The organism is Ruegeria atlantica, assembly GCF_013033965.1.
Taxonomy (GTDB): Bacteria; Pseudomonadota; Alphaproteobacteria; order Rhodobacterales; family Rhodobacteraceae; genus Ruegeria; species Ruegeria atlantica_D.
Genome location: NZ_WQFE01000004.1, coordinates 394067 through 450856, shown reverse-complemented (window position 1 = coordinate 450856; position 56790 = coordinate 394067). Strand labels below are relative to the sequence as shown.

The 56790-nt window shown below is 57.8% G+C and carries 55 protein-coding genes (2 of these 55 only partly in view); 36 read left to right on the top strand and 19 right to left on the bottom strand.

From position 1 onward, the window contains the following. Both phaR and GOW16_RS11035 read left to right on the top strand, forming a co-directional pair. A protein-coding gene (gene phaR, locus GOW16_RS11040; protein ID WP_170414626.1) for a polyhydroxyalkanoate synthesis repressor PhaR crosses the window boundary here: on the top strand, nt 1–140 show its final stretch. It extends 415 nt beyond the left edge of the window; 140 of the gene's 555 nt are visible here — the last part of the coding sequence; its start codon lies beyond the left edge, outside the window; the stop codon is at nt 138–140. 11 nt (nt 141–151) lie between these two features. Further along, nucleotides 152–910 (top strand): trypsin-like serine peptidase, encoded by a 759-nt coding sequence (locus GOW16_RS11035; RefSeq protein ID WP_170414623.1) that lies wholly within the window; start codon nt 152–154, stop codon nt 908–910. A 3-nt stretch (nt 911–913) separates the two neighbouring features. Here the strand turns inward: GOW16_RS11035 and GOW16_RS11030 are convergent, their stop codons facing one another. Continuing rightward, a complete protein-coding gene (locus tag GOW16_RS11030; protein WP_170414621.1) occupies nt 914–2128 on the bottom strand; it encodes a DegT/DnrJ/EryC1/StrS family aminotransferase in 1215 nt (404 codons plus the stop codon). 212 nt (nt 2129–2340) lie between these two features. Here GOW16_RS11030 and GOW16_RS11025 point away from each other — a divergent pair, with 212 nt between their 5' ends. Continuing rightward, nucleotides 2341–3312 (top strand): formylglycine-generating enzyme family protein, encoded by a 972-nt coding sequence (locus GOW16_RS11025; protein ID WP_170414619.1) that lies wholly within the window; start codon nt 2341–2343, stop codon nt 3310–3312. Nucleotides 3313–3314: 2 nt separating this feature from the next. Here the strand turns inward: GOW16_RS11025 and GOW16_RS11020 are convergent, their stop codons facing one another. The 6 genes from GOW16_RS11020 to GOW16_RS10995 all read right to left on the bottom strand — a co-directional run bounded on the left by GOW16_RS11020 (nt 3315) and on the right by GOW16_RS10995 (nt 10830). Beyond that, nucleotides 3315–4619, bottom strand: coding sequence for an NAD(P)/FAD-dependent oxidoreductase (locus GOW16_RS11020; RefSeq protein WP_170414617.1), 1305 nt, complete (start codon nt 4617–4619; stop codon nt 3315–3317). An 8-nt stretch (nt 4620–4627) separates the two neighbouring features. Next, nucleotides 4628–5986, bottom strand: coding sequence for a glutamine synthetase family protein (locus GOW16_RS11015; RefSeq protein ID WP_170414615.1), 1359 nt, complete (start codon nt 5984–5986; stop codon nt 4628–4630). Next, entirely contained in the window at nt 5986–6666 is a 681-nt protein-coding gene (locus tag GOW16_RS11010; protein ID WP_170414613.1) for a type 1 glutamine amidotransferase, read from the bottom strand. Before GOW16_RS11010 ends, GOW16_RS11015 begins: the two co-directional genes overlap by 1 nt. Nucleotides 6667–6725: 59 nt before the next feature. Next, entirely contained in the window at nt 6726–8045 is a 1320-nt protein-coding gene (locus tag GOW16_RS11005) for a glutamine synthetase family protein (protein WP_170414611.1), read from the bottom strand. A 130-nt stretch (nt 8046–8175) separates the two neighbouring features. After that, on the bottom strand, nt 8176–10362 hold the full coding sequence (locus GOW16_RS11000; protein ID WP_170414608.1) for a xanthine dehydrogenase family protein molybdopterin-binding subunit: 2187 nt from the start codon (nt 10360–10362) through the stop codon (nt 8176–8178). A 3-nt stretch (nt 10363–10365) separates the two neighbouring features. Next, nucleotides 10366–10830, bottom strand: a complete 465-nt coding sequence (locus GOW16_RS10995) for a (2Fe-2S)-binding protein (protein WP_170414607.1) — start codon at nt 10828–10830, stop codon at nt 10366–10368. 139 nt (nt 10831–10969) lie between these two features. On the opposite strand from GOW16_RS10995, the gene GOW16_RS10990 reads away from it, so the two are divergent. Continuing rightward, nucleotides 10970–11572, top strand: coding sequence for a TetR/AcrR family transcriptional regulator (locus tag GOW16_RS10990; protein ID WP_170414605.1), 603 nt, complete (start codon nt 10970–10972; stop codon nt 11570–11572). A 64-nt stretch (nt 11573–11636) separates the two neighbouring features. Here GOW16_RS10990 and GOW16_RS10985 read toward each other — a convergent pair whose 3' ends face one another. Genes GOW16_RS10985 through GOW16_RS10970 form a run of 4 tightly spaced genes read right to left on the bottom strand, consistent with a single transcriptional unit; the run spans nt 11637 to nt 15420 of the window. Then, nucleotides 11637–12413 carry a heme ABC transporter ATP-binding protein gene (locus GOW16_RS10985; RefSeq protein ID WP_170414602.1) on the bottom strand — a complete coding sequence of 259 codons (777 nt, stop codon included), beginning with the start codon at nt 12411–12413 and terminating at the stop codon, nt 11637–11639. A gap of 3 nt (nt 12414–12416) precedes the next feature. Continuing rightward, nucleotides 12417–13493, bottom strand: coding sequence for a FecCD family ABC transporter permease (locus tag GOW16_RS10980; RefSeq protein ID WP_254429735.1), 1077 nt, complete (start codon nt 13491–13493; stop codon nt 12417–12419). After that, nucleotides 13490–14365 carry a heme/hemin ABC transporter substrate-binding protein gene (locus GOW16_RS10975; RefSeq protein WP_170414599.1) on the bottom strand — a complete coding sequence of 292 codons (876 nt, stop codon included), beginning with the start codon at nt 14363–14365 and terminating at the stop codon, nt 13490–13492. The genes GOW16_RS10980 and GOW16_RS10975 overlap by 4 nt, the downstream gene beginning before the upstream one ends. Beyond that, complete coding sequence (locus GOW16_RS10970) at nt 14365–15420, bottom strand: hemin-degrading factor (protein WP_170414597.1); 1056 nt, start codon at nt 15418–15420, stop codon at nt 14365–14367. Before GOW16_RS10970 ends, GOW16_RS10975 begins: the two co-directional genes overlap by 1 nt. A 233-nt stretch (nt 15421–15653) precedes the next feature. Here GOW16_RS10970 and GOW16_RS10965 point away from each other — a divergent pair, with 233 nt between their 5' ends. The 6 genes from GOW16_RS10965 to GOW16_RS10940 are packed head-to-tail and all read left to right on the top strand — an operon-like array spanning nt 15654 to nt 20395. Next, nucleotides 15654–17684 (top strand): TonB-dependent receptor domain-containing protein, encoded by a 2031-nt coding sequence (locus tag GOW16_RS10965; RefSeq protein WP_254429734.1) that lies wholly within the window; start codon nt 15654–15656, stop codon nt 17682–17684. A 20-nt stretch (nt 17685–17704) separates the two neighbouring features. Continuing rightward, a complete protein-coding gene (locus GOW16_RS10960; protein ID WP_170414594.1) occupies nt 17705–18151 on the top strand; it encodes a hypothetical protein in 447 nt (148 codons plus the stop codon). Between the two features lie 4 nt (nt 18152–18155). After that, complete coding sequence (locus GOW16_RS10955) at nt 18156–18824, top strand: MotA/TolQ/ExbB proton channel family protein (protein ID WP_170414590.1); 669 nt, start codon at nt 18156–18158, stop codon at nt 18822–18824. Then, nucleotides 18763–19185, top strand: a complete 423-nt coding sequence (locus GOW16_RS10950) for a biopolymer transporter ExbD (protein WP_368039886.1) — start codon at nt 18763–18765, stop codon at nt 19183–19185. The genes GOW16_RS10955 and GOW16_RS10950 overlap by 62 nt, the downstream gene beginning before the upstream one ends. Further along, nucleotides 19182–19577 (top strand): ExbD/TolR family protein, encoded by a 396-nt coding sequence (locus GOW16_RS10945; protein ID WP_170414586.1) that lies wholly within the window; start codon nt 19182–19184, stop codon nt 19575–19577. Before GOW16_RS10950 ends, GOW16_RS10945 begins: the two co-directional genes overlap by 4 nt. Beyond that, the gene (locus tag GOW16_RS10940; protein WP_170414584.1) at nt 19574–20395 is read left to right on the top strand and encodes a TonB family protein; all 822 of its coding nucleotides are present in this window, start codon (nt 19574–19576) and stop codon (nt 20393–20395) included. Before GOW16_RS10945 ends, GOW16_RS10940 begins: the two co-directional genes overlap by 4 nt. 47 nt (nt 20396–20442) lie before the next feature. Here GOW16_RS10940 and GOW16_RS10935 read toward each other — a convergent pair whose 3' ends face one another. Further along, on the bottom strand, nt 20443–21168 hold the full coding sequence (locus tag GOW16_RS10935) for a FadR/GntR family transcriptional regulator (protein WP_368039885.1): 726 nt from the start codon (nt 21166–21168) through the stop codon (nt 20443–20445). Nucleotides 21169–21574: 406 nt separating this feature from the next. Here GOW16_RS10935 and GOW16_RS10930 point away from each other — a divergent pair, with 406 nt between their 5' ends. The 14 genes from GOW16_RS10930 (at nt 21575) to GOW16_RS10865 (ending at nt 38859) form a co-directional block, all read left to right on the top strand. Continuing rightward, the gene (locus GOW16_RS10930) at nt 21575–22624 is read left to right on the top strand and encodes a TRAP transporter substrate-binding protein (RefSeq protein ID WP_170414580.1); all 1050 of its coding nucleotides are present in this window, start codon (nt 21575–21577) and stop codon (nt 22622–22624) included. A 114-nt stretch (nt 22625–22738) separates the two neighbouring features. Next, nucleotides 22739–24802, top strand: a complete 2064-nt coding sequence (locus tag GOW16_RS10925) for a TRAP transporter large permease subunit (RefSeq protein ID WP_170414578.1) — start codon at nt 22739–22741, stop codon at nt 24800–24802. Between the two features lie 12 nt (nt 24803–24814). Then, nucleotides 24815–26002: an alpha-hydroxy acid oxidase gene (locus tag GOW16_RS10920; RefSeq protein ID WP_170414576.1), complete on the top strand. Its 1188-nt coding sequence runs from the start codon at nt 24815–24817 to the stop codon at nt 26000–26002. Next, nucleotides 25999–27687 carry a D-lactate dehydrogenase gene (dld, locus tag GOW16_RS10915; protein ID WP_170414574.1) on the top strand — a complete coding sequence of 563 codons (1689 nt, stop codon included), beginning with the start codon at nt 25999–26001 and terminating at the stop codon, nt 27685–27687. The genes GOW16_RS10920 and dld overlap by 4 nt, the downstream gene beginning before the upstream one ends. Nucleotides 27688–27929: 242 nt before the next feature. Next, nucleotides 27930–28652 (top strand): acetoacetyl-CoA reductase, encoded by a 723-nt coding sequence (gene phbB, locus GOW16_RS10910; RefSeq protein WP_170414572.1) that lies wholly within the window; start codon nt 27930–27932, stop codon nt 28650–28652. A gap of 38 nt (nt 28653–28690) precedes the next feature. After that, nucleotides 28691–31345 carry a pyruvate dehydrogenase (acetyl-transferring), homodimeric type gene (aceE, locus tag GOW16_RS10905; protein WP_170414570.1) on the top strand — a complete coding sequence of 885 codons (2655 nt, stop codon included), beginning with the start codon at nt 28691–28693 and terminating at the stop codon, nt 31343–31345. 26 nt (nt 31346–31371) lie between these two features. Next, entirely contained in the window at nt 31372–32619 is a 1248-nt protein-coding gene (gene aceF / locus GOW16_RS10900; RefSeq protein WP_170414568.1) for a dihydrolipoyllysine-residue acetyltransferase, read from the top strand. Between the two features lie 11 nt (nt 32620–32630). Further along, the gene (lpdA, locus tag GOW16_RS10895; protein WP_170414566.1) at nt 32631–34361 is read left to right on the top strand and encodes a dihydrolipoyl dehydrogenase; all 1731 of its coding nucleotides are present in this window, start codon (nt 32631–32633) and stop codon (nt 34359–34361) included. Between the two features lie 4 nt (nt 34362–34365). After that, the gene (locus tag GOW16_RS10890; RefSeq protein ID WP_170413400.1) at nt 34366–34515 is read left to right on the top strand and encodes a hypothetical protein; all 150 of its coding nucleotides are present in this window, start codon (nt 34366–34368) and stop codon (nt 34513–34515) included. A gap of 241 nt (nt 34516–34756) precedes the next feature. Further along, a complete protein-coding gene (locus tag GOW16_RS10885) occupies nt 34757–35200 on the top strand; it encodes a phasin family protein (protein WP_170414564.1) in 444 nt (147 codons plus the stop codon). Nucleotides 35201–35415: 215 nt separating this feature from the next. Further along, nucleotides 35416–36453 (top strand): tRNA dihydrouridine(20/20a) synthase DusA, encoded by a 1038-nt coding sequence (gene dusA / locus GOW16_RS10880; RefSeq protein WP_170414551.1) that lies wholly within the window; start codon nt 35416–35418, stop codon nt 36451–36453. 40 nt (nt 36454–36493) lie between these two features. Then, complete coding sequence (locus GOW16_RS10875; RefSeq protein WP_170414549.1) at nt 36494–37318, top strand: sulfite exporter TauE/SafE family protein; 825 nt, start codon at nt 36494–36496, stop codon at nt 37316–37318. Next, nucleotides 37315–38097 carry a hypothetical protein gene (locus tag GOW16_RS10870; protein WP_170414546.1) on the top strand — a complete coding sequence of 261 codons (783 nt, stop codon included), beginning with the start codon at nt 37315–37317 and terminating at the stop codon, nt 38095–38097. Before GOW16_RS10875 ends, GOW16_RS10870 begins: the two co-directional genes overlap by 4 nt. Nucleotides 38098–38130: 33 nt before the next feature. Beyond that, nucleotides 38131–38859, top strand: a complete 729-nt coding sequence (locus GOW16_RS10865; RefSeq protein WP_170414543.1) for an STAS/SEC14 domain-containing protein — start codon at nt 38131–38133, stop codon at nt 38857–38859. Between the two features lie 267 nt (nt 38860–39126). Here GOW16_RS10865 and GOW16_RS10860 read toward each other — a convergent pair whose 3' ends face one another. From GOW16_RS10860 to ccmI, 3 genes are read right to left on the bottom strand one after another with little or no spacing between them, the layout of a single operon-like run. Next, a complete protein-coding gene (locus GOW16_RS10860; RefSeq protein WP_170414540.1) occupies nt 39127–39360 on the bottom strand; it encodes a DUF1289 domain-containing protein in 234 nt (77 codons plus the stop codon). 18 nt (nt 39361–39378) lie between these two features. Continuing rightward, complete coding sequence (gene ruvX, locus GOW16_RS10855) at nt 39379–39843, bottom strand: Holliday junction resolvase RuvX (RefSeq protein ID WP_170414538.1); 465 nt, start codon at nt 39841–39843, stop codon at nt 39379–39381. Next, nucleotides 39840–41066, bottom strand: a complete 1227-nt coding sequence (gene ccmI / locus GOW16_RS10850) for a c-type cytochrome biogenesis protein CcmI (protein WP_170414535.1) — start codon at nt 41064–41066, stop codon at nt 39840–39842. Before ccmI ends, ruvX begins: the two co-directional genes overlap by 4 nt. 196 nt (nt 41067–41262) lie before the next feature. Between ccmI and GOW16_RS10845 the strand changes: the two genes are divergently transcribed. From GOW16_RS10845 to GOW16_RS10815, 7 genes are all read left to right on the top strand, one after another. Further along, entirely contained in the window at nt 41263–42507 is a 1245-nt protein-coding gene (locus tag GOW16_RS10845) for a sarcosine oxidase subunit beta family protein (protein WP_170414532.1), read from the top strand. 76 nt (nt 42508–42583) lie between these two features. Further along, nucleotides 42584–42913, top strand: a complete 330-nt coding sequence (locus GOW16_RS10840; RefSeq protein WP_170414529.1) for a sarcosine oxidase subunit delta — start codon at nt 42584–42586, stop codon at nt 42911–42913. 43 nt (nt 42914–42956) lie between these two features. Beyond that, on the top strand, nt 42957–45971 hold the full coding sequence (locus GOW16_RS10835; protein WP_170414526.1) for a sarcosine oxidase subunit alpha family protein: 3015 nt from the start codon (nt 42957–42959) through the stop codon (nt 45969–45971). Next, on the top strand, nt 45964–46530 hold the full coding sequence (locus GOW16_RS10830) for a sarcosine oxidase subunit gamma (protein WP_170414523.1): 567 nt from the start codon (nt 45964–45966) through the stop codon (nt 46528–46530). Before GOW16_RS10835 ends, GOW16_RS10830 begins: the two co-directional genes overlap by 8 nt. A gap of 198 nt (nt 46531–46728) precedes the next feature. Next, nucleotides 46729–47202, top strand: a complete 474-nt coding sequence (locus tag GOW16_RS10825) for a hypothetical protein (RefSeq protein ID WP_170414520.1) — start codon at nt 46729–46731, stop codon at nt 47200–47202. 28 nt (nt 47203–47230) lie between these two features. Continuing rightward, nucleotides 47231–47707 (top strand): hypothetical protein, encoded by a 477-nt coding sequence (locus GOW16_RS10820; protein ID WP_170414517.1) that lies wholly within the window; start codon nt 47231–47233, stop codon nt 47705–47707. Nucleotides 47708–47724: 17 nt separating this feature from the next. Then, nucleotides 47725–48168, top strand: a complete 444-nt coding sequence (locus GOW16_RS10815; protein WP_170414514.1) for a hypothetical protein — start codon at nt 47725–47727, stop codon at nt 48166–48168. 55 nt (nt 48169–48223) lie between these two features. On the opposite strand, the gene GOW16_RS10810 is transcribed toward GOW16_RS10815, so the two are convergent. Then, nucleotides 48224–48985, bottom strand: coding sequence for an FkbM family methyltransferase (locus GOW16_RS10810; RefSeq protein ID WP_170414511.1), 762 nt, complete (start codon nt 48983–48985; stop codon nt 48224–48226). Nucleotides 48986–49086: 101 nt separating this feature from the next. Here GOW16_RS10810 and GOW16_RS10805 point away from each other — a divergent pair, with 101 nt between their 5' ends. Beyond that, nucleotides 49087–49686, top strand: coding sequence for a superoxide dismutase (locus tag GOW16_RS10805; protein ID WP_170414508.1), 600 nt, complete (start codon nt 49087–49089; stop codon nt 49684–49686). A gap of 219 nt (nt 49687–49905) precedes the next feature. On the opposite strand, the gene GOW16_RS10800 is transcribed toward GOW16_RS10805, so the two are convergent. Further along, nucleotides 49906–50454 (bottom strand): isochorismatase family protein, encoded by a 549-nt coding sequence (locus GOW16_RS10800; protein WP_170414505.1) that lies wholly within the window; start codon nt 50452–50454, stop codon nt 49906–49908. A 12-nt stretch (nt 50455–50466) separates the two neighbouring features. Beyond that, nucleotides 50467–51330: a HalD/BesD family halogenase gene (locus GOW16_RS10795; RefSeq protein WP_170414502.1), complete on the bottom strand. Its 864-nt coding sequence runs from the start codon at nt 51328–51330 to the stop codon at nt 50467–50469. A 128-nt stretch (nt 51331–51458) separates the two neighbouring features. On the opposite strand from GOW16_RS10795, the gene GOW16_RS10790 reads away from it, so the two are divergent. Together GOW16_RS10790 and GOW16_RS10785 are read left to right on the top strand one after the other, a co-directional pair. Further along, on the top strand, nt 51459–52328 hold the full coding sequence (locus GOW16_RS10790; RefSeq protein ID WP_170414499.1) for a LysR family transcriptional regulator: 870 nt from the start codon (nt 51459–51461) through the stop codon (nt 52326–52328). A 346-nt stretch (nt 52329–52674) separates the two neighbouring features. Next, on the top strand, nt 52675–53127 hold the full coding sequence (locus GOW16_RS10785; protein ID WP_170414496.1) for a baeRF12 domain-containing protein: 453 nt from the start codon (nt 52675–52677) through the stop codon (nt 53125–53127). Between the two features lie 48 nt (nt 53128–53175). On the opposite strand, the gene GOW16_RS10780 is transcribed toward GOW16_RS10785, so the two are convergent. Further along, the gene (locus GOW16_RS10780; protein WP_170414493.1) at nt 53176–53727 is read right to left on the bottom strand and encodes a TIGR00730 family Rossman fold protein; all 552 of its coding nucleotides are present in this window, start codon (nt 53725–53727) and stop codon (nt 53176–53178) included. Between the two features lie 126 nt (nt 53728–53853). Here GOW16_RS10780 and GOW16_RS10775 point away from each other — a divergent pair, with 126 nt between their 5' ends. Beyond that, nucleotides 53854–55179, top strand: coding sequence for a LysM peptidoglycan-binding domain-containing protein (locus GOW16_RS10775; protein ID WP_170414490.1), 1326 nt, complete (start codon nt 53854–53856; stop codon nt 55177–55179). Nucleotides 55180–55258: 79 nt separating this feature from the next. Then, nucleotides 55259–56790, top strand: partial view of an ABCB family ABC transporter ATP-binding protein/permease gene (locus tag GOW16_RS10770; protein ID WP_170414486.1) — the 5' portion only. Its footprint extends 268 nt past the window's final position; only the first 1532 of its 1800 coding nucleotides appear in the window; it begins with the start codon at nt 55259–55261; its stop codon lies beyond the right edge, outside the window.

The window sequence follows — 56790 nt, the reverse complement described above, 5'->3', positions numbered from 1 at the left end:
AGGCAATGACAGGCGGGCTGTCCGGTGGTTGGTCCGGCCCGGACAAGGACGATGAAGCCAAGTCTGAGCCCAAGGAAGATCTGGACGACATCAAAAAACAACTGGCGGATTTGCAGCAAAAGCTGTCAAAACTGAACTGACGCGACCAAAGATGCGGTGGTTGATCCTGAGTATGGCGCTACTTTGGATGCAACCCGCGTTGGCGCAGGGCGTCTTCTCGGATCAGTGGTCCCGGATTTGCACGCTGGGGACTCGGACCCAAGTCGGCTGTGATTCAATTCGCGCGCGAGAGGTTCTTGCAGCTGATCAGCCGCCATGGCGTGCGATAGGGCGTGTCAATTTCGCCAGTCGGGATCAGCGGTCACACTGCACCGGAGTTCTGGTTTCGGACGATCTTGTCCTGACTGCAGCCCATTGCCTGTACAATTCTGCGCGACAACGATGGATTCCCCCATCAAGCATCCGCTTTGCTGCCGGTTACCAGCGCGGAGAGGCTGCAGCGGTTTCGGACGTGAAAGCATATCGGCTCCATCCTAAACAAGGCATTGAAGGCCGGTTTGATGACACGGCCGACTTGGATTGGGCCGTTCTGGAACTCAACACGCCGATTGGCGAACAGGTCGGCATTCTGCCACTGGCGAAAGTGGGCGCAGCAGATACATTTGTTGCGGGGTATCCGGGTATCCGGCCCCATGTGCTGAGCAGAACAATGGTTTGCCAGCCGCGCCGCCATTCGAGTGGGGTCCTGTTGGCGGCGTGCCCTGTCATGATGGGGGATTCTGGTGCGCCTCTCTTGGCTGAGACGGAAACTGGCTTGCAGGTTGTCGGAGCATTGTCCCGCGTGGCTGCAACCCCCGAGGGGATAACAGCGCTTTTCTTGCCGGTCGATTTGTTTGACCTTGGGCCTTAGTCGTCAGGTTCCATAGACTGGAACCGGGCCAGTAACTTCACCCACAGAGGCCAGCAGGATATCTGAAATCACATCCAGCTCTTCGCGGGTCAGGCGGACTGGCAGCCGGACGTCGCAGGCCTTCATAAGCATGGCGCGGGTTTGTGGCAGCTCGAATTTCTCCGGCAGGAATTGCCAGTTCCAGAACGCGCGGGCGTTGTCCTGGCTCAAACCAAAGACCTGTACTTTGACGCCCCGCGCCTCGGCTGCCGTGGCAAAGGCGCGGATATCGTCGTCGCCCATGCCCACAAGGTTGAACTGAATGGAATCCGGTGCCCGGCGTTCGGGCGCAAGCGGGGCGGGCACATCGATAAGGGGCGATGTATTCAACCGGTCGGCGACATAGTCGTGGTTGGACAGGCCATCACGCACACGACGCGCAAGTTCCGGGATTTGTGGCCGGATCACTGCAGCGCTGAGGTTGCTCATCCGCAAGTTATACAGCGGCAATTGGTTCTGCCAGCGGGCAAAGGCCTGCTCCAACTCGGGCGAGTTGTCGCCTTGCGGTCCTTTGTGCTTCTTCCAGTTATGTTCGTATGCGCCCGACATGATCACGGCCTGCGCCACCAGATCGGCGTCGTCGGTAATCAGAATGCCGCCTTCGCCGGCGTTGATCATCTTGTAGGACTGGAACGAGAAACAGCCGATCTTTCCGATGGTCCCGATGTTGCGCCCGTGCCAGGTTGTACCCAGAGAGTGCGCAGCGTCCTCGATCACAGGGATATCGCGGGCGTCACACAGCGCCATGATGGCGTCCATATCCGAAGTGTGGCCGCGCATATGGCTGATGATCACGGCCTGAACACCGTCCAGTTTGGCCTCGAAATCGGCCATGTCGATGCGATAGTTCTCACCCACTTCGCACAGGACCGGAATGCAGTCTGCGTGCACGACCGAAGACGGAACGGCGGCGAAGGTGAAGCCGGGGATCAATACCCGCGCGTCCCGCGGCAGACCAAGTGCCTTGAGCGACAGGAACAGGGCAGCCGAGCAAGAGGATACTGCCAGCGCGTATTTACTGCCCAGCAGCTTGGCAAATTCGGCCTCAAGCAATGCAACAGGCGCGTCCTGCGGCGCGGTATAGCGAAACAGGTCTCCCGACTGCATCAAGGCGTCGATGGCTTCTCGGGCTGCTGGGGGGATGGGTTCGGCGGCATGAACGTTTGGTGGAAGCGTCATATTTGATTTTCCCAAATTCTATCTTTGGGAAAGTTAAAGCTAAAGCGATGGCGAGAAAACCCCCCAATTGCGGGCTGGGCAAAATTTCACCAAACTGTCGCACTCCTCAGAACGCCGGCCACAGGAAAGTCCGGATTTTGCCCTTGCAGCTTTGAGGAAAGTGCGGTGCCAATGGCCCAACTCTTGAGTTGTAATAAAGGTGGATCGACGCTTTGCTTATCTTTCGCGCCGCATGCGCATTTGCGCTGTCCTCATTCGCGCCTGCCGCTCAGGCTGATCACACTTTGTCTGACGGCACCGAAGTCGCCCCGCTTGAGATGTTTCAGGAGTGCGACGTCTGCCCGGAAATGATCGTCCTGCCATTGGGGGAGTTCATGATGGGTGGCCCTCCCGGCGAATCCAAACAGAACGTCAAGTTCGACGAGGCGGGCAACTGGATACCCGTCACGCCCGACAACCCTTATATCGCCTTTCATGAGGCGCCGGTGCACAAGGTTACGGTTGATCTGCCTGTTGCCATGGGCCGCAATGAGATAACCCATGACCAGTGGATGGCCTGTGTGCAAGATGGCGGCTGCGGCGGGTACGAGCCGCAGGACTTTATTCGGCTTCCTAAGTCGAAGCGCGCAAAGGTCAGAGGCAACCACCCTGTCATCACGGTCTCTTATCTGGATGCGGTTGCTTATACCAATTGGCTGAACAGCAAGGTCGGGATGGATGTCTACCGCCTGCCGACCGAGGCAGAGTGGGAATACGCCGCCCGCGCCGGAACGCAGACACCCTTTGCGCAGGGCGAAGAAGTCACCACGGATCAGGTGAACTTTCTGGGTAGCGCGACCGAGATCATGCTGGGCGAAGAGCGGCCTGATCTTGTTTCGCGTGGCACACCTGTGCCTGTAGATCAATTGGATGCCGCAAATGCTTGGGGGCTGCGCCACATGTCAGGCAATGTGGTGGAGCTCACGATGTCCTGCTGGACCGACACGTATGCGGGGTGGGAAACATCCAGCCGCTATCTGGAAATGGCCGTCACAACGCCATGCGAAAAAATAATGAGCAGAGGTGGAGCGTATCCCTTTGCAATGGACGCTTCTCGTCTTGCCAATCGCGGCCGCGGTTTTCGAGATACCCGGTCAACTGTGGCGGGATTCCGTGTTTTGAGAGAGCTCAAGCAAGCGCCTTAGCTTCACACTCCCAACCTATCCCGCAGCGCGAACCATGTCATCGCCAGCACCAGCAGCGGGCTGCGCAGGGCAGGGCCTCCGGGAAATGGAAGGGCAGGAACGCGGGCCATGGTGTCGAACCCTTCGGCCTGTCCCTGAATGGCCGATGCCATCAGTTGACCCGCATGCGTGGCCGTGCCGACCCCATGCCCGGAATAACCAGAGGCGGACAGGATATTGGGCGCGATCCGTGCCAGATACGGCATCCGGCGCATCGTGATCGCAAGTGTTCCGCCCCAGGCATAGTCGATCTTAACATCGCGCAAATGCGGGAAAATCTCGGTCATTGGCTTGCGTACTTTGGCTGCAATGTCGCCAGGGAAGCGGTAGCCGTAGCTTTCGCCACCGCCAAACAGCAACCGCCCATCGGCGCTGAGGCGGAAATAGTTCACGACGAATTTTGTGTCGGCCACGGCGACGTCGCGTGTCAGAACACGGGCGGTATCCGCCCCCAACGGTTCGGTCGCTGCGATGAAATTGTTGATTGGCATGACCTTGGTCGCGACCTTGCGGTTCAGATTACCAAGATAACCATTGCAAGCCAGGATGACATGGTCGGCCGTTACCGCGCCCTGCGCGGTCTGCACCACTGCCGGGACGGTTTCTTCGATACGCTCAACCTCGGTGCCTTCAAAGATACGGACGCCGGCTTTTGCTGCAGCCTGGGCCAGACCCAATGCAAAATTCAATGGGTGCAAATGCGCCGCGCCCATATCAAGATATCCGCCGCGATAGGCAGGTGAGGGGCACAGCGCATGACCTCCGCCCTCGTCCAGAAGCTCTATTTGGTCATAGCCATAGCGATCCGACAGATGCGCCGCGTGATCATGAAGCTCTTGCTGCTCACCTTGGGTGAGGCCCAGAACGGCCACGCCGGGTTTCAGGTCGCAGTCGATCTGGTGTTTCGCGATCAAAGACTTGACCAGCTCCTTGGCGTTTTCGGCCAGATCCCACAGTTTGGCGGCATCGTTATCTCCGACCAGACGCTCAAGGTCTTCCTGATCCATCCGCTGCGCACTGCCCAATTGCCCGCCATTGCGGCCGGATGCTCCAAAGCCCATGCGATGTGCTTCGAGCAGGACGACGTCGAACCCGGCCTCGGCCAGATGCATTGCGGCGGACAGGCCGGTATAGCCGCCTCCTACAACGCAAACATCAGCCTTCACATCGCCGGCCAGCGCCGGGGACCGGTCCGCCGGATTAGCCGTCGCAGCGTACCAGCTGGCCGGATACTCGGCTTTGCGGTCATTGGAATAAAGCAGATTCATCGCGTGCCTCAGACATTCATCAGCAGATGCTCGCGCTCCCATGGAGAGATGACCTGCAGGAATTCTTCGTACTCGGCGCGCTTGACGATGCCATAGACGCGGGCAAAGTCAGGGCCCAGAACCTCGTGCAGGGCGGTGGCCTCATCAAACAAGTCCAGCGCGTTGCCCATAACTTGGGGGATGTCACCTTCGCCTTCATAAGCATCGCCGTAGAACTGGCGACGAGGGCGTTCTTGCCGGGTCAGGCCCAAATAGCCACAAGCCAGGGACAGCGCGATGCCCAGATACGGGTTGCAATCCATCCCGGCAATCCGGTTTTCCACGCGGCGCGCCTCGGGGCCGGACAGAGGTACGCGAATGCCGGTGGTGCGATTGTCCCGCGCCCATTCCAAATTGATCGGCGCAGCGTGGTCTTTTACGTAGCGCCGGTAGGAATTCACGTAAGGTGCCATCACGGCCAGACCAGCGGGCAAGTGGTTCTGCAACCCGGCAATGAAGTTATAGAACGCGTCCGTTTCACCGCCCTGTGGCCCCGAGAAGATGTTCTGACCTGTTTCCATGTCGATGATCGAGTGGTGGATGTGCATGGCCGAGCCCGGCTCATCCTCGATCGGTTTTGCCATGAAGGTAGCAAAGCAGTTGTGGCGCAGCGCGGCCTCGCGGATCAGGCGTTTGAAGTAGAACACTTCGTCAGCCAGCTTGACCGGGTCGCCGTGGCGCAGATTGATCTCTAACTGACCCGCGCCGCCTTCTTGTGTGATGCCGTCGATTTCGAACCCCTGATGTTCGGCGAAATCATAGATGTCGTCGATCACCGGCCCGAACTCGTCCACCGCCGTCATCGAATAGGCCTGCCGCGCGGCCGCGGGGCGGCCCGAGCGACCCATCATCGGCTTGATCCCATGCGCCGGGTCGACATTGGGGGCGACCAGAAAGAACTCCATCTCTGGCGCGACGATCGGATCCCAGCCTTTGTCGTGATACAACTGCACCACGCGTTTCAACACGTTGCGCGGGCTGAAGGGGATCGGCTCACCATCCCGGTCATAGGCGTCGTGAATGACTTGCAGCGTCCAGTCGCCAGTCCATGGTGCGGCGGAGGCGGTCGAAAAATCAGGCTTCAGGATCATGTCCCGCTCGATGAACCCGTCTTCGCCCGCAGCTTCACCCCAATCGCCAGTGATGGTTTGATAGAAGATACTATCGGGTAGGTGGAAGTAAGATTGCCGCGCGAATTTGCTGGCAGGCACGGCCTTGCCGCGCGCAATGCCGGGCAGGTCCGAGATGATACATTCGACCTCATCCAGCCGATGGCCGGTGATGTAGGTTCTTGCTGCCTCTGGCAGCTGGTCTGTCCAGTCGGCCATCAGGCCCTCTCTTTCTTCAGAAATTCTGCCATGTGCCGTCCGATAGTTGGGTTGTCGTCGGGGCCGGGCAGGCGGTTTGCGGCCGCTTCCATCAGCGTGTCGGGAACCAAGCCCTTGCCACGCGTTTCCATCAGACCCTGAATGAAAGCATCGCCGTATTCCGGGTGCGCCTGCACGGTCCAGATATTGTCGCCATAGCTTATCATCGCGTTGCGGCAAAAATCGTTGGTGCCGGTCACACGCGCGCCTTCGGGCAATTCAACCACCTGATCCTGGTGCCAGGCATTCAGGGTGACGTTTTGACCTTCAAAGTCGTAATCGGTGCGCCCGACGGACCAACCGCCGTTGAACTTTTCGACTTTACCGCCGAGCGCCTGGGCAATGATCTGGTGGCCAAAGCAGACGCCGATCAAGGGACGACCGGATCGCTGAATGGCGCGGATCAGGCTTTCAAGCGGCGGTATCCACGGATGATCTTCGTAGGCACCATGGCGCGAGCCGGTGATGATCCAGCCATCCGCCTGAAGCTCGTCCTGGGGGAATTGGCCGTCCACAACGGCGAAGGTCTCAAAGGTAAAACCGTTGCCGTCCAGGAGCGCGGCGAACATTGCGTCATATTCGCTGAATTCGTCCTGCAGTTCGTCAGGTGGATGGCCGGTCAGTAGGATGCCGATTTTCATGGGTCACCAAATTTGATCAAATTTATTCTAGCCCAGCGGATGCGGGCGGGCAAGGGGGCTCATACGGCTTCGACATAACTCAGCCAGTGGTTTTCGGATGGCCGCTCGGCGAACCGCCTGATTTCCTGTCGCTTGGTCATGGCGAAATAGCGGATCAGGTCGGCGGGAAAGATGCGCGCCACGCTGGGGTCTGTTTCAAATGCCGTGATGGCCTGGGGCCAATCGGCAGCCAATTGCGGTAGTCCGTCAATCTCGTAGGCGTTTCCGGATATTGGAGCGGGCGGTTCCGACTGATCTTCGATGCCGTTCATAGCCGCCCCCAGAACGGCGGCCAGCATCAGATAGGGGTTGATGTCGCCACCGGCGACGCGGTGTTCGATCCGCCGTGCGGCCGGAGCGCCACCGGGAATACGCAGAGCAGCGGTGCGGTTTTCATACGCCCAGCTTGCGCCGGTCGGGGCGTGCGCGCCGGGAACCAGGCGGGTGTAAGAGTTCCCGTGCGGCGCAAAGACAAGCGTGCAACCGGGCATCGCGGTCAGGCATCCTGCCACGGCCCAGCGCAGCAGGTCGGTGCCTTCGGGGCCGCCATTATCGAAAACGTTGCGGCCATGTTGATCCACGACCGAGAAATGGACATGCATCCCGTTGCCAGCATCATCCGCATAGGGTTTGGCCATAAAGGTCGCCGTGAACCCATGCTTGCGGGCAAGGCCGCGGGTCAAGGTCTTGAAAAGCCACGTATCGTCCGCGCATCGCATCGCATCTTGGTGGTTCAGGTTTATTTCGAACTGACCAATGCCACTTTCCGAGATGGCGGTTTGCGCGGGAATTCCCATCGCCGCGCACCCATCATAAAGATCTGTAAAGAACGCATCGAAGGCATCCATTTCCGCCATCGAAAGGACTGCCTCATCCTCCGACCGGCGCTGGGTCAAAGGGTTGATCGGTGGCTGCGGATGCGCACCCGAGGCGTCGAGCAAGGTGAACTCCAGCTCTGTCGCCGCAATGACCGACCAGCCGCGCTGAACATAACGATCAAGGACTGCCGCCAGTGCGTGCCGCGGGTCGCCAGCAAAAGGGACCCCTTCGTCGTCATACAGGCACATGGGGACAAGGGCGGTTTCCGTGGCCAGCCAGGGCACCGGCACCGGGCCGCGTTGGGTTGGAAGCAAAACGCCATCTGCGTCACCGGATTCGAACACCAGCGGGCTGCCGTCGATATCTGCGCCCCACAGGTCGACATTCAGCGCTGAAAACGGCATGCGCAGAGTGCCTTTGTCCATTTTGTCGGCATAGGCGGGCGGCACACGCTTGCCGCGCATCTGACCATTCAGGTCACATGCAGCAACGCGAAAACTGTGCAGGGCGCTCAGGTCCATCGGCGACTCCATTACTCTGGCTACCCGAGGTGTAATAGAGGCGCGACCCGTTGTCACGAAATTTGATCAAATTCTCTTCGGCTAAGAAAAACCCCGCGCGCGTCCAATGGGACAGGCGCGGGATTGGCAGTCAAATAAAGCTGACGCCGTTTTCCGACATCGGCAGAGAGGTGACTTTCACGCCGGATAGCACGCGGATCGCATTGGCAAGCGCCGGGGCCGAGGGCGGTGTGCCGGGCTCTCCAACGCCGGTGGGGGCTTCTGCGGAAGGCACGATATGAACGTCAATATCAGCGATATCTCCGATGCGCAGCGGTTCATAATCTGGAAAATTGTACTGATCCACTGCACCTTGGGTCAGCGTGATCTGATCGCGCATAACGTGGCCGATGCCATATCCGATACCGCCCTCCATCTGCGCGCGCACCACATCGGGGTTCACGGCAATCCCGCAATCCACGGCGCATGTGACCTTCTCGATTTTGATGCCGTTTTCCGGATCCCCGGACACCTCAACTACCTGTGCCGCATAAGACCCAAAGGACTTGTGCACCGCGATACCTTGTGCGCGGCCAGCAGGAACATTACCCCAACCGGCTTTTTCAACAGCCAGCTTCAGAACCTCTGCCTTGCGTTGCTGATCCGCATTGCTGGTGTTTGCCAGATGGGACAGACGGAACTCTACCGGGTCACGACCTGCGGCCTCGGCAACGGTATCCATCATCGTCTCCATAACATACCCGGTGTGCGTGTGCCCCACCGAGCGCCACCATAGAACCGTTGTTGCCTTGGGGGTGTCGGTCAGGCCCAAAGCCATTCCGGGAATATCGTAAGGGCTGTCGGCAATGCCCTCGACTGAGCTATGGTCGACACCGTCATGTACCGCAACAGCCTCGAACGGTGTGCCCTTGATCACCGACTGCCCGGCGACCTGATGCTGCCAGCCGACGATTTTGCCATCGGCGTCCAGACCAACGCGCACCTTGTGGCCAAAGGCGGGGCGGTAGTAGCCGCTGCGGATATCATCCTCTCGCGTCCACACCAGCTTGACTGGGCGCGAGCGGTCGGTGACCACAAATGCCAGCGCAGCCTCAACCTGATAATCCGCATCTGGTGTCGCCCGTCGTCCAAAGGATCCACCGGCCAGCATTGTCTTGATGTGAATCTTTTCGGGCGGCAGTTGGAAGATCTGCTGGTAGGCCATGTGCGGGCCGGTTGGCGCTTGCGCACCATCGTGCAGGACAATGTCGCCCTCGGCGGTTTGTTCGATGGTGCAGTTCAATGGCTCCATCGGCGCATGTGCCAGCAGAGGAAAGTAGAAAGTCTTTTCAATGACCTTGTCTGCGCCATCGATGGCCGCCGATACTGCCGCGACATCCGCTTTGTTCACGTTGTACTCCGGCTCGGCGTCTAACGCGGCCATGATTTCAGCCTTAATCTGGTCCGAGTCGCGGGTTTCGGCCCCGGACATGTCCCATTCGACCTCAAGCGCGTCGCGTGCCTGAATGGCGGCCCAGGTGTTTTCGGCATAAACCGCGACCCCTGCCTGATTGGGAAGAACAGCAGCACTGATGTATCCTTTGACCTCTTTCGACGCGCTGTCGTCAAAGCCGTTGGCTACACCGCCCTTTGATTCAGGCCGCTTGATCATGGCGACCATCTGGTTCGGTAGATGGACGTCCATCGCGTACATTGCTTGACCATTGCCTTTGATGGCCGAGTCCTTGCGGCGCACCGTTTCATTACCGATCAGACGGAACTCTGACGGGTCTTTCAGACGTGGCTCGGCCGGGGCTTCCAGCTGAGACGCAGCGGCCACGAATTCGGCAATCGGGGCAGACTTATCGCCCGCTTTGACGATACCTTCCTCTATCGTGACGCCCGCTGCGTCGACACCCCAACTTTGCGCCGCGGCATTGATCAGCATTTCGCGCGCGGCAGCACCTGCCTGACGGTATTGCAGCCACGAATTCGCCATTGCGGTCGACCCGCCGGTGCCCTGGAACGGGCCGAACAACAGGTTGTTATAGACCTGCGGGTTGGACGGGGCGAATTCGTATTCGATCTGGTCCATGGTCAGGCCGATTTCCTCTGCGATCAGCGTCGGCAGGCCGGTAGCTGGACCTTGGCCCTTTTCAAAGTGTTTTACGATGGCTGTTACAGTGCCATCTGCATCGATCTTCACGAACGGGTTGAATTGGGCGGTCTCTGACGAAGCAGCCGCCAGCGCCCCATCAGGGCGTGCGCCAACCAGCAGAACGGCACCTGAAGCAGCGGCACCTTTCAGAAATCCACGGCGGGAGGTGTTGATGGTCATGGATCAGGCCTCCAAAATTTCAGATGCGCGTTGAATTCCAGCGCGGATACGTTGATAGGTCGCGCAACGGCAGGCGTTGCCGTGCATGTACTCATCAATCTCTTCGACGCTGGGTTTGGGGTTTTCGGACAGCAATCCAACCGCCGACATCACTTGGCCCGACTGGCAGTATCCGCACTGGACCACATCCAGCTCCACCCAGGCCTGCTGTACGGCAGCCCCGATCTTGTCATCTCCGACGGCCTCGATTGTGGTGATCTCGGCGTCTTCGACATCTTCGATATATGTCTGGCACGAGCGCACGGGCTCGCCGTTCAAGTGCACGGTGCACGCACCACAGGATGCGACGCCGCAGCCGAATTTAGTTCCAGTCAGCTTAAGCTCATCCCGGATCACCCACAGCAGGGGCGTGCCGGGTTCGGCGTCGACCGTGTGGGTTTCGCCGTTCAGTTTCAAAGTCAATGCCATGAGGGGACTCTCCGTGTTGGGCTGGTTACCTGAGTCGGTAAACTGGCGGGTTTACACTAGGCGAGAAAATTGCCCGTGTAAACTGGTGAGTTTACGTAGTGTTTGACCTCAATCTGTCAATGGGTCTATAGCTTTGGATATGAACGAATGCACAACACCGAATGCGTCCAAGCGAGCCCAGATCATTGAGGCGGCCGTGGCTGAATTCCAGGAAAAGGGGTTCGCCGACGCAAGCATGGATCGTATCTCGGCACAGGCGGAGGTGTCCAAGCGCACGCTGTACAAGTACTTCGAAAGTAAGGAAAACCTGTTTCGCTCCATCGTGTTGGAGCTGTCCAACCGGTTCGCAGCCGTTCGGGATATTCGCTATGAAAAAGGGCGCGACATTCGTGCGCAGCTAACTGATCTGGCCTGGGCCGAGGGGCGCATTTTGATGTTGCCCGAGGTGATGGCGATGGCGCGGATGGTGATCAGCGAAACCTTGCGCAACCCTGATCTGGCTGCCGCTGCTCAAGGAAAACTCGACAAGACTGCGATCTTTATCGAAATGCTGAAAGACGCCGCCGACGACGGGCAGCTAAAGATCGAAAACCCCGAACAGGCCGGGCAGGAATTTATCGGCCTGATCAAGTCCAGAGCGTTCTGGCCGATGGTTTTCACTGGCAACGTTCTGAACGAAGCCGAGATGACGGAGACCATAGAAAGCAGCGTCGACATGATCCTCAGTCGCTATGGCGCATAGTATCAGTGCAATACGAAGGCGGGCACTGAAGTGCGCGGAAATTCTGCCCGCCCTACTATAGCGGTTACGGCCTCATGGCCTGTGGTAGAATGAACGGAACCTGATCGCTTGGCAGGGTGCTGATTGGCAGGTCGATGCCATAAACCTGCTGCATGGTCTGGTCGTTCAGAATGGCGGTTGGCGTGCCCGATCCCCAGACGGATCCCTCTGACATGACGTACACATAATCAGCAAACAGGGCCGTCAGGTTCAGGTCATGCATGACAACAACAACGCCGCCGCATTGCGTCGCAAAGCTACGCGCTACGCCCAGAACTGTGAACTGATGCGCAATGTCGAGGCTGGCAACAGGTTCGTCCAACAACAGCCATCTGGATTGATCGTGATAGGTTGCGTCCCAGACCTGTGTCAGGACGCGGGCAAGCTGAACCCGTTGCTGTTCGCCACCCGAGAGGTTCTGATAGGATCGGTCGTCGAACCCGGCAAGGTCGACATGGGCCAGTGCCTTTGATGGCAGGCTGTCATCCCCCGCCGCCAACCCGTTCGCCAGACCCAGCCTGACAATCTCCATCACGGTAAATGGGAAGGCCACGGTCGACGCTTGCGGCAGCACGCCGCGCATTGCGGCCAGTTGCCAAGGCTTCAGTTCAGAAATGTCGCGCCCGTTCAGGGAAACCTTGCCTGAAGATTGAATTTCACCGGATAAGGCTTTGAGTAAAGTTGATTTTCCCGAACCGTTCGGGCCGATAATCGCCGTGACCTTTCCGGGTTCCGCATCAAAGTCCACGCCGTGCAGGATCTCTTTTCGGCCAAGTTTGACACGTATGTTTTCGCCCTTCATCCCTTACATTCCCATTGTTCCGTGACGCCGCAGCAGGATCCACAGGAAGACCGGCGCGCCTAAGATTGCGGTTACGATGCCAATCGGCAGTTCGGCCGGTGCTACGATCATGCGGCTGATCATGTCGGCACACAACAGCAAGCTGGCCCCCAGCAGGGCTGAGTTTATCAGCAGGCGGTGGTGATCTGGTCCGGTTGCCAACCGCAGCAGATGCGGCACGACGATGCCAATAAAGCCAATGCCGCCGGACACCGCAACTGCCGCGCCGGTGGCACCGGCCACCGCCAGAATGGCGATGTTCTTGCTGCGCTGAACCGGGATTCCCATGTGATGCGCAACGGCTTCACCCATCGCCATGCCGTTTAGCGCACGAGCAAGGAACTGCGCAACAAATACCGAAATCAAGATGATCGGAGCGGCCGTTGCCGCTTTGGTCCATGTCGCGCCAGCCAGCGAGCCCATGCCCCAGAATGTCAGGTCGCGCAGCTGTTGGTCATCGGCCATATAGACCAGAACGCCGGACACAGCGCCTGACAATGCTCCCAACGCGATCCCGGCCAACAGCATGGTTGCAACTGACGTCTGCCCACCGCGGGTTGAAACGCGATAGAGCAGCAAGACGGATATCCATCCGCCCAGAAATGCCGCAACAGCGACCAGGCTGTTGCCGACCCAAGCCAGAATAGAGACGGGCAGGTAACCACCCAGAATGATCGCGGAAATCGCTCCAAGACCGGCACCTGCACTGACACCCACAATTCCGGGGTCAGCCAGGGGGTTGCGGAACAAGCCCTGCATGACGACGCCGGAAACGGCCAATGCAGCGCCGACCAGGACCCCCATCGCCAATCGGGGCAGGCGGATATCCCACAGGACGATCCTGTCTAGGTCCGACATTTCGCGCCCGGCAATCAGGTCTGCGAATGCGGCGCGGACAGAGGCGTCGGACGCACCGACCGAGATGCTGCAGATGCTGGTGAAGACCAACAGCGCCAAAAGGGCCAGAGTGACCCGGCGCGCCGTCACCCGACGGTCGCGCGCGGCCACGTTCAGGCCATTGTGATCCATTGCAAGGGTCATAAGCCGTTTATTCTCTGCAACTCTGCCGACAGATCAGCAATCGCCTCGGCTGTTCGGGGGCCAAACCCCAGCAGATAAGCCCCTTGCATGCGGATCAGACGTTTGTTCTGACCTGCGGGCGTCAGTTTGATGGCGGGCATGGCGAACAGGTCTTCATTAGCGGTGATGTGATTGCCTTGCCGATCCATCATCAGGATCACGTCCGGCGCGGTTGTCGCAATCGCCTCGGGTGTCATGGGTTTGAAACCCGATACGGTCCCGGCTGCGTTCACGCCGCCAGCGAGGCGGATGATGCTGTCGGCTTGCGTGTCCGCGCCGCCGACCATGATGCGATTATCCTGTGCTGACAGCACAAACAGGACCCTGGCCGCGCCATCCACTGATGCATCCAGTGCGCTCGAATGTGCACCATCAATCTTGGCTCCGGTCTGAACGGCAAGTTTTTCGGCGGTATCCTCGACGCCCAGTGCAGCACCAACAGCCCGGATCTTTTCCACTACACCATCACGCGAATAGTCTTCGGCGATCGAAACGAAGGGCACACCGGCCTCTCTGAGAACCTCGACAGCCTCTGGTGGGCCGGACCCTTCCAGAGCCACGATCAGGTCGGGTTTGACCGACAAGACCCCTTCGGGGGACAGGGCACGTATGTAACCGACATCGGGCAAGTCCAGCACATCGGCCGGATAGGTCGACGTCCGGTCGCGTCCAACAAGCCGGTCCTGCTGACCCAAGGCATAGACGATCTCGGTCACGGAACTGCCGATGGCGATGATGCGGTTGGGTTCGGCCTCATCCGCCGCGACGGACGGTGATCCGAGCGTCGTCCCAAGCAGCGCGACAACCGGTAAGAGGCTGCGAATTGATCTCATCACGCCACCTCAGCTTCTTTTTTGGACTGCAGGCCTGCCACCAGTTGATCCCAGGCCGGGCGGTGATCTGTCTCGCCGGAACGGCGACCGAATATCTGCAGGATAAGAGCGCCGTCGGCATCGAACGCCTCGACCGAAACAGCGGGACCGCGTTGGGTGGGCTTGGTCACCGCCCAAACCTCGGCGATATGATCCGAACGCAGGTGCAGATTGAAACGCGGATCAAGCACGTTGAACCATGGTCCGATCTGCTTGAGCGTTTCAACCGATCCGCCATGAATTTCGATGCACCCGCGATTTCCGACAAAGACCATGACCTCAAGCCCTTGATCGCGGACCCGTTCGAACATCTGGGAAACTGTCGTTGATTCAAGCGCCCGGACCAGCGGTTCACCGGCGACGCGGTAGGCACCCAATCGGTTCATCTTCAGCTTTGAGGTCAGGCGCAGGAACTGGTGTGTATCCGTCATTTTGGCCCATTCGGATCGCAGAAGCTCAACCTTGTCCGCGTTCACTTTGGCGGCCTGCGTTGGCTTTCGCGGCTCGACACGCAGAATTTGTGACTGGTCATCAGTCTTTAACGTGCTGACAAGTTCACTCCAGTGGTTCAGGTCAGAGCCTTCACGCAGAAAGATTTTGTGCACCGCATCCCCGGCGGCATCGAAAATCTGAATGGATCGCTTTGTCCCTTTGTCCGTGTCACGCTCGATGGCAAAGGCGTGGACCCAATGGCTGGGGAACATGCGCAGGTCGATCTCTTCGGTCAGAACCATCGAAGCATGCGCACCAGAGTGGTAATTGTCGTATTGCCCCACCTTTTCGATGACGCAGGAGGGGTTGCGCGTCAGCGCCATAACCTCACCCAGCCCTTTGAGCATCGGGAAGATGTCATCAAGATTTGCCGACAGCCGCGTTACGTCGATACCAGTATAAGCGGCAACGAGTTGCCCTTCGGTTATTCCCAGTGATTCCGCCAATTCGCGGTCACGTTTTCTGGTGTTTTCAGCATGGGCTGCACGAATCTGATCCGGGGCCAGAAGCACCTGTTCCGTCATGGGTTTTTCCATCTTCGATTGTCATGAGTGTCGGGCTGGCACGGTCACCGATGAGCGCGGCGAACTGCTGGCAAAGGTCGTAAGAGCGACCAGGAATTTATGTTGACTGTTTTAGTCAACTTAATTAACGAGCACAAGTCGCCAAAAAAGGCGATTCCAAAAATCAAAAAAGACTGACCAAGCCAGCACGGAGCAAGCATTTCCGGTCCTCTTAACGTTTCGAAGGGACAGAAATGCGTTCGCGTGTTCAAAAGATGGGGTTGCTGGGTACGGTGTCGTGCCTAAGCATGATTGCGGCTGGTGCTTCGGCACAGGAACAGGATGAAGGCTTCCTGGGTACGTTGGAACTGGGTGAGAGTAAGCGGGAAATCCAGACGGATACTGCCGTGCCGATTACCAATATTGATCAGGTAGAGATCAACGACCGTCAGGCCAACACCGTTGCTGAACTGATCGACACTGTGCCTGGTGTGACGCTGGTCAACGGTTCAACACCGCAGGGCTCGGGGATCAATATTCGTGGGTTTGGAGCCAACGGCACGTTTGGGACCGACCAAAAAGTGTTGATCCTTGTCGATGGGGCGACGACCGGCGCGGAAGAGCTGTATCGGATCGGCAATCAGCTTTTCACTGATCCGCAGCTATACAAAAGCGTTTCGGTCATCCGCGGTACGGTCGGGTCGTTTGAGTATGGCTCGGGTGTGGTCGGGGGCGTCGTTCAGTTGGAAACCAAGGACGCGTCGGACTTCACCGGAGGTGAGCCGGGCTTCCGTTTCCGTCAAACGCTGGAAGGGTATTCCAACGGAAGCGGCTTTGCGTCGTCGTCCATCCTGGCATGGCAGCCAAACCGCCAGACTGAATTCCTGTTCAACTACACCTATCGCGATCAGGACGATCAGAAGGATGGAAACGGGGACACGATTGGTAACAGCGCGTTCACGCTGCCATCTCTATTGGCTAAGGGAAAATACAGCTTTGGCGATGACCTCGAGCACTCGATCACTGCGTCCTACAACCAGTCCACGTCGGAAGAACGAGATGTGCCGTATGACTCGTTCGGCACAACATCGGATTCTTTTGGCAACGTAGACCGCGATATCGAAACGAAAATCGGCATTCTGCGGTATCAGTACCGCCCGGCGGGCAACGACCTGATCGATCTGGACGTAAACCTCAGCTATTCGGAGCAGGAGATTGACAGCTCTTACGTTCCGGGATCCTCAAGCCTGGAAGGGACGCCATTCTTTCCAAGCATTCGCGGGCTGGCCGATGCGACCCACAACTATGAAACAACCAAGCTGACGATCAAGAATACGTCGTACTTCCAGACTGGCATTGCATCGCACGACCTGCGCGCCGGGATCGAGTTCATCAATCGTGAGCGTCTGGACGCACCCTCGGCCCCCGGTGGCACTGATCGCCGTGTCGCACTGTTTGCCGTGGACGATATCCAGATCGGCGATCAGCTGACCATCACCCCTGCGATCCGGTACGAAACTCAGGACATCAAGGGCGACGGTGATGCGCCGGCACCGCGTAATGCAAGTTACGACAACAACGCGTTGATGGGCGGATTGTCCGCACGGTACGAGTTTGCCAGCGGCTTTGCCGTGTTCGGCAGCGGTGCGTACACGGAAAACCTGCCAATCATCGACGATCTGGGCACGCCCGCATACATGACGCAGCCTGAAAAGTCGCGCACATGGGAAGCAGGGTTCTCGTATAACCGCGGCGACGTTTTTGCTGCAGGCGACGTAGTCCGTGCCAAGGTCAATTTCTACAAGACAGATCTGTGGGACATCACGTCTTACGTGTCTGGCCGGCCTTCGCGCCCACTGCAGGAAGTTGAAACGAAAGGCGTCGAAATCGAGGCATCTTATGCCAGCGCGGCTGGGTACTATGTCGACTTCAACGCAAACATCGTCAAAGGGACCGAAACCAGCTCGCTTGGCGTGGACTCACCATGGCGGAACGAGCCGACAGACTCGGCGCGGGTAACAGTCGGCAAACGCTTTGGCGAAACTCTGGACGTCAGCTGGGAGCTGTTCGGGGCAAAATCCGGCACCGACTCTAGCGGAGATCCGGTCGCGGGTTATGGCGTGAACACCTTGCGCGCGACCTATCTGCCGCAGGAAGGCGCGTTTCAGGGTTTCGAAGTTCGCGCAGGCGTCGAGAACATCTTTGACAAGAACTACTTGCCGAACCTTTCGACCCGCAACTCACCGGGCCGGAACTTCAAGCTGACCCTGGCAAAAACCTTCTGATCCATACGAAAGGACCAGTCATGCGAATATCCATAACAAGAAGTGCTCGGGTGGTCCTGCTGACCCTGTTCCCAATTTTGGGGGCAGGGATTGCCGGCGCACAGGAAACACAAAAGCGCGGCGGCGTGTCCATCGAGCTCAGCAGCAGCGAGGCAAAAGGCGAAGGCTGTTTGCTAAGCTTTGTTGCTGAAAACGCCTATGAGATCGATATTGAAGGCGCGGTCTACGAGACTGTTCTTTTCGGTGCCGAAGGCCAGGTGGCCCTTCTGACATTGCTGGACTTTGCCGAATTGCCCTCGGGCAAACCCCGTGTGCGTCAGTTCCAGTTCAATGACATGGCCTGTGATCAAATCAGCCGGGTTCTGATCAACGGCGTGCAGGAATGTGAGACCCAATCCGATATGGCAGATGCCTGCATGTCTGGGCTCACGCTCAAAAGCCGTCTTGAAACCGAAGTGATTGGGTGAAGTTATGGACGCAGTTTTTGGGAAAGTATCGGAAATTCTTGAATTGGGTGGGCCGGTTGTTGCCATCCTGATCGTGACTTCGATCGCTACGCTCTCGCTGGTTCTGTACAAACTCTGGCAGTTCCGCGCTGCGGGTGTCGGTCGTCATATTGAGCTTTCGCGAGCCATTGAGGCGTGGGACCGCAAGGACCTTGCCGAGACCAGGGCGCATCTGAACAAAAGCCGCAGCTATCTGGCCCCGGTGATCGCTATGGCCTTATCGGGCGAGGATCGCACTCTGTCCGAACGCACCGACGCCGAAGCCGAAGCGCGATTTACGCAACTTGAGCAGGGGTTCAACGTCCTCGATATGGTCGCTCAACTTGCGCCGCTTCTGGGCCTGTTCGGGACGGTCATGGGTATGATCGAAGCTTTCCAGACGTTGCAAGGGGCGGGCAATTCCGTTGATCCTTCGTTACTGGCCGGTGGTATCTGGGTGGCTTTATTGACGACCGCCGCCGGCCTTGCGGTTGCCATGCCGACCTCGATGGTTCTGACATGGTTCGAGGCACGCATGAACAGAGAACGCACCTTTGCCAACCGTGCTTTGAGAACGGTGTTTGCACCGGGGTATGCCGAGGATGCGCTTGGGACGGATCAAACGCCACAGCCGGTTTTCGCCCATGGCACTTAACTTCCGCAGAAAACGGCGCAGGCGCTTGTCGATGACGTCTCTGATTGACGTCATCTTTCTGCTGTTGTTGTTCTTCATGCTGACGTCGACGTTCTCCAAATATGGCGAAATCGAATTTGCCACCGCTGCCGCCGGGGGCGCAGAAACCGACCGGGCGATCCGTTTTGTCAAGCTCGAAGCTGACCGAATTCTGGTGGATGGAACTCCTGCAGCGTTCGATGACGTTGCTGCCGCGTTAGAGGCCGGTAAGTCTCAGACCGTGCTGATCAGTTTGGGACAGAACGCAACCTCCCAACAGTTGATCGATCTGCTTTCGGTGCTGAAGGGCATCGACCAATTGCGCGCGCAGGTGATCGGATGATTCAATTAAAACGCCAGTCAAATCAGGGTCGAGAGCCAACGATTGCGCTGATCAATGTCGTCTTTCTGATGCTCATCTTTTTCATGATCGCAGGCACTCTTGCACCGCCGCTGAGCCAATCGGTGAAGCTGGTGGAAACCAGCGACTTGGAGGGCCGCGAGCCACCGGATGCGTTGGTCATCCGTGGCGATGGCACGCTGGAATACCGGGGTGCCGAACTTACCGGTGTCGAAGCGTATGTGGAACGCGCGTCGATCAACCTGCCGCTGGACAATGTTCGCGTTATTCCAGATCGAACATTGCCTGCGGTTCGGCTGAAAGAGGTCAGTGATAGCTTGCGCGCGCTGGGCGCAAAAAGAGTCTATGTGGTCACCGAAAGGGGATTGAAATGATACCTCGATCCCGCGTCGTTGCAGTTTCTACCGTGGCATTGGCCGCAGCCTCTCACGTTCTTGCCTTGCATGACTTTTCCGCTGGTGAAACGGTGCATGTTGAAGGCGGCGGTTCGGGCGAGGTTGCTGCACTTGGGGATTCCTTCAAGGACTATGTGACCGGGGCGACCGCATCGACACCCGCCGTCGCGCATAAGCCACCTGTGACGCCAACGCTGCAACAAACAGCGATCAGCCCAACTCAGCCTCAGGCGGTCGTGCCACAGCCACTCAGCCCGGTCGCACCAAGCAGCGCCCAGGCGGCTGCGGTGACGACTCAACAAACGCCTGAAACGGCTCAGAAGGCTGCGGCCGCTAAGGCCGCCGCAAAAACCAAGATCGTATCACAAACACCTGCGAAGAAAAGCGCAGAGCAGACGCCCCAAAAGGTCGATCAGGTCGCATCGCAGGCAGGAAATTCTGAAAAAAATGCGAAGAAAGGCAACGCCTCGGGGCAAACGAGCGAAGGCGCGGCTACCGCAAAAAAGACCAAATCCAAGTCGGCCGGGCAGGGTAACGCCGAAGCCAGCAACTATGCAGGACACGTGAAACGCAAAATCACTCGCGCCCGGCGCAAAAGCGTTAACATCCGTGGCGCGGCGTTGGTCAGTTTTCGGATTGGAGACACGGGCGCACTGCTTAGTGTCAGGGTCACGCGCAGCTCGGGGTCAAAACGGTTGGATCAGGTGGCTTTGGCCCAGGTGCGCGCTGCCGCGCCTTTTCAGCCACCGCCTGCCACAGCCCGCCGCGATTACACAATTGAGATCGTTGGAAAGTAGGGGCTTGTGCCACGCCTGACGGGTTTCGTCGTGGTGCCGATAAACAATCAGGCTTTTGGATCCGACAGAATACGGCGCTTTTCGGCCATTGCCTCGCGACGGCGTCTTTCGATACCCAGCTTGAATGACTCCTCGACAAAGTCGATGTGGTCATGGGCGGCCTTTTCCGCGCGGGCCTCGTCACCTTCGATGACCGCCACTCCAAGATCGCGATGCTGTTCCATCAAAAGCTTACCTGTGCCGTCGATGGTTTTCAGGAAATCACGGTTGTAGAAGACACCCTGGCGGGTGAGCTCGTAGATCGAAGCCATCATGTGAATAAGGGTCGCGTTCTGACTGGCGTCCACAATTGCGGCGTGCAGGGCAAAGTCAGCCTCTCGTGAGGCCAATGTCTCCTTCTCGCGCCAGGCACGCTCATCCTCGGCCAGGATTTCGGTAATCCGTTCTTTATCCGCCTTGGTCGCCCGTCGCGCGGCTAATTTGGCGGCAAAACCCTCTTGTTCGCGTCGATATTCGAGATAGTCGAAAAACGCAGGTTCATGGCGTTCGTACAGCGCCAGCAGGGCAGGGAGCATGGCACTGCCCGTCAACGCCGCCACAAAAGTGCCTTCCCCATGCTGTGTCGTCACCAGACCGCGTTCTTCGAGAACCGCTAGCGCCTCACGTAGTTTGGGACGGGAGACGCGCAGAGTTTCCGCCAGATCGCGTTCCGATGGCAGCTTTCGGCCCTGTTTGAGGATCCCCGAGGCAATCAGATCTTCAATCTGAGCCACCACCGCATCCGAGAGTGATTCGTGTCCGATTGGTTCAAAAATCGCAGTCGTGTTCATCGTGGTTTGCCTCTCCGAAGTAGATTTCAGAACCTATTTGGTAAATAAAAGTAACCTTTGATTGCATATTTTTCAACAACTGACTTTCTGGGGCAAGTCTACGGGTTTTGGAAGCGCAACTGGCTATCAGTAAACAAAAAAGACGAGTTTGTTCGCCGAGAACTCTCTGCTGCTCAGTTCTCGAGCTAACGCACCACGCGCCCAATCAAGGCTTAAACTGAGCGACCCATTGGTAAATAAAGTTGTTGACTGATTTATATGGTAAACTTTATTTACCAATGTGGGCGCTGAACGTCTGGCGTCACACATTCATCGGACAGCGCGTCCGACCGACCCTGGAGGAGATTTCATGAAAAAGACCCTGACGAGCCTTGCCGTGGCGGCGAGCTTGATGGCGGCGCCTGCGGTTGCCGCTGATAAGCTGCTGCTGAAAACCCCGATTGCGTTTTCGACCGAACTGCCGGGCCTTGGCTCACCAATCCCACGTGTTGCCGAACAGCTTGACCTGATGTCCGGCGGAACGCTGAAGATGAAGGTGTATGAGCCGGGCAAGCTGGTCCCGCCTTTTGAAATTCTCGATGCAGTGTCCACCGGCAAGATCAATTCAGGCTATACCACCGCCGGTTACTGGGCGGGCAAGATCCCGGCGGCGCCCCTGTTCTCGGCCGTTCCGTTCGGACCCGAGGCTGGCGAATACATGGCGTGGCTTTACTACGGTAACGGCATGTCGCTGTATCAGGAGATGTACGATCAGGCGGGCTATAACGTCCATGTCATCCCCTGCGCGGTCATCGCCCCGGAAACGTCCGGCTGGTTCGCGACCGAGATCAATTCTCCGGACGATCTGAACGGCCTGAAAATGCGCTTCTTTGGTCTGGGCGGTAAGGTCATGCAGAAACTGGGTGTCGCAACCTCGTTGCTGCCGGGCGGTGAGATTTTCCCCGCGCTTGAAAAAGGCGCCATCGACGCAACCGAGTTTTCGATGCCAGCCATCGACGCGCGTCTGGGCTTTCATAAACTGGTCAAGTTCAACTATTTCCCCGGCTGGCACCAGCAGGCGACCGTGTTCGAGTTGATGATCAACAAGGATGTCTGGGCAGAGACCAGCGAGCAGCACAAGGCGATCATCGAAAACGCCTGCAAGGCGTCGATGGCCGACAGTTTTGCCGAAGGTGAGGCCATTCAGCACGCGGCCCTGATCGACAACGTCGAAAACAACGGCGTCACCATCAAACAATGGTCGCCCGAGATGCTGGATACTTTCCGCACCACCTGGGATGAGGTTGCCGCCGAAGAGGCCGCCAACGATGCCTTCTTTGCCAAGGTTCTGTCCGACATGAACGAGTTCCGCGACGGCTATGCCCTGTGGAAAACCAACGCGTTCCTCCCCCGTCAGTAACCTGACTTGCTGACGCGTCCGGGGCAGGGGTAACTCTGCCTCGGACACTATCAGGATTTTGAACCTGCATTCCCTTGACCGCGCCCGCGCCGGTCAACTGAGCGAGGATTACCCATGGCCACGCAAAAGAACCTCAATGATCCGGTCGAAGCCTATGAAGGCATCCTGGAGCACCCCGAAACCGACCGCCAAAAAATCGCCGTTGCTATTGATACTGGCGTAAAAGCCGTCGGGCATGTGGTGATGTGGGCCAATGTCCTTTTGATGGCCGCGATCTTCAGCCAGGTCTCGCTGCGCTATCTGTTCAGCCAGAACTATCCCAAACTGGACGAGATTCAGTGGCATTTCTACGGCATCGTGACGATGATCGGCATATCCTATGCCTTGATCACAGACAGCCATGTGCGCGTTGACGTTTTGCACATGCAACTCTCCCGTCGCGCGCAGCGAGTGATAGAGGTGATCGGCATCCTGACCCTGCTGACTCCGTTCATCTATCTGATGATCGATCAGGGGTACGACTATTTTTACGAAAGCTTCCGCGTCAGCGAGCGCTCGGACAGCCCCACTGGTCTGCCTGCGCGCTGGGCCTTCAAGGCAGTCATTCCGATCAGTTTTGTTCTGCTGGGCTTGGCCGCACTGGCGCGGTTGATCCATGACGGGCACGCGCTGATGTACGGACCGGCCGCGGAACGTGAAGGTGCACCGCTGCGCCGAATCCTTCTGGTGCTGGCCGTTTTTGCCGCTGTCTGTATTGGCCTGACTTTCCTGGTTGAAACAACCGAGGAAAAGCTGGTCATCGCGATGTTCCTGACATTCATTGCGCTACTTTTTACCGGATATCCTGTGGCCTGGGTGCTGGCCGGTGTGGGCGTTGCCTATTGCGGGTTGGCCTATCTGTTCGACAACGATCTGATGCTTTGGACAGGGCTTGAGAGCACCTTTACCGGGCTCGATTACCTGACCCTCGGAGCGGTGGTGAACCGGATCTATGCCACAATGTCGAACGCGGTTCTGGTGGCCCTGCCGATGTTCATCTTCATGGGCCTGATGTTGGACGAATCCGGTGTGGCTGAGCGTTTGATGTCCTCAATGCAGCGCCTTTTCGGCACCGTGCGCGGGGGGCTGGCCATCACCGTGACCCTGATCGGGATTATACTGGCGGCCTCAACTGGCATCATCGGTGCGTCTGTGGTTCTGCTGGGCGTTCTTTCGTTGCCGTCAATGATGCAGCAGAAGTATCAGCCCACGCTGGCCGCTGGGGTGGTTTCAGCCTCTGGCACGCTGGGCATCCTGATACCGCCTTCAATCATGCTGGTGATCATGGCAGACCAGATGGCTCTGTCTGTCGGTGATCTGTTCATGGCCGCTGTCTTCCCGGGCGTGATCATCGGTGGCCTCTACCTGACCTATATCTTCATCCTCGCGCTGGTGAAGCGCGATGCAGCCCCGGTGCCCGAAGGTGCAAAAGCCCCCGACTGGGCCGCCGTCAAGGACGTGCTAATCGCCGTTATCCCAACGCTGATGTTGATCCTCGCCGTGCTGGGCTCGATCTTTGCGGGTCTGACCACGCCAACCGAAGCCTCGGGCATTGGCGCGCTGGGTGCCACTTTGCTGGCTTTGGGATACCGCAAATTGACCTTCGCCAAGCTGTGGAACGTGCTGGTTTCGACCTTCAACACCACCGCCTACATCTTTGCGATCTTCTTAGGCGCGACCGTATTTTCCTATGTCCTGCGGGAACTCGGTGGGGATGAGTTGATTGAGCATGTCGTGCAGTCCACCGGGTTTGGGGCCAATGGCACGATCCTGTTCATCCTGTTCATCGTCTTCCTGCTGGGCTTTGTTCTGGACTGGATCGAGATCACGCTGATCGTGCTGCCCCTGATGCGCCCCATCGTAAATGGGCTGGGCATCGACGTCCCAGGTTTCGGCGTACTGGATGAACCGGCGCTGGTGTGGTTTGTCATTCTGGTGGCGGTGACGCTGCAAACCAGCTTCCTGACGCCGCCTGTGGGGTTCGCGTTGTTCTATCTCAAGGGCGTCTGCCCGCCCGAGATAAAACTGACGCATATCTACAAGGGCATCATTCCGTTTGTCTTGCTGCAATTGACCGGGCTGGCGCTTGTCTTCCTGTGGCCCACTCTCGCCACCTGGCTGCCATCCGTCGCCTATTGAGGAGGAAGAGACATGCGTCTGAAAGATTGCCATAACTTCCAGGACTTCCGCAGGCTGGCCAAGCGCCGCCTGCCGGGGCCGATCTTTAACTACATCGACGGCGGCGCGGACGATGAAGTGACGTATCGCGAAAACACCCGGACGTTTGAGCGGTGTGATCTGCTGCCCTCCGTTCTGCGCGGGGTGAAAGACGTGGACATGTCCGTCACCGTCATGGGGCAAAAGTTGGACATGCCGATCTATTGCTCGCCCACTGCACTGCAACGGTTGTTCCACCATCAAGGGGAGCGTGCCGTGGCTGCGGCGGCCGAGAAATATGGGACCATGTTCGGTGTGTCGTCGCTGGGCACTGTTTCGCTAGAAGAACTGCGCCAGAAGCATAAGAACCCGCAGGTCTATCAATTCTACTTCCACAAGGATCGTGGCCTGAACTCTGCCATGATGCAGCGCGCCAAAGAGGCCGGGGTCGAGGTGATGATGCTGACTGTCGACAGCATCACTGGCGGCAATCGCGAACGTGACCTGCGGACGGGGTTCTCGATCCCGTTCCGGCTGACATTGGGTGGCATGATCCAATTTGCGATCAAGCCAATGTGGGGCATCAACTATGTCACGCATGAGAGATTCCGCCTGCCGCAGCTTGAGGAACATGTTGATATGGGCAGCGGGGCCAGTTCGATCGGTGGCTACTTCACCGACATGCTGGACCCGTCGATGAACTGGGATGACGTGGCGCAGATGGTGCGCGAATGGGATGGCCAGTTCTGCCTCAAAGGTATCATGACCGTCGAAGACGCGTGCCGCGCAGCCGAGATCGGGTGTACGGGTATCATCCTGTCGAACCACGGCGGTCGCCAGTTGGACGGCTCGCGCACGCCGTTCGACCAGTTGGCCGAGATCGTGGATGCGGTCGGCGACCGTTTGGATGTGATGATGGACAGCGGAATTCAGCGCGGGACCCATGTGCTCAAGGCGTTGTCGCTGGGTGCCAAGGCGGTTGGGGTAGGGCGGCACTATCTGTATCCGCTGGCCGCTGCTGGCCAACCCGGTGTCGAACGAGCGCTGGGTTTGATGCGGGCCGAGATCGAGCGCGACATGAAACTTATGGGCGTTACGCGGATCGACCAGCTGTCGCGCGCCAACTTGCGCTTCCGTGATCGGGTGAGTGGTCCGAGCGATGTACATCGGAACGCGGCATGACCAACGAAGCCCTCATATCCAAGTTCCGTTCCATCGTCGGCCCTCGCAATGTGCTGAGAGGCGAACGCGCGACCGAGAGGTTCCGCCGCGGGTTCAGATCAGGTGAGGGTGAGGCGCTATGCGTTGTTCGACCCGGCTCCCTACTGGAGCAGTGGAAAGTCCTGCAAGCCTGTGTCGCCGCCGACAAGATCGTCATCATGCAGGCGTCCAATACCGGCCTGACCGAAGGGTCCACGCCCAAAGGCGGTTACGATCGCGGCGTTGTTCTGATCAATGTCAGCCGGATGAATACCCAACACCTTTTACAAGGCGGTCAACAGGTCCTTAGCCTGCCGGGCGCGTCGCTGTTTGAGCTTGAAAAAAAGCTGCGGCCGTTGGGACGTACCCCTCATTCAGTGATTGGATCCTCAAGCATTGGTGCCTCGATTGTCGGCGGGGTTTGCAACAATTCCGGCGGGTCGTTGTGCGAGCGTGGGCCCAGCTATACCGAGCTTGCTCTTTTTGCTCAGATCGCCGCGGATGGGACCCTGAAACTGGTGAACCATCTGGGACTGGATTTGGGCGACACACCAGAGGAAATCCTGACCCGGGTTGAAGCCGGGGATTTCGACAAGGACGCCCCGACACCGCAAGGCCGCAATGCATCCGATCCGGACTACACATCAATCCTGCGGGATGTCGATGCGGATACGCCCTCGCGTTACAACAATGATAGTCGGCTGTTGTACGAAGCCTCTGGCTGTGCGGGCAAATTGGCGGTATTTGCGGTCCGGCTTGATACCTTCCCGACCTATGAACGTGAGAAGGTTTTTTACATCGGAACAAACGACCCCGCGGATTTGACCGACCTTCGGCGCCATGTCCTGAAGAATTTTGAAACACTGCCGGTTTCAGCCGAATACGTTCATCGCGAGTGTTTCGACATTGCCGCCAAATACGGCAAGGACACTCTGGTGATGATCGACAAGCTGGGGACCGACCGGCTGCCAATGTTTTTTGCCTTAAAGGGCGCAGTAGACTCGCGCCTGAACAAGTTCTCTCTGACTCGGGGTTTCACCGACAGGTTCATGCAGGTTGCGTCAAAGCTCTGGCCCCAGCATCTGCCGAAGTTCCTGTATGAGTTTCGCGATAGGTATGAACACCACCTCATTCTGAAAATGCATGACGGTGGTATCGAAGAGGCGGCCGATTTTCTGCCCGGTTTCTTTGGGTCTCGCAGTGCTGAATTCGTCACCTGCACACCGCGTGAGGCAAAGATTGCCGGGTTGCATCGTTTTGCAGCTGCAGGTGCTGCCGTGCGATACGGCCATGTCCATGCAAATGAGGTCGAAGAGATACTGGCGCTGGATATCGCGCTGCGCCGCAACGACCGTGACTGGTTCGAAACGTTGCCATCTGAAATCACAGATCAGTTGGTTGGCAAAGTCTATTACGGTCACTTGATGTGTCACGTGATGCATCAAGACTACATCGTCAAAAAGGGCTGCGATCCAAAGGCGATCAAAACTGCGATGCTCAAGATCCTCGATGAGCGCGGGGCAGAATACCCGGCCGAGCACAATGTCGGGCATCTCTACAAAGCCAAGCCGGATCTGGCTTCACATTACATGCACTGCGATCCGACCAACTCCTTTAATCCCGGGATCGGAAAAATGTCGAAGTCTCGTCACTACACCGGTGATTAACTGCGGCGATCAAAGCCGCGATTGCGCCACTTCTTTGGCGGTGGACGTAAATGGTTGCGTAAACATCTTCGTAACTAATTGTAAGAAAACACTTTAAATCAATAATGCCTAATTAGTTTAACGTTAAACTTTTCCTGAAGTGCATAGCTGCTATTCCGCTCAGGCCTATCCGGGCGCAGAAAATTACGCTACGTAATCGCGCAAGTTAGGTCAAAGTCACTGACTAATCGGAGGAGTTAGAGATGACACGTACTGCACTTGTAACCGGTGGCAGCAGGGGTATTGGCGAGGCGATTTCCAGAAAGTTGAATGCTGAAGGATACACCGTTGTCGCCACCTATGCCGGCAATGATGAAAAGGCGGCTGCTTTCACTGCCGAGACTGGCATCAAGACCTACAAATGGAATGTCGCAGATTACGAAGCCTCGGCTACTGGTATCGCGCAGGTCGAGGCCGAGAGTGGCCCGATCGACATCGTGGTCGCCAACGCCGGGATCACCCGCGACGCGCCGTTCCACAAGATGACACCCGAACAATGGAAAGACGTTATTGACACAAATCTGACCGGCGTTTTCAACACCATCCATCCAATTTGGCCGGGTATGCGCGAACGGAAGTTTGGCCGCGTTATCGTCATCAGCTCGATCAACGGCCAGAAAGGCCAGTTCGCGCAAGTGAACTACGCAGCCACCAAGGCGGGCGATCTGGGTATCGTCAAATCGCTGGCGCAAGAAGGTGCGCGCGCGGGCATTACCGCAAATGCCATCTGCCCCGGTTACATCGCCACCGAGATGGTGATGGCCGTTCCGGAAAAAGTCCGCGAGGCCATTGTTGGCCAAATCCCGGCGGGAAGGCTGGGAGAGCCCGAGGAAATCGCACGTTGCGTGGCTTTCCTGGCCTCGGACGACGCCGGGTATGTCAACGGCTCAACGATTTCCGTCAACGGCGCGCAATTCTTCGTCTGACACCCCACCGGACACAGTTTGAGAAAGGAACCTGCCCCATGAAAGACCTCGAACCCGATATCGACCCGGTAGAAAGTCAAGAATGGCAGGACGCCATTGAAGACGTGATTGAACGGGATGGTGCAAACCGCGCGCATTTCCTGTTGGACAAGGCCGTGCAAAAGGCCCGCGCTGCCGGCGCGACACTGCCGTTTTCGGCGACGACGCCCTATCAGAACACAATCCCCGTTGATGATCAGTACGCCTTTCCCGGCGATCCCGAGATGGAGTGGCGCATCCGCACGATCAACCGCTGGAACGCCATGGCAACCGTGGTTCGGCGCAACAAAGTCAGCAGTGAGTATGGCGGCCACATTGCCTCCTTTGCCTCATCTGCGGTGATGTATGACGTTGGTCTCAACCATTTCTGGCGGTCGAAAACGGCGATCCACGGCGGGGACCTGGTGTTCTTTCAGGGCCATGTGATCCCAGGCATCTATGCCCGGTCCTTCATGGAAGGGCGCATCACCGAAGAGCAGCTGGAGAATTTCCGGTCCGAGGTCGATGGCGGCGGGCTGTCCAGCTATCCGCACCCATGGTTGATGCCGGACTACTGGCAGTTCCCGACGGTTTCGATGGGGCTGGGGCCGCTGATGGCGATCTATCAGGCGCGGTTCATGAAATACATGCACAACCGGGGTCATATCGACATGGCGGACCGCAAAGTGTGGTGCTTTCTGGGCGATGGTGAGATGGACGAACCCGAAAGCCGGGGTGCGATTGACCTGGCCGTGCGCGAGGGGCTGGACAACCTGATTTTCGTGATCAACTGCAATCTCCAGCGTCTCGATGGCCCGGTGCGCGGCAACGGCAAGATCGTGCAAGAGCTTGAGGGCGACTTCCGGGGTGCAGGCTGGAACGTGATCAAGCTGCTCTGGGGTAAGGGCTGGGATCAACTGCTGGAAAAAGACACCAGCGGGCGGTTGCGCCAGTTGATGGATGAGACGGTCGATGGTGATTATCAGACCTTCAAATCCAAAGACGGCGCTTACATTCGGGAACATTTCTTTGGCAAGTATCCGGAAACCGCCGCTCTGGTCGAAGACTGGACCGACGATCAGATCTGGGCTTTGCGTCGGGGCGGCCATGACCCTGAAAAAGTCTATACCGCATTCAAACGCGCGACCGAGAACGAGGGTACGCCGACCTGCCTGCTGGTCAAAACTGTCAAAGGCTACGGCATGGGTTCAGCCGGTGAGGGGCAGAACACCACCCACCAACAAAAGAAACTGGCCGAAGATCAGTTGCGCGCGTTTCGCGATCGCTTTCAAATTCCGGTTAGCGACGAAGACCTGCCCAACGCGCCGTTTGTATCGTTGAACAATGCGCAAAAGGCCTATCTGGCCGACCGCCGCAAGGCATTGGGCGGTGAGTTCCCCAAGCGCGATAGCAGCGCACCGGCGCTGGAGATCCCTGAGCTTTCCAAGTTCGAAGCTCAGCTGAAAGGCACTGGTGATCGTGAGATTTCGACCACGATGGCCTTTGTTCGCATCCTGACCACGCTGTTGCGTGACAAGGGGATGGGGAAGAACGTTGTGCCGATTGTGCCGGACGAAAGCCGGACATTCGGGATGGAAGGGCTGTTCCGCTCGGTCGGGATCTACAACCCGTCGGGTCAGAACTATACCCCTGAAGATGCCGATCAGATGATGTTCTACAAGGAAACGACCAACGGTCAGGTCCTGCAGGAAGGCATCAACGAGGCAGGCGCCATGGCCGACTGGATCGCAGCGGCGACTGCGTATTCCAATCACGGCGTACCGATGATCCCGTTCTTCATTTACTACTCGATGTTCGGTTTCCAAAGGATCGGTGATCTGGCCTGGGCCGCTGGTGACAGCCGGGCACGTGGTTTCATGCTGGGCGGAACAGCCGGACGGACGACGCTGAACGGCGAGGGTTTGCAGCATGAGGATGGCCACAGCCACATTCTTGCGGGCACCATTCCGAACTGCATCACCTATGATCCGACCTTCAGCTATGAGGTCGCGGTGATCATCCAGAACGGTCTGCAACGGATGTATGGCGATCAGGAGGATATCTATTTCTACCTGACCCTGATGAACGAAAACTATTCCCATCCCGATATGCCGATGGGCGCCGAAGAGGGGATCATCAAGGGGTTGTACCGTTTCCAGGAAACCAAGAAACCCGGCAAGAAGCACGTCAATCTGATGGGGTCCGGCACCATTCTGGTGCAGGCCATGAAAGCGGCTGAAATGCTGAAGAAGGATTTCGGCGTGACGTCGGATATCTGGTCGGCCACCTCGTTCAACGAACTGGCCCGCGACGGGCAAGACGCGGCGCGTGCCAATCGTCTGGACCCGCTGGCTGAGGAGCGTGTGCCTTACGTGACCGAGCAGTTGTCAAAGGCCAAAGGCCCGATCATCGCGGCAACCGACTACATGAAGAACTATGCCGAGCAGATTCGCGCCTTTGTGCCGGGCCGCTACACCGTGCTGGGAACAGATGGCTATGGCCGTTCGGACAGCCGTGTGAACCTGCGCCGGTTCTTCGAGGTCGATGCCAACCACATCGCGGCGGCCGCCATGGTCGATCTGTACCGCGAAGGGGCGGTGTCAAAGGCCGAGCTCGAAAAAGCGCTCAAGACATATGAAATCGACGGCGACAAGCCGAACCCCCGGCTGGTGTAAGGCATCGGGAACGAGGAGACGTAGAAATGGCAATCGAAGTAACAGTTCCGGATATCGGGGATTTCGCGGATGTCCCGATTATCAGCATCCTGGTCTCGGTTGGTGACACCATCGCCGCCGAAGACCCGCTGATCGAATTGGAAAGCGACAAGGCGACGATGGAGGTTCCTTCCCCCGCCGCTGGTGTAGTTAAGGAAATCAAAGTGTTCGAGGGTGATAACGTATCCAAAGGCGCGCTGATCCTGCTGCTGGAAGGCGAGGGCGCACCAGCCGCCCCGGCCGAGGCAGCGCCCACCGCGGCACCAGTATCAGAAGCCGCCCTTGCGCCTGCCGCCGCGGCTGCACCGGTTATGGACAGCGGGTTTGGCAAGGCCCACGCCTCGCCATCCGTGCGCGCTTTTGCACGTCAGCTGGACGTTGACCTGTCCAAGGTCAACGGCTCGGGCCGTAAGGGGCGCATCCTGCGAGAGGATGTCACCAAGTTTCTCAAATCCACAACTGCCGCGGCACCGTCTGCAGCCGGTGCATCAAGTGGCATGGGCATCCCGCCAATCCCGGTTGTCGATTTCTCAAAGTTCGGTCCGGTCGAAGATGTGGAAATGCCCCGTATCAAAAAGCTGTCTGGTCCTGCGCTGCACCGGTCGTGGCTCAACATCCCGCATGTCACCCATAATGATGAGGCCGACATCACCGAGCTGGACAAATACCGCAAGGAAATGGACACGATGGCCAAGGAAGATGGTTATCGCGTGACCTTGCTTAGCTTTGTGGTCAAGGCTTCGGTCAATGCGCTGAAGCAGCATTGGGAATTCAACTCGTCGATCCACCCCGATGGCGACAAGCTGATCCGCAAATCATACTACAATATCGGTTTTGCCGCGGATACGCCGAACGGTCTGGTTGTTCCGGTCATCAAGGATGCGGATCGCAAGGGCATTGTCGAGATCTCCAAAGATCTGATGGAGCTGTCGGGTAAGGCTCGTGCTGGTGAGTTGAAGTCGAACGACATGCAAGGTGCGACCTTCACCATCTCGTCGCTTGGCGGCATTGGCGGTACTCATTTCACGCCGATCGTCAACGCACCCGAGGTGGCTATTCTGGGCCTGACTCGGTCGAAGATGGCGCCGGTCTGGAATGGCGGGGAATTCGTGCCGCGCCTGATGCAGCCTTTGTCGCTCAGCTATGACCACCGTGCCGTTGATGGCGCCTTGGCCGCGCGTTTTTGCGTGACGCTCAAGACGCTGCTGGGCGATATGCGCAAATTGATGTGGTGAGGAGAGACCAGATGGACGTCAAAGTACCCGATATCGGTGATTTCTCCGATGTGCCCGTGATCAGCATTCTTGTGACCGTCGGCGATACGGTCGCCGCCGAAGACCCGCTGATCGAACTGGAATCCGACAAGGCCACGATGGAGGTCCCGTCCCCCGCCGCTGGCAAGGTTGTCTCGATAGCCGTGTCCGAAGGTGACAATGTCTCGGAAGGCGCGCTGATCCTGACGCTGGAAGCCGCTGATGGCGTGACGCCCGAGGCTGCGCCAGCCGAAGCATCTGCCGCGCCTCAGGCCGTGGTCGCCACCGGTACGGCGACCGGGCAGGGCGATGTGCATGCCGAAGTGGTCGTGCTGGGATCTGGTCCCGGTGGATACACAGCAGCCTTCCGCGCGGCCGATCTGGGCAAAAAGGTTGTCATGATCGAGCGCAACCCGACCCTTGGCGGTGTCTGCCTGAACGTGGGCTGTATCCCTTCGAAGGCGTTGCTGCACGTGGCAAAGGTCATCACCGAGGCCGAAGAAATGGGCGCGCATGGTGTCAGCTTCGGCAAGCCCAAGATCGATCTGGACGAATTGCGCGGATTCAAGGACAGCGTTGTCGGCAAACTGACCGGCGGTCTGGACGGTTTGTCCAAAGGCCGTAAGGTTCAGGTCGTGCGTGGCTATGGCCGCTTCTCGGGTCCGAACATGATCGAGGTCGTCGGCGATGATGGCATGACCACTGTGTCCTTTGACCAATGCATCATCGCGGCGGGATCTGAACCGGTTGTGCTGCCCTTCATCCCACATGACGATGACCGCGTTATCGACTCGACCGGCGCGCTGGAACTGGTAGACGTGCCAAAGCGGATGCTGGTTCTGGGCGGGGGTATCATTGGTCTGGAAATGGCTTGCGTCTATGACGCGCTGGGCTCGAATATCACTGTGGTCGAGTTGATGGATCAGATTATCCCCGGTGCGGACAAAGATATCGTCAAACCTCTGATGAACCGCATCAAGGGCCGCTACGAAAACATCTTCCTCAAAACCAAAGTGACTGCGATTGAACCGTTGAAAAAGGGCCTCAAGGTCACGTTCGAGGACGATAAGGGCGAAAGCTTCACCGACACGTTCGACAAGGTTCTAGTGGCCGTAGGGCGCAAACCCAATGGCAAGCTGATCGACGCCGAAAAGGCCGGGGTCGCGGTGGATGAGCGTGGCTTTATCTCCGTGGATAACCAGCAACGTACAGGTGTGCCGCATATATTCGCCATCGGTGATCTGGTCGGCCAACCGATGTTGGCGCACAAGGCGGTGCATGAAGGCAAAGTTGCAGCCGAGGTTGCTGCCGGTCACAAGCGGTTCTTCGACGCGAAGCTGATCCCCTCAGTTGCCTATACCGACCCCGAAGTGGCGTGGTGCGGTATGACGGAAACCGAGGCCAAGGCCAAAGGGATCAAGGTCGAAAAAGGCTTATTCCCCTGGGCCGCGTCGGGCAAGTCTCTGTCCAATGGCCGGTCTGAAGGCATCACCAAGTTGCTGTTCGATCCGCAGGATCAACGGGTCGTGGGCGCCTGCATCGTTGGTACCAATGCGGGTGACCTGATTTCCGAAACCGCACTGGCCATCGAGATGGGTGCAGACGCAGTCGATCTGGGTCACACGATCCACCCCCACCCGACGCTGAGCGAGACGGTCAACTTCGCGGCCGAGATGTTCGAGGGCACGATCACCGACCTCATCCCGCCTAAGAAACGAAGCTAAGATCATGGCGATGAAGCTAGGCAAACCGAGAGGGATTTATGACGGTGAGAACGGTATTGCGATGACGCCGGACTCTGCGTTGCAGTTGCAGAAGTTGGGCTATGAGCGTCTGATTGAGAAGGGTCCTGGTGGCCGCGGTGGGAAGCCTGGCTGAAGAAGCGATCGGGCAAGCAAGTGCCCGCGCGCGCGAGACCGGCGATTCGGCCCATCCTGCATTGGCCCCGGCGCCCGGGACCTATGTGCGGGTCAAGGCAAGTAACTGATTCCAAAGCGCCGGATGGATTTATTCTGCATTGCAGCAAGAAAAATCTTGCAATGCTGCACTGCGGCATCCATATTGCCCTCAAGCTGATGAAAGCCGGGGTGGGCCCGGTTCGGCAAAAGGATTTAGGACAATGGCAAAGACGCAAGACTTCACCGCGACCCTGAAAGACGTTATGGGCGCGTTCCCCGTTGACACCACCGCTCTGGAAGGTGCTTTCAAATCGACCGCGACGCTGAACGAAAAGCTGTCGGGTGTTGCGTTGGAAGCGGCTGAAAAGTCGGCTGAGATCTCGAACAAATGGACCAAGGACACCCTGGCCAAGCTGACCGAGATGTCGAAAGCCAAGGCCGAGCCTGCAGATTACGCCAAAGCGGCAACCGACTTCGCCAGCGCTTCGGCTGAAGTTGCAGCTGAAAACATGGCAGCCTTCGCTGAGATCGCGAAGAAAGTTCAGTCCGAAACCGTTGAGCTGCTGATGGCGGCTGGCAAAGACGCAGCCGAAGACGCAACCGCGGCTGTCAAAAAAGCCACCAACGACGTGACCGCAGCTGCCAAAAAAGCTGCTGCCAAGTAAGCAAACGCCGCGAGGCGCACCAACTCCTCCCAAAAGGTGCTATCGCGCAGGGCAGGTCCTAAGACCTGCCCTTTCTTTTTGTGCTGCGCTCCGATGAAAGGTGACAGACCTTATTGGTTGGTGTTTATGGCGCGTATCTTGACCGCAGCGCGCTTGATTGCGAAACGCAGTCTGGTGCAGTAAGCCACCTGTTCAGTGTACATCGAGACGCACCCATGACCGCACCGTCAAACCTTGTTTCACAGCGCCATCCGGCCTCAACAGACCTTGTCACCAAGGCCGCGCGATTGTCGGTTGCGCCGATGATGGATTGGACCGATCGTCATTGTCGTTTTGTGCATCGATTGCTGAGCCAACAGACGCTTCTATACACTGAAATGGTGACCGCTCCGGCCTTAGTACGCGGAGGCGCATTGCATCTGTTGGACTACAGTCCACAAGAACACCCCGTCGCACTGCAATTGGGCGGTTCAGACCCCAAGGAGTTGGCGCGGGCGGCCCGGCTTGGTGCGCAAGCTGGGTATGATGAGGTCAACCTGAACTGTGGCTGCCCTTCAGATCGGGTGCAGTCAGGTACATTCGGGGCCGTTTTGATGAAAGACCCCGCTCGTGTTGCCGAATGCGTTGCCGCGATGCGCGACGCCGCTGATGCTGAAGTTACGGTCAAGTGCCGTATTGGTGTCGACGATCAGGATCCGGAACAAGTCTTACCCGCGTTTTTGCAGGCCATTCATGCAGCTGGATGCCAACGCGTGACGATCCACGCGCGAAAGGCCTGGCTGCAAGGGCTAAGCCCCAAGGAAAACAGGGATATCCCGCCTTTGGACTACGGTCTTGTGCATCGGATGAAGGGGGAGTTCCCGGATCTGCATATCTCGATCAATGGCGGTATCACGTCTCTGGAACAGGCAAAGGCGCATCTGGATGCCGGGCTGGACGGCGTCATGATCGGGCGTGCAGCCTATCATCAGCCCACGGATATTCTGGCCGAGGCGGATGCCTTGATTTTCGGCGGTGGGCAGGTGGCTGATCCGATTGATGTCGTTCACAAAATGGTGCCCTATATCGAACGACACCTTGCCGAGGGTGGGCGTCTGCACCAGATCACGCGTCACATGCTGGGCCTGTTTGCCGGTCGGCCCGGTGCGCGCGCCTGGAGGCGGGCTCTGTCCGAGGGGGCGGTTCACGATGGGGCCGGTCCCGCGGTGATGTTGCAAGCACTGGACAGCATCGCGCCATTGGCAGAGGTTTGACTGGAACAAGATACGGCCAGACGGCCGATTTGGGGGGATGATGCCCGAAACGATGTTGCTGGCCCAGATGCTGGGCCTTTTGCTTGTAATCGGGGCGCTGGCCGGTGTGCTGGCTGGTTTGCTCGGCGTTGGTGGCGGTATCGTTCTGGTGCCCGCGTTTTTCTATGCATTTCAAACACTAGGATATGGCGGGCCACAGCTGATGCAGTTGTGCCTTGCGACGTCGCTGGCGACCATCATCGTCACCTCATTGCGATCGGTTTTGGCGCATAACAAGAAAGGCGCGGTAGACTGGGATATCCTGCGCGGCTGGGGGCCAGGAATTGCAGTAGGTGCCATTGTCGGCGTGTTGGTTGCCTCGGCACTGCGGACCGAAGCCTTGCAGGCCCTGTTCGGGGTTCTGGGCATGGTCATCGGAGCGTATCTGGGTTTGGGCAAATCGGAATGGCGGCTTGGCGACGCGATGCCGAAAGGTGTGAAGCGAGCGGTTTTGTCGCCCTCGGTCGGGTTCCTTTCGGTTCTGATGGGCATTGGGGGCGGCAGCTTTGGTGTGCCGCTTATGAGCCTGTTCAACACCCCCATTCACAGGGCGGTTGCAACAGCGGCTGGATTTGGCGTGATCATAGCTGTGCCGTCTGTTCTGGGCTTCCTGTTCCTGGATGTCTCGCCTGAACACCGGCCACCGTTTACGATCGGTGCCGTCAACCTGATCGCATTCGCGATTGTCGTGGCCATGACGATGATCACCGCACCTTGGGGGGTGAAGCTGGCACATGCGATGGATCCCAAGCCCTTGAAGCGTGTGTTCGCAGTGTTTCTGACACTGGTCGCCCTGAACATGCTGCGCAAGGCGTTGGGACTGTGACCGATTTTTGGGGCAACGGATGGATCAGGTTTCCCTATGATCCGGCCCTTGCCCAGTGGGTCGATCATGCCCTGCCTCGGGCGCGGACCTCTGCCACTGACCCTGCGTTTTCAGAATGGCTGGACTGTGAAGGTACGTGGTTCATCGGAGTAGACGCTCTGGAGAACGATCCAGAGGGCAGGGTGGGACCATCGGACCCTCTGTCGGGTCAGGCCATGGATTTTATTGTCGAACATTACGGGCGGTTGCCCCTGCACAAGGGACAGGTCTCGGTTGTCTATCCCGGGTATCCCCGCCCGCGTCGTGGTGAAACCGAAGCCGCCAGCAGATACCGGCGGAATCGCGACGCAGCGCATGTGGACGGGTTGCGTCCCATGGGGCCGGATCGACGACGCCGCGTGGATGAGCCACACGCATGGATCCTTGGCATCCCGCTGACTGAGGCCAGCCCGGATGCTGCGCCGATGGTTCTGTGGGAAGGCAGCCACAAGATATTGGGGGCCGCGTTTGCGCGTGTGATGGAAGGCCAGCCCAAGGACGCCCTGCATCAGATTGACATCACGGACATCTACCAGACAGCCCGCCGTGAGGTGTTCGAAACATGTCCACGTATCGAGCTGCCAGCGAAGCCGGGTGAGGCCTACCTGCTGCATCGTCACTGCCTGCACGGCGTCGGGCCGTGGGCCGAGGGGGCGACAGCCGGACCGGATGGACGGATGATCGCCTATTTCCGCCCTGAATGTGCAGGGGGAGTAGCCGAGTGGATCGAATCCCCGTAACCTGTTGCCATTGTTCAGGTTTGGAGATTTTCGATGATTACGGTTCATACGGATTCTGATGGTGCGCAGATTGAGATCGAGCTGTCCGGCGAAGTGACCAGCAAGGATTACAGCGAAACGTTGGTTCCTGCGATCGAGGCCGCATTGAGGGAACATGATGCCGTGCGCTTGTTGGCAATCGTACAGCCAGAGTTCAAAGGCTACGACCTTGGGGCCGCATGGTCCGATACCAAGCTGGGGCTCAGTCATTGGCGCGGCTTTGACCGTATCGCTGTCGCGGCCGATCAGGGTTGGGTACAGACCAGCGTCCGTCTGGCAGCTCCGATCTTTCCATGCCCTGTACAGGTGTTCGAACTATCAGAGCTTGAAGCCGCACGCCGTTGGATGCGCGAGTCTTTGGGGGCAATCCACGTGACTGATCTCGGTGGACCCTGCGTGCAGATCAGTCTGATGGGCAAGCTGGATCCTGAAGAATATCAGCAGGCAGAGCGTGATCTGGATAGCTTGCTGAGTTCGAAGAACGGATTCCGTCTGTTGATCGATCTGCGCGAATTTGACGGCTGGCAGGGACTGACGGCATTGGCTGCGCATTTCCGTCTGGCGCGAGGGCATGTGGGTTTGCTGGATTGCGCCGCCATCGTCGGGGACAAGGCTTGGCAGCACATGGCGCAGCGTGTCGCCAGCCATGTTCTGGGTGCACGCACACAGTTCTTTCCATCAGATGAATTTGAAAACGCAAAATCCTGGCTTGCAGCCGGATAGAGCGACCATGATCAAGACGGCAAATTTCATCTGGCTTTACCATTACGTCAGGTAAATTTGTCGGCTGTTTATTTTTTCTTGATCGGTCGGTCAAAAAAAGCTTAAACCTGTCTTGTTCTTCCGTATGACCACTTCGGATGAATACTTATGCTGAAGAGCGCCGCTGTGGGTTGCCACTCACTTACGCATGTCTTCGAACTTGATCCCCCTCGGAGTTCAGACCAACCCGCAGCGGTGCAAATTCAGCGCGAAAGCCAGATATGTACTTCAGGATTTGTTCATGCGTGCCGCGCGTCCACCGCGCCGTTTGGCGAGGCGTGGCTTGCGCGCGGGCAGATCTTCCATGATCTCAGCACGTTCGTCGCTGTCCATTTTCGACCAGCGCGTGATCTCATCAATGGTGCGATAGCAACCGGTACAAATGCGCTCGGTCGGGTGCACGACGCATATCTGGATGCAAGGGCTTTCGACCTCGTTCCTTTTCCAGACCATGTTTGTCATCGGTGTACCCCGTTCCTTTTACAGAAAGCGCAGCCTATCCAGCGCTCCTTGCAGAATATAGCCGGCTGCGACGTGATCGATAACCTGTCCGCGACGTTTTCGTGTCGTATCCGCCTCAAGCAGTGCCTTTTCCGCCGCAACAGTGCTAAGCCGTTCGTCCCAAAAGCCGATGGAAACCTCGGTCAGGCGCGACAGGTTTCGGGCAAATGCACGGGTCGATTGACACCGGGGACCTTCGGTTCCATCCATGTTTCTGGGCAGGCCGAGCACGACGCCGCTGATCTCGCGGTCCGCGATGATTTCCAGAAGACGGGCAGAATCCAGTGTGAATTTCTTGCGCCGTACCGTCTCAAGGGGGGTAGCCACACCGCGCATCCGGTCGGACACGGCGACACCGATTGTTTTTTCGCCTAAATCCAATCCGATCAGGGCCGTCATGGGCGGCAATGCGGCGGCGAAGTCTTCGAATTCGTCATGGATCATTGTGCGATACCTGCCTGAAGCGCGGCAGCGTCGATGATTGCAAGGGCATCGGCATTGCCGACAAAGACTGCCATGGCCTCGTTTCTGATGTCGATGGCTCGCTGTCCCTCGCCCAAAACGCCCAAAGCTGCGATCAGACGGGCCCAATCCTCGGGCGCGCCGCCTTCTGTGGCCAGCCGATCCGATAGCTGGTTGACCATGCCGCGGATCATCTCTTGCCGTTCTTCCGGGGTCAGCGCCTCGGCAGCCTCGATGTCGTCCTGGCTTGGACCAGGCCCTGCGGGGGCTGAGATCTCAGGCGCGTTGAACACCCCGGCGCGAAAGGCCAGTTCGTCCAGCTGTGCCAGAATTGCATCGGCCCATGGTGCACCTGCTGGCGCGTTGCGCAATGCGTCTGTCCAAATGCGATACCCGATATCAGGACGCCCGACCTGCACCATCATCTGGCCCAGGTAGTACAGCGCCGGGCCGTGGCGTGGATCGCGTTTCAACGCTTCGCGCAATGCGGCTTCGGCTTCGGGGGACACATATCCACCCGCCGACAGGATCATCATCTCGGCCAGATGCGAGTAGGCATCTGAGGGGACTTCGTCGCCGGAGAGTTCGATCACCCGCTGCTGGGCCTTGTACGCGGCCGGAAAATTGCCTGCGTTCGCCTCGTGCTGCGCCAGCAGAATATGGCCTTGCAGATCGTCGGGACGCGCCTCGACGGTTTCACGCAATTGTTCCAAAAGCGCCGCATAACTCTCTTCCAATTGCGGCAGAGGGGCTGGCTTGGTGGTGGCTTCGAATTCTGCCTGGCTGGGGCGTTCCGCGCGCAAGGTTTCCGCCTGCTCAATACGCAATGAAAGGGGCTGATCCGGCAGTCCCGCAGCTCCCATCCGGTCGTACATCCAGGCCGCGCCGCCGACGAGGATAAGACCTACGGCGGCGATTGCTGTGACCGAGGCCCAACGCGGTGGTCCTGACCGGGTCGTCTGCGCCTGCAACTGGGCATCAGCTGCAAGAATACGACGCGAAATTTCTGTACGGACGCGTTCGGCATCCGCTTCGCCTATGACACCGCGGGCCAGATCTTTGTCCACGCCCGCAAGTTGTTCGCGATAAACACGCAGGTCATAGGCCGCCGCGGGTTCGCGTGTGTCGCGTGCGCGCAGGATGGAATAGCCCAAAAACGCTGCAGTCACGGCGGCGGTTAGGATGATCAGGACCCAGAACGACATGGCTTCTCCGATTTGGCTGCCCTGACTTAGACCTCTCGGCGGGCCGACAAAAGGGACAAATGGCCGCTGGTCGCCTTCATGTCGCAATAATGGGGCCCATGTCGCAATAGTGCGATATTACGGCGTTGCACGGCAGGGGCATGCTGTCGTTACGCGGCATATCTTCGCCCAATCACCGAACCGGATGGATTCGCCTATGAAACACTATTCAGCCTTTGCTGTAGCGCGCGAAGCGCTGCGCTATCACACCGGATGGGAGCGCGCCTGGCGTTCGCCCGAACCCAAGAAGAAATACGACGTGATCATCGTCGGTGCGGGTGGCCATGGCCTGGCCACAGCTTATTATCTGGGTAAGAATTACGGCATCCAGAATGTCGCCGTGATTGAAAAAGGCTGGCTGGGCGGTGGCAATACCGGCCGAAACACGACCATCATCCGGTCGAACTATCTGCAGGACCCGTCGGCTGCGATCTACGAAAAAGCGCGCAGCTTGTACGAGGATCTGAGTCAGGACCTGAACTACAACATCATGTTCAGCCCACGCGGCGTCATGATGCTGGCCCAGACTCAGCACGAAATTCGCGGTTATCAGCGCACGGCGCATGCCAATGCATTGCAGGGTGTTCAGACCGAATGGATCACCCCCGAACGCGTAAAAGAGCTGGTGCCGATCATCAATATCGACGGTCCGCGCTATCCGGTTCTGGGCGCGTTGTGGCAGGAACGCGGTGGCACTGCGCGTCACGACGCCGTGGCGTGGGGATACGCGCGCGCCTGTTCCGCGATGGGCATGGATATTATCCAACAGTGCGAAGTTACAGGCGTGCGTTCGCAAGATGGGCGTGTTGTCGGTGTCGACACCACCAAGGGTTCAATCGACTGTGACAAGCTAGGCGTCGTGGTTGCAGGTCACTCTGGTCAGTTGGCCGAGATGGCGGGCTTCCGTCTGCCGCTAGAGGCGATTGCATTGCAGGCGCTCGTCTCCGAGCCGATCAAACCCTGCATGGATGTGGTCGTGATGGCCAACACCGTGCACGGCTACATGTCGCAATCCGACAAGGGTGAGATGGTGATCGGCGGCGGTACTGACGGGTTCAACAATTACACCCAGCGCGGCAGCTTCCATCATATCGAGGAAACCGTCCGCGCATTGGTCGAGACCTTCCCGATGATCTCGCGCCTGAAGATGCTGCGCCAGTGGGGCGGGATCGTGGACATGACCGGCGACCGGTCTCCGATCATTTCGAAAACACCGCTGCAGGGCTGCTTTATCAACGGCGGCTGGGGAACGGGTGGCTTCAAGGCCATTCCGGGCTCGGGCTGGGGTATGGCACAGCTGATGGCCACGGGTCATTCGCCGCTGACCGAAGCCTTCTCGCTGGACCGCTTCAAAGAGGGCCGCTTCATCGACGAAAGTGTCGCCGCTGGGGTGGCGCACTAAGGGCCAGGTCCGAAAGTGCTTGCTGATAGAATTCTGGTTGGCCGTGCTGCCAACCGACCGCCAAAAGGATGATCACATGCTGATCCTGAATTGCCCTTACTGCGGCGTGGACGCCGAAGAAACCGAACTGGCCGCAGGTGGCGAGGCGCATCTGAAGCGCTTTGGTCCGGGCTCGTCGGATGACGAATTTCACGACTACCTGTTCATGCGTGAGAACCCCAAAGGCGTTCATTTCGAACGCTGGCGCCACAGCAACGGGTGCGGCAAGTGGTTCCACGCCGCGCGCTGCACCCAGACGCTTGAAGTGTTCGGGACCTATTCGGCCCAAACCACCGAGCCGCCAAAAGAAATCAAGGACGCGATCACTGCTAAGCGCCCTGGCTGGACGTGGAGAGAGTACGAATGATCCGCACCGCCATCCTTAATTCCGCCTGCGAAAGGTCCGCAACATGAGCACCCGTCTCGCAAAACAAGGCCGGCTGATTGACCGGTCGAAACAGGTCACCTTCACCTTCAACGGCACCTCGATGCAGGGGTACGAGGGGGACACGCTTGCCTCCGCCCTGCTGGCCAACGATCAGATGATGATGGGCCGGTCGTTCAAGTATCACCGTCCGCGCGGCGTCGTCGCCAGCGGCGCGGAAGAGCCGAACGCTCTGGTCGGGTTGGGGCAGGGCAACCGGTTTGAACCGAACCAGCGCGCCACCACGACCGAGCTGTTCAATGGTCTGACTTCGGTGTCGCAGAACCATTGGCCGAACCTGGAATTCGATATCGGTGCGGTGAACACCCACCTGTCGCGGTTTTTGCCAGCTGGCTTCTACTACAAGATGTTCATCCACCCGAAACCGTTCTGGAAACACGTTTACGAACCCTTCATCCGTCAGTCTGCCGGTCTGGGCAAAGCACCGGACAAAGACAACCGCGATGCAGACACGTACGAGCACTTCTACGCCTTTACAGACGTTTTGGTGATCGGCGGTGGCGTGGCGGGTTTGCAGGCTGCCAAGGCGGCTGCTCAGTCAGGTGCCAAAGTCATGCTGATCGAGCAAACCGCGCATTGGGGCGGGCGTGCTCCGGTGGATGGTGGAACCATCGACAATGAGCCTGTGGATAAGTTCGTGGAACAATTGGTTTCCGAATTGGAAACAATGGGCAACGTAACCATGCGTTCCCGTTGTATGGGCGCGGGCGTCTATGACCACGGCTATGTGCTGGGATATGAGCGTCTGAACGACCATAAACCGGGCACACAAGGTCCCCGTCATCGCCTGTGGCGCATTCGGGCCAAGCAGGTCGTCACTGCGACGGGTGCCATCGAACGCCCACTGTCATTTGCGGGCAACGATGTTCCAGGCGTCATGCTGGCATCGGCCATGCGGGACTATGTGGTGAACTGGGGCGTGACCCCGGGCGAGCGTGTGATCGTCGCGACCAACAATGACGACGCATACCGCACAGCTATCATTTTGAAACAGGCCGGCGTCGATGTTCTGCGCGTGATCGATGCCCGTGCTGCAGCCGGGCCGTTGGCCGAAGAGGCGCGACAGCTTGGTATCCGGGTCGACCCCGGTAAGGCCATTGCCAAGGTCAAAGGTGGTAAGCGCGTCAAGAAGGTCGCGATTTGCAATCAGGAAGGCATCGGTGGCGCTCGCGAAGAAGTTGAGTGCGACGCGGTTGCCATGTCGGGTGGCTGGTCTCCGGTGGTCCACATGTGGTCGCATTGCGGCGGCAAGCTGATCTGGGACGACGCAAACGCGCATTTCCGCCCCGATCCAGCGCGGCCACCACTGGGCGCGAATGGCGAAGGGTTTGTTGTCGCTGCGGGTGCCTCGAATGGTCCTCTGGCGCTGGGTGATGTTTTGACGGACGCACATGCGGCCGGCAAAGCGGCTGCCAAAGCAGCAGGCTTCAAGCCAAAGAACACCAAGGCTCCGGCTGGTGAGACCACGCAAGAGGCCGCGATGCAAGCGGTCTGGCTGATGCCCGCCAACGCAGATGTGCAGCTTCGTATGAAATCCTGGCTGGACTTTCAGAATGACGTCAAAGTTTCGGACGTACAGCTGGCTGCGCGCGAGGGCTATGAAAGCGTCGAACATACTAAGCGATACACCACATTGGGTATGGCGACAGACCAGGGTAAGTTAAGCAATATCAACGGATTGGCGATCCTTGCTGATGCGCTGGAATCGGAAATTCCAAAAGTTGGCACTACTACCTTCCGTCCGCCGTATACTCCCATTTCGATGGGTGCGATTGGCGGCGAAGCGCGTGGCGAAGTGTTCCAGCCGATCCGTCAAACACCGATGCATGACTGGCATGACGAGAACGGCGCAGACTGGGAGCCGGTTGGCCACTGGCGCCGGACCTATGCGTATGTCCGTCCTGGTGAATCCGTGCATGACGCAGTAAACCGCGAGGTGAAGAACACCCGCGAAAACCTCGGCCTGCTGGACGCATCGACACTTGGCAAACTGATCGTCAAAGGCCCGGACGCCGGCAAGTTCCTGGACATGATGTATACCAACATGATGTCCACGCTGAAGGTCGGCAAATGCCGCTATGGCCTGATGTGTTCGGAAAACGGCTTCCTGATCGATGACGGTGTAGTTGCCCGGATCGACGAGGACACCTGGCTGTGTCACACAACCACCGGCGGAGCGGAACGCATCCACGGTCATATGGAAGAGTGGCTGCAAACCGAATGGTGGGACTGGAAAGTCTATGTTGCCAACGTGACCGAGCAATACGCTCAGGTCGCTGTGGTCGGCCCCAACGCCCGCAAGGTGCTGGAAAAGTTGGGCGGCATGGACGTCGGCAAAGAGGCGCTGCCATTTATGGAATGGCGCGACGGTAAGATCGGTGATTTCGATTGCCGGGCCTACCGCATCTCGTTCTCGGGTGAGCTGTCGTATGAGATTGCAGTTCCCGCCAGCCAGGGTCAGGCATTCTGGAACGCTCTGATGGAGGCAGGTAAAGAATTCGGCGTCATGCCTTACGGTACCGAATGTCTGCACATCCTGCGGGCCGAGAAGGGCTTTATCATGATCGGGGACGAGACCGACGGCACCGTGATCCCGCAGGATCTGGGGCTGCACTGGGCGCTCTCGAAAAAGAAAGAGGATTACCTCGGTAAACGCGCCCATTTACGCAGCCATATGGCCGATCCGGACCGTTGGAAACTGGTCGGTCTAGAGACTGTGGATGGTTCGGTCATCCCGGACGGTGCTTACGCGGTCGGAGAGGGCGTCAACGCCAATGGCCAGCGCAACATGATCGGGCGCGTGACATCGACCTATTACTCGGCCAACCTAGGCAAAGGCATCGCCATGGGTCTGGTAAAGCACGGTCCGGACCGGATGGGTGAGATCATCGAATTCCCGGGCACCGATGGAAAAACCTACAAAGCGAAGATCGTGGATCCGATCTTCTACGACAAGGACGGGGAGAAGCAGAATGTCTGAACCCATCAGCGCACTGAACCACGCCAGCTATGACGGAATCGCCAAGGTCCAGGAATGCGGCCTGCAAGGCATGATCACCCTGCGCGGCGACCTGTCCGACAAGGTGCTGGCTAAGGCCGTCAAGGACGCAACGGGTCAAAAAATGCCCGGTCAGCGCGAAGCGTTTGTCGACGGCGAGTCCGGCGTTTGCTGGATGTCCCCGGACGAGTTGCTGGTGCTGGTCCCCTATGTCGAGGTCGAGGCCAAGCTGGCTGCAATGACCAATGCACTAAGCGGTACGCATGCCTTGGCGGTCAACGTCTCGGACGCCCGTGCGGTGTTTAGCATCTCGGGCAGCAGCGCGCGCGAGGTTTTGGGCAAGCTTGCCCCGGTTGAGCTGTCGTCCAAGGCGTTCCAGCCCGGCCAGATCCGCCGCTCGCGCCTAGCGCAGGTGGCGGGGGCGTTCTGGATGGACGACGACCAGACTCTCCGTGTCGTGTGTTTCCGATCGGCCGCCGACTACGTCTTCAATCTGCTAAAGGTTGCCGCGCAACCGGGCAGTGAGGTCGGGGTTTATTAAGCTACCTATAAACCCTGTATTTTGTTGCTCCATGGCCACCATGATTCCGCATGGTGGCCATATTTTTGGCCGCTGATATGCGTGCTGTGTTATTAAGTGCACACCACTAAATCGGGAGATGTGAGGGTAATATTCAACCATTGAGGTTTCAGCGAAACCCCGCTACGGATGAGAAAAATCACGGGTTAAGTGGGTGGAATGAAAGTATTTTTAGCGCTGTCGGGCATTATGTTCGCGATGGCAATTACGCCCGGCCGCGCGTCGGGTGAAGTCTATTCGGAAAGTTTCGAGTGTGTTTTTGAAGAAGGCCTAGCGAACCGTCCGACTCCCACACGTGTTGTGTTCTCGCTCGATAAATATGGGCGTTCCGCACTTCTGCACGAAGTGGAACTGCAAGGGATAGATGCGCCAATAAGATCAGCTTCGATCGAACGAAACAGCTATCGATTGTTGTCAATTTCTTGGCCGGGTGACTCCTACACGTTCAAGGCAACGGGCAGAAGAACGAGACCAGGTGACTCTCGAAGAATCGTTTCTGATCTGGGTCGCCACAATTTCTCAGTCTTTTTGGACCGTCAAACTATGCGAGCTACTACCCGCTCCAAGTCCGACGGGCATGTGACGCTGGATGGGAATGCGGTGGGGCACTGCACGCCTATGGAACTGCCTTAATCAAAAATGGTGAAAGCAAGGTAAGAACATGAAATCAAAACTTCTGTTGTTGGCGTTTGGCCTGGCCATTATGCCCGCAGTGGCTGTCTCAGAAAGCTATAAAGAGACATTCGAATGCACCTTTGGCCGCGGTATCGCGAACAAACCGACACCTACGCATCTGGTGTTCTCGATCGATGAATTTGGCCGAAGCGTACTTTTGCATGACGTCGTGATTCCGAACGTTACCTCGGGCAAAGGATCGGGTCGGATAAAAAGCGATACGCCGCAGAAACTATCGATTGCCTGGGTTGGTTCCAATTACGTATTTACCGATTCCGGCCGCAGCTATGCCTCTAATGAGTCCCGGATTGATGCGCTGGACTTGCGTGATCAGGAGTTCTCGGTGTTCTTGAACCGAAACACGATGAAAGCAATGGCAAAATCTTCCTCAAACAGCGCCTATCTGCCACGCGATGGATTCGCGAGAGGGCGGTGCGAGTCAATTGCGGCGCCAACGAAGTAATCCAGGATAATAAATAAATGAAAACAACGATCTCCGCCATAATTCTTGGCCTGTCTACAATGACTGCGCAGGCTGAAATTCAAAACTACGACTGCCAGTTGCACAGTATGGAAGACCAGGGCTGGATCCCTCCGCGTGTGTTGTTGAGCGTGGACGCGCCGAGCAATCGGGCGCGGGCCTATGATGGCCACATCTCTGGTCACAACGATCTGGCCGGGATTCATGAGGACACGCCGATCGACGCCAAGTTCAAGACGACTCGCAAAGGTGAATACCGCTTGAATTGGAGACTGACTCTGTCTACCAGCAATTCCCGTAGAGTGAGAATTTTCTATACTGCCACAATTGATCCTAAAACCAATAAGCTTCGAATGTCAGCCCGGTTTCCGATGGACAACGTGACCAACCGACCAAGCGGCGAAGGTCGTTGCGAACCCGTCAAGTCATGGACGCTCTACTAAGCTTCTTCCGGAAAAGGTAGCCGTCAGGTCCTTTCCCGGACTTCTTTGTTGATTGTTAGTCCTTCAGTAGGATCGTACGAAACCTTCCCAGGTCTTCGGAGTTTAGCAATTCTTGTGCTGACAAGTGATTGCCCGCGTCGTCGTAAATTTGGGAATAGAAGGACAAACTAATTAATAGTTCCGACATTTGCGATTGTCTGTCGTTGTCACCCAACATAGGTGCGTGCAGCGACAGGAGCAACACCGGCCGCTGCTTTTTCAACCATGGCAAGAGCGTGGGCAAAACAAAGAACTCGGCCCCTTCGATGTCCATCTTGACCAAAGAAACGCCCGAGAGGTCATTCACGGCCTCGAATTGATCCCAGGCAATTGTCAGCGCGTCGTTGCCGTGGGCGCCGTCATGCAACAAAGAGCTGGTGGAATCTCCGGGTTCTCCGCGAACTGACGCCATACGGGCCACGCCGAACTGGTCGGACAGCGCAACACCAAAGGCCGAGACATTGGTGATGTCATTCAGGTCCAGATTCCAGGCCAGATGCCGAAACGCTGTTGGGTCCGGTTCGAAACACCAGACACGCCGTGCCTTGCGGGCTCCGTACAGCACCGTCGGTCCAATCCAGGCACCGATGTCCAGATAGTCCTGATCAGGCGACAGGTACTCATCCAGCACGGCGAACGTTTCGGGCTCCCACGCGCCCGACGATGCCTTGCGCCAGAATTTCGAATGATAGGGGTCCAGTCGAAACGGCTCGCCATTTAACTGGCCCGCATAGTATCCGCGGGCGCGGTAAAACATCTTGCGCGCCTGTGTAAGCATCGCCTGCCTCCGGGTTTTCTTGTCTCGGCTCTTGACCTGCGGCTGCAGCCAAAGCATTTAACCTTGGGAACCGCAACTTACATTTCAAACAGGGGGCCGATATGGCTTTTGAACTTCCTGATCTTCCTTATGCACATGACGCGCTGGCAGCCAAGGGTATGTCCGCGGAAACACTGGAATATCACCACGACCTGCACCACAAGGCCTACGTCGACAACGGCAACAAGCTGATCGCCGGGACCGAGTGGGACGGCAAGTCGCTGGAAGAGATCATCGTTGGCACCTATGACGCGAACGCTGTTGCGCAAAACGGCATCTTCAACAACATCAGCCAACTGTGGAACCACAACCAGTTCTGGGAAATGATGGGCCCCGGCGGCAACGCTATGCCCGGTGAGCTGGAAAAAGCTCTGACCGAGAGCTTCGGCTCGGTTGACGAATTCAAGACGCAGTTCAGCGCTGCCGGTGCTGGTCAGTTCGGCTCAGGCTGGGCATGGCTGGTCAAGAACGCAGATGGTTCGCTGGCCGTGACCAAGACCGAGAATGGCGTGAACCCGCTGTGCTTCGGTCAGACCGCGCTGCTGGGTTGTGACGTGTGGGAGCACAGCTACTACATCGATTTCCGCAATAAGCGTCCGGCTTACCTGTCGAATTTCCTCGACAATCTGGTGAACTGGGAAAACGTCGCTTCGCGGATGTAATCATATTCCCGATTTGGGTTATTAAGGGCCTGCTGGCGGTGACGCTGGCAGGCCTTTTCTTTAGGCACCTGTTTCTATTGTCGATTTCGCGTTTGCAATTGGCATCGAATGGCTGTTCCAGGCACAACCTTCGGAAATTCCGTAAATCAACGAACGCTCGGTTCCCTATGCTGACGTCTGTCACAGGTACACCGTGACGACCCGAGGAAACCAGACCGCTCACATTGCAAGGATGTCCTTCGTGCGCTTCACAGCTGCTATTTCGCCCTCAAGCGTCGCCATGCTGACCGAGTGTATCTGATTGGCGCTGTGGGACACGCCATCCGGTCCCTCAATACCATAGGTCCAGACTGCGTCGGCGGCATAAATAGGCTGATAGCCCAAATCCGCCGCGCTACGGGTTGTTGATTCCACACAGTGATTGGCGGTCGCACCGCATAGGATGACACGCTCGATGCCTGCCTCATTCAGGACGGACTGCAATGGCGTACCGACAAACCCGCTGCTGCCCGTTTTGATGATGACGGGCTCGCCAGGCGCGGGGGCCGCAACCGGCTGAACCGCTGCGCCCGGTGCGTCGGGATGGAACGGGTCTTCCGGATCGGTACCATGGTGATGAATATGAACCACACTGTCGCCTGCGGATCGGAATTTCTCCAGCAGCGCGGCGATGTTGACCTCAGCCTCGGGGCAGGATCGCTCTGTGCCGGATGCATCCTCGTGCGCCAATGCCATCTGCACATCAATTACCAGCAACGCCGTTTTCATGTTCAAAGATCCTTACTCGGTAGATTCAGCCTTGCGGCTGGCCAAAATGTTCTCCACCCGCTTACCATAGATGCGGATATTGATCTCGTCCCCGATAACCCGGTCAGGCTGCTCATCATAGGTCATGATGGCGGAAATGCGTGGACGGCTTCCTTCGACTTTGGTGACTCCGTGCAATGAATACCCGCCGCGGAAAAGGGTGAAAGTTCCTGCCCCTCGCGAAAAGCTACAGGCCTCGGACATGTCGCCTGCCAATAGGCGGTCCACAGTTTCGCGGTCTTCCGTCTCGTCGGTTCGGGAATTGGGAAGAAACGTGAAATCTCCGCCTTTTTCAGGGGCCTGCAATAACAGGGTCACGGTGCACTCGGTTGTGTCGTAATGCCAAGCGTGCCAGCTTTCCGGTTGCAAGGCGACGACGTTGAGCGCCTGAAACTCATCGGCACACAGATAAAGCTGGTCCTTCATCTGCACCCGCCGCACGAATTCCGTCAGAATTTCAGAGTGATAGAACTGTTTGAGTCCGGTCTCTGCAGGTATCTGGTCATCGGCAAGCTGCACGGCGCTATGGATGAATTCTTTTCGGCGCGGATCATCTTTGGGCAAAGATGGATCAATAGCCCCCTGATAGATGTTGCGTTTGACATGCAGGACTTCGGCCGTCGGCAATAGGTTGTTGGCTTCGGTGTTCAGCCGCTCCAGAGCATTTGCGTGCAGAAAACCATCCAGATTGCACCAGCCGTGTGTTTCCATGCTTTGCTGGCACTCCGCCAGGAATTCCGCCCCCGGACCACTATTCAGGTCAGCAATGGGATAGCGACCGAGGTCAACCAGTTCCAATGCGATATCCTGTTGAGCGTTACATTCGATGCCGGTCATGAAACTCTCCTGTCACAACGCATTGCCCGGTGCGGGGCGGTGAGAATTCCAGATACTATGCAAAGGTAATGTGATCAGATAAATCGAAATAATAATGCCTCATGAACATAAAAAAATTATGAAGAACGATGCGTCATAATCTGAATCTCAATTGGTTGCGCAGCTTTGAAACGGCAGCGCGGCTGCTCAGCTTCACTGCGGCAAGTCACGAGATTGGCCTGACCCAGACAGCCGTCAGTCAGCATATCAAGGCGTTGGAGGCGCAGCTTGGCGACAGGCTTTTTGTACGCCGCCCCAAGAGCCTTCAATTGACCGACGTGGGCAAGGCTTATCTGGTCACGGTACGCGAAGCACTGGACACGATCGAGATGTCGACCACCGGGCTATTTGGGCCGCGTCAGGCCAGTACCATCACCGTGCGCGCCTCAATGGCGTTCATCATGTGGATTTCGCCCAAGCTGGATGGCTTCCTGCACAATCACCCCGATATTGGCGTCAAACTTGTCACCTCGATCTGGAAAAGCCCTGCCGACCAGCAACCCGCTGATGTCGAAATCCTTTTGGCCCGAAATGAGTATGCCAGATCAGACCTGGAGCTTTTGTCGGACGAAGCAATTGTACCGATCTGCTGCTCTAAGGTGCGCAGCGACATCCGTACGCCGCACGACCTGCTGAACAGACCGGCGATCCATATCATGGGGTTTGACGACCACTGGGCGCGCTATCTGTCCGCCTATTCTTTGAAACCGGCCAGTTCCGGCGCACGCTTGGTCACCGACACCTCGACGGCCGCTATGGAGATGGTTGCGGCAGGGTTGGGTTGTGCGGTGGTAATCGAAAGGTTTGCGCTACAGGCGATTGAGACCGCTCGAAACATAAGTGTTGTTGGGGACCCGGTTGCCCTGGGCCAATCCCACTATCTTGTGCGTTCCGACCAACACAGACCCCTCAAACCCGGGGTAGACGCATTCGAAACATGGCTTCGGCGTCAGTTTTGATCTCTTTTTTCATTTGCCCCGCAGAGCTTTCCAGATCGGGCTTGTCGTTGATTGACAAAAGCACGGCTCAGTCATGCATAGCTGAACTTTGGAAAAAATTTCATGGATGTATTGGTGCAATTCCGTGGCACCGCCGCGAGAGAAAACTTGCCGATGCGTTAACTTTCGAATTGAGACCTATTGTACCGCGCCCGGCAATACATAGCTAAACTATGCGGAGGGAGAGAGCCGCGAACAACTGAGATAACCGTCAGGCAACGCGCCGGAAATCTGAAGGCGTGTCAGGGTAGAGCTGTGTCTGACATATGAGGGATGGCCAAAAAATACGCCATAACAGGAGAACACAATGGTCGAACTTGCACAGGGAACATGGGTTGTTATCGCCGACGGGGAAAAGGCGCTGTTCATGGAGAACGTCACCGACGCTGAAGACCCCAATCTGGTTGTCGTATCCGTGGAAGAAAGCGACGGACCAACCGCCAAACCTTCGGATCGGGCTGGTCGACGCTTTGACGGCGCGCCACATCAGAAATCGGCTGTGGAAGAGAGCAAATGGAAAACCCATGCGAAATCTCTGTTTGTTCAGGATGTTGCCAACCTGTTGAATCGCAAAGGGTTGAAAGGGGCCTATAAACGTCTGGTCCTGGTGGCCAGCCCGCATGTTCTGGGGCTTTTGCGTCGGCGGTTGCACAGCGAAGTGCTGGGCAAAGTGGTTGCCGAGGTCGACAAGACCCTGACCAATCACCCGTTGCATAAGGTCGAACAGGTGTTGCGACAGCGCCTAGCCCCTGCGACTTGAATTCGCCAAATCAAACGGGCGGTATTGTCCGCCCGTATACCCCAAAATTTAATTAAGAACTTTCCTCAGCGCAGACATTGCAGCGTCAGGGCCATCGACCCATGTGATGAAGTCTGACAGCGACGCATCTGCAAAGCCTTGCCCGATGACCTGTTGCAACAGCTCGTGCAGCGTATCCCAGTACCCATCCACATTCATGATCAGAATGGGCTTGTCGTGCAGACCCAACTGACGCCAGGTGAGCGCCTCGAACAACTCGTCCAACGATCCTGGACCGCCGGGCAGGACAATGACCGCATCGGCGTTCATGATCATCACCTTCTTGCGCTCGTGCATCGTCTCGGTGACCACGAAACGGGTCAGGTCTGTTTTGCCGACTTCGCGCTGAAGCAGATGCACGGGGATGACGCCGAACGTGTCGCCACCAGCGGACTGCGCGGCACGGGCCACTTCGCCCATCAGGCCGACATCGCCGGCACCATAAACAAGCCGCCAGCCTTCCTCGGCCAGAAGGGTTCCGAATTGCTGAGCTGCATTGGAATAGGCCGAATTCGCGCCATTTCGTGACCCGCAGTACACACAGACAGATTTCTGAGACATGGGATGGCTTCTCCGGGCTTGTATCTGGGCTTTTGACCCGTGATAGCGGGATTGGTAGATTGGCTCAACCGTCAGGCAGAATGTGTTATACTCAAGGCACTTGCGCTGCGGAGCGAAAGGAAAAAAATGGACTCCAAGTCGGGAAGCGAAAGCTCCGGTACTTTCATCTGGGGGGTGATTGCCGGCATCGTTGCACTGGTCGGAGCTGGCGGGTTGTACCTGTCCGGCATCTTCGGGGACGGTCCTCAGGAAGCTGTGCCTCAACAGGACACGGCCATTCAGACCTCGGAAGAAGCCCGCCCAGCTAACACCCCGACCGAGGATCAGAGCGCGGCAGTTGACGAACCGGAAGCCGCTGAAACCACTGCCGATCAATCCGATGCGGCGCCTGCATCTGACACGGCCGAAGCTGAATCGGTTATCTCAACACCAACGCTGGACCAGATCTTTGTTGAGCCGGACGGGAATACCCTCCTTTCAGGGAGCGCGGAGCCGGGTGCGGATGTTCGTGTCCTTCTGGATGGTGAGCAAGTACACAGCTTTACCGTCGACAACACCGGTCAGTTTGCCGAGTTTCTGTCGATCCCCTTCTCAGATGATGCGCGCGGGCTAACACTGGAAACTGCAGGCGAGGATCAACCCGTCCGTTCCGACGACTATTTGATTGCAGCTTTGCCTGAACCGGAACCGACAGCCGAGCAGATTGCTACCGCCGAAACAGCTGAGGCGCCACCTGCCGGTAACGAAACGGCAGATGTCCAAGATGTGTCCGCGTCAGAGGCAACAGATCAGGCGACGACCACTGATGTCGAAACGGCTGACGCAACTGCAGAGCAATCATCGGATCGGCTTCAAGAAACGGCGCAAGAACCCGCAGAAGAAGGTGATGAAAATCAACAGGTCGCTATTCTACGCTCTGGTGAAGACGGGGTTGAATTGGTTCAATCGCCAACAGCAGACCCCAAACCCTCGACAGAGGTGGCGTTGGATACGATCGGGTATTCGGACGCGGGTGCAGTCGAACTCACCGGGCGGGTGCCGGATGGGTCTGCAGTGCGACTGTATCTGGATAACCAGCTTGTCGACGATCTGTCGCCAGTTGATGATGGCAAATGGCGTAGCGAACTCGAAGGTATTGACCCCGGCGTCTATACGTTGCGCGTGGATGAGGTTGCCTCGGATGGTACCGTCGTCAGCCGCCTTGAAACACCGTTCAAACGCGAACCGCTCGAGGTTTTGCGCGCGGCAGAGGTCGGCGACCAACCCCAGAACGAACCGGACGCGCCCCCGATCCGCGCGGTCACTGTGCAGGAGGGCGACACGCTATGGGCAATTTCGCGCGACCGGTTCGGTGATGGTATCCTTTATGTGAAGCTGTTCGAGGCCAATCGCGACTCGATCCGCGATCCTGATTTGATCTATCCCGGTCAGATATTCACCATCCCGGAATAAACTATTGCTGCTGGCCCTTGTCGGGCCAGCGGTCTATCTCTGACCGCAGATCAGGTACGTGATGAGACGAGCAGCGCCAATGACCTCAGCCGATACGCACACGTCCGACGAACGCCGCTCTGGCTGGCGCACGATCCGGAAGGTTGCACCATATATGTGGCCCGAGGGCGAACCGTGGGTAAAACGGCGTGTTGTTCTGGCCATGGGCATGCTGGTTCTGGCCAAGCTGATCGCGGTCTACACTCCTATCCTTTATAAAGGTGCAGTCGACGGGCTTGCAGGCGAAGGCGTTCCGCCGCTGGCGTTGGGCGCGGTCGGTCTGACCGTGGCTTATGGCGTCGCGCGGATGATGACCGTGGGTTTCCAGCAATTGCGCGATGCGGCCTTTGCCCCGGTCGGGCAGCGGGCCTTGCGCGCGCTGGCGTTGGAGACCTTCCAACACATCCACCAACTGTCCATGCGTTACCACGTGACGCGGCGCACTGGAGGGCTGAGCCGGATCATCGAACGGGGCGTGAAAGGAGTGGAATTCCTGCTGCGCTTTCTGCTGTTTTCCATCGGGCCGTTGATCCTAGAACTGCTGCTGGTTGCGATCATCTTGATGTGGCTGTTCGATGTCTGGTATCTGGTCGTCGTCGCCGTCACCATTGCGCTTTACATCTGGTTCACCTTCGCAGTGACCGAATGGCGCGTGAAGCTGCGTCGCGAGATGAACGATCAGGATACCGAAGCCAACCAACGCGCCATCGACAGCTTGTTGAACTTCGAAACTGTCAAGTATTTCAACGCGGAACAGCGTGAAGCCGAACGTTATGACGTCTCGATGAAAGCCTATGCCGGGGCGGCTTTGAAAACTGCGTATTCGCTGGCCTTCCTGAATTTCGGTCAGTCCTTTCTGATCACCTGCGGGTTGATCGGAGTGATGGTGCTGGCGGCACTTGGCGTACAGCAGGGTACGCTGACTGTCGGCGATTTTGTCATGGTCAACGCCTACATGATCCAGATTACCGTGCCGCTGAACTTTCTGGGCACGGTCTACCGGGAAATCCGCCAGTCGCTTGTCGATATGGGGCAAATGTTCGATCTGCTTGAGCAACCGACCGAGGTACAGGACAAGCCCAACGCGCCCGATCTGGTGGTCAATGGTGGTGAGGTGACTTTGGATAATGTCCACTTTGGCTATGATGCGGACCGCGAGATCCTCAAAGGTGTGACGCTGACAGTACCCGCTGGTCAGACGGTGGCAATCGTGGGTGCCACCGGATCCGGCAAGTCGACGATCGGCCGGTTGCTGTTCCGGTTCTACGATGTCACTGGAGGCGCGTTGAAAATAGATGGTCAGGATGTGCGCGACGTAACACAAGGCAGCCTGCACGCAGCCATCGGCGTCGTGCCGCAGGACACTGTGCTGTTCAATGATACCATTCGGTACAACATCGCTTACGGCCGGGACGGGGCCACTCAGGATGAGGTCGAAGCCGCAGCCAAGGCTGCACAGATCCACGACTTTATCGTGACGTTGCCCGAAGGCTACGACACCAAGGTTGGCGAACGAGGGCTGAAACTGTCAGGTGGCGAAAAGCAAAGGGTGGGCATTGCGCGCACCTTGCT

Excerpts from the sequence above, each read along its gene's own strand:
- GOW16_RS11035 (WP_170414623.1), top strand. The coding sequence starts at position 152 with ATGCGGTGGTTGATCCTGAGTATGGCGCTACTTTGGATGCAACCCGCG.
- GOW16_RS11030 (WP_170414621.1), bottom strand. The coding sequence starts at position 2,128 with ATGACGCTTCCACCAAACGTTCATGCCGCCGAACCCATCCCCCCAGCA.
- GOW16_RS11020 (WP_170414617.1), bottom strand. The coding sequence starts at position 4,619 with ATGAATCTGCTTTATTCCAATGACCGCAAAGCCGAGTATCCGGCCAGC.
- GOW16_RS11015 (WP_170414615.1), bottom strand. The coding sequence starts at position 5,986 with ATGGCCGACTGGACAGACCAGCTGCCAGAGGCAGCAAGAACCTACATC.
- GOW16_RS11010 (WP_170414613.1), bottom strand. The coding sequence starts at position 6,666 with ATGAAAATCGGCATCCTACTGACCGGCCATCCACCTGACGAACTGCAG.
- GOW16_RS11005 (WP_170414611.1), bottom strand. The coding sequence starts at position 8,045 with ATGGACCTGAGCGCCCTGCACAGTTTTCGCGTTGCTGCATGTGACCTG.
- GOW16_RS11000 (WP_170414608.1), bottom strand. The coding sequence starts at position 10,362 with ATGACCATCAACACCTCCCGCCGTGGATTTCTGAAAGGTGCCGCTGCT.
- GOW16_RS10995 (WP_170414607.1), bottom strand. The coding sequence starts at position 10,830 with ATGGCATTGACTTTGAAACTGAACGGCGAAACCCACACGGTCGACGCC.
- GOW16_RS10990 (WP_170414605.1), top strand. The coding sequence starts at position 10,970 with ATGAACGAATGCACAACACCGAATGCGTCCAAGCGAGCCCAGATCATT.
- GOW16_RS10985 (WP_170414602.1), bottom strand. The coding sequence starts at position 12,413 with ATGAAGGGCGAAAACATACGTGTCAAACTTGGCCGAAAAGAGATCCTG.
- GOW16_RS10980 (WP_254429735.1), bottom strand. The coding sequence starts at position 13,493 with ATGACCCTTGCAATGGATCACAATGGCCTGAACGTGGCCGCGCGCGAC.
- GOW16_RS10975 (WP_170414599.1), bottom strand. The coding sequence starts at position 14,365 with ATGAGATCAATTCGCAGCCTCTTACCGGTTGTCGCGCTGCTTGGGACG.
- GOW16_RS10970 (WP_170414597.1), bottom strand. The coding sequence starts at position 15,420 with ATGACGGAACAGGTGCTTCTGGCCCCGGATCAGATTCGTGCAGCCCAT.
- GOW16_RS10965 (WP_254429734.1), top strand. The coding sequence starts at position 15,654 with ATGCGTTCGCGTGTTCAAAAGATGGGGTTGCTGGGTACGGTGTCGTGC.
- GOW16_RS10960 (WP_170414594.1), top strand. The coding sequence starts at position 17,705 with ATGCGAATATCCATAACAAGAAGTGCTCGGGTGGTCCTGCTGACCCTG.
- GOW16_RS10955 (WP_170414590.1), top strand. The coding sequence starts at position 18,156 with ATGGACGCAGTTTTTGGGAAAGTATCGGAAATTCTTGAATTGGGTGGG.
- GOW16_RS10950 (WP_368039886.1), top strand. The coding sequence starts at position 18,763 with ATGCCGAGGATGCGCTTGGGACGGATCAAACGCCACAGCCGGTTTTCG.
- GOW16_RS10945 (WP_170414586.1), top strand. The coding sequence starts at position 19,182 with ATGATTCAATTAAAACGCCAGTCAAATCAGGGTCGAGAGCCAACGATT.
- GOW16_RS10940 (WP_170414584.1), top strand. The coding sequence starts at position 19,574 with ATGATACCTCGATCCCGCGTCGTTGCAGTTTCTACCGTGGCATTGGCC.
- GOW16_RS10930 (WP_170414580.1), top strand. The coding sequence starts at position 21,575 with ATGAAAAAGACCCTGACGAGCCTTGCCGTGGCGGCGAGCTTGATGGCG.
- GOW16_RS10925 (WP_170414578.1), top strand. The coding sequence starts at position 22,739 with ATGGCCACGCAAAAGAACCTCAATGATCCGGTCGAAGCCTATGAAGGC.
- GOW16_RS10920 (WP_170414576.1), top strand. The coding sequence starts at position 24,815 with ATGCGTCTGAAAGATTGCCATAACTTCCAGGACTTCCGCAGGCTGGCC.
- dld (WP_170414574.1), top strand. The coding sequence starts at position 25,999 with ATGACCAACGAAGCCCTCATATCCAAGTTCCGTTCCATCGTCGGCCCT.
- phbB (WP_170414572.1), top strand. The coding sequence starts at position 27,930 with ATGACACGTACTGCACTTGTAACCGGTGGCAGCAGGGGTATTGGCGAG.
- aceE (WP_170414570.1), top strand. The coding sequence starts at position 28,691 with ATGAAAGACCTCGAACCCGATATCGACCCGGTAGAAAGTCAAGAATGG.
- aceF (WP_170414568.1), top strand. The coding sequence starts at position 31,372 with ATGGCAATCGAAGTAACAGTTCCGGATATCGGGGATTTCGCGGATGTC.
- lpdA (WP_170414566.1), top strand. The coding sequence starts at position 32,631 with ATGGACGTCAAAGTACCCGATATCGGTGATTTCTCCGATGTGCCCGTG.
- GOW16_RS10890 (WP_170413400.1), top strand. The coding sequence starts at position 34,366 with ATGGCGATGAAGCTAGGCAAACCGAGAGGGATTTATGACGGTGAGAAC.
- GOW16_RS10885 (WP_170414564.1), top strand. The coding sequence starts at position 34,757 with ATGGCAAAGACGCAAGACTTCACCGCGACCCTGAAAGACGTTATGGGC.
- dusA (WP_170414551.1), top strand. The coding sequence starts at position 35,416 with ATGACCGCACCGTCAAACCTTGTTTCACAGCGCCATCCGGCCTCAACA.
- GOW16_RS10875 (WP_170414549.1), top strand. The coding sequence starts at position 36,494 with ATGCCCGAAACGATGTTGCTGGCCCAGATGCTGGGCCTTTTGCTTGTA.
- GOW16_RS10865 (WP_170414543.1), top strand. The coding sequence starts at position 38,131 with ATGATTACGGTTCATACGGATTCTGATGGTGCGCAGATTGAGATCGAG.
- GOW16_RS10860 (WP_170414540.1), bottom strand. The coding sequence starts at position 39,360 with ATGACAAACATGGTCTGGAAAAGGAACGAGGTCGAAAGCCCTTGCATC.
- ruvX (WP_170414538.1), bottom strand. The coding sequence starts at position 39,843 with ATGATCCATGACGAATTCGAAGACTTCGCCGCCGCATTGCCGCCCATG.
- ccmI (WP_170414535.1), bottom strand. The coding sequence starts at position 41,066 with ATGTCGTTCTGGGTCCTGATCATCCTAACCGCCGCCGTGACTGCAGCG.
- GOW16_RS10845 (WP_170414532.1), top strand. The coding sequence starts at position 41,263 with ATGAAACACTATTCAGCCTTTGCTGTAGCGCGCGAAGCGCTGCGCTAT.
- GOW16_RS10840 (WP_170414529.1), top strand. The coding sequence starts at position 42,584 with ATGCTGATCCTGAATTGCCCTTACTGCGGCGTGGACGCCGAAGAAACC.
- GOW16_RS10835 (WP_170414526.1), top strand. The coding sequence starts at position 42,957 with ATGAGCACCCGTCTCGCAAAACAAGGCCGGCTGATTGACCGGTCGAAA.
- GOW16_RS10830 (WP_170414523.1), top strand. The coding sequence starts at position 45,964 with ATGTCTGAACCCATCAGCGCACTGAACCACGCCAGCTATGACGGAATC.
- GOW16_RS10825 (WP_170414520.1), top strand. The coding sequence starts at position 46,729 with ATGAAAGTATTTTTAGCGCTGTCGGGCATTATGTTCGCGATGGCAATT.
- GOW16_RS10820 (WP_170414517.1), top strand. The coding sequence starts at position 47,231 with ATGAAATCAAAACTTCTGTTGTTGGCGTTTGGCCTGGCCATTATGCCC.
- GOW16_RS10815 (WP_170414514.1), top strand. The coding sequence starts at position 47,725 with ATGAAAACAACGATCTCCGCCATAATTCTTGGCCTGTCTACAATGACT.
- GOW16_RS10810 (WP_170414511.1), bottom strand. The coding sequence starts at position 48,985 with ATGCTTACACAGGCGCGCAAGATGTTTTACCGCGCCCGCGGATACTAT.
- GOW16_RS10805 (WP_170414508.1), top strand. The coding sequence starts at position 49,087 with ATGGCTTTTGAACTTCCTGATCTTCCTTATGCACATGACGCGCTGGCA.
- GOW16_RS10800 (WP_170414505.1), bottom strand. The coding sequence starts at position 50,454 with ATGAAAACGGCGTTGCTGGTAATTGATGTGCAGATGGCATTGGCGCAC.
- GOW16_RS10795 (WP_170414502.1), bottom strand. The coding sequence starts at position 51,330 with ATGACCGGCATCGAATGTAACGCTCAACAGGATATCGCATTGGAACTG.
- GOW16_RS10790 (WP_170414499.1), top strand. The coding sequence starts at position 51,459 with ATGCGTCATAATCTGAATCTCAATTGGTTGCGCAGCTTTGAAACGGCA.
- GOW16_RS10785 (WP_170414496.1), top strand. The coding sequence starts at position 52,675 with ATGGTCGAACTTGCACAGGGAACATGGGTTGTTATCGCCGACGGGGAA.
- GOW16_RS10780 (WP_170414493.1), bottom strand. The coding sequence starts at position 53,727 with ATGTCTCAGAAATCTGTCTGTGTGTACTGCGGGTCACGAAATGGCGCG.
- GOW16_RS10775 (WP_170414490.1), top strand. The coding sequence starts at position 53,854 with ATGGACTCCAAGTCGGGAAGCGAAAGCTCCGGTACTTTCATCTGGGGG.